55 protein-coding genes, 2 tRNA genes and 1 pseudogene (2 of these 58 running past the window's edge) are annotated in these 56,201 nt (G+C 62.0%); 27 read left to right on the forward strand and 31 right to left on the reverse strand.

The window, feature by feature from the left end; genetic code table 11:
* From AC07UC_RS21850 to moaA, 3 genes are all read right to left on the reverse strand, one after another.
* Positions 1–3 carry the 5' end (the start) of a hypothetical protein gene (locus AC07UC_RS21850; RefSeq protein ID WP_140773802.1) on the reverse strand. It extends 357 nt beyond the left edge of the window, so the window shows 3 of its 360 coding nt (coding positions 1–3); it begins with the start codon at positions 1–3; its stop codon lies beyond the left edge, outside the window.
* 120 nt (positions 4–123) lie between these two features.
* Positions 124–603, reverse strand: coding sequence for a hypothetical protein (locus AC07UC_RS21855; RefSeq protein ID WP_494907387.1), 480 nt, complete (start codon positions 601–603; stop codon positions 124–126).
* 358 nt (positions 604–961) lie between these two features.
* Positions 962–1,957, reverse strand: a complete 996-nt coding sequence (moaA, locus tag AC07UC_RS21860) for a GTP 3',8-cyclase MoaA (RefSeq protein ID WP_494907388.1) — start codon at positions 1,955–1,957, stop codon at positions 962–964.
* Between the two features lie 195 nt (positions 1,958–2,152).
* Between moaA and AC07UC_RS21865 the strand changes: the two genes are divergently transcribed.
* Both AC07UC_RS21865 and AC07UC_RS21870 read left to right on the forward strand, forming a co-directional pair.
* Positions 2,153–2,506 carry a gamma-butyrobetaine hydroxylase family protein gene (locus AC07UC_RS21865; protein WP_140773805.1) on the forward strand — a complete coding sequence of 118 codons (354 nt, stop codon included), beginning with the start codon at positions 2,153–2,155 and terminating at the stop codon, positions 2,504–2,506.
* A 62-nt stretch (positions 2,507–2,568) separates the two neighbouring features.
* Complete coding sequence (locus tag AC07UC_RS21870; protein ID WP_494907389.1) at positions 2,569–3,180, forward strand: pyridoxamine 5'-phosphate oxidase family protein; 612 nt, start codon at positions 2,569–2,571, stop codon at positions 3,178–3,180.
* 12 nt (positions 3,181–3,192) lie between these two features.
* On the opposite strand, the gene AC07UC_RS21875 is transcribed toward AC07UC_RS21870, so the two are convergent.
* Positions 3,193–3,645 carry a MarR family winged helix-turn-helix transcriptional regulator gene (locus AC07UC_RS21875; protein ID WP_019858112.1) on the reverse strand — a complete coding sequence of 151 codons (453 nt, stop codon included), beginning with the start codon at positions 3,643–3,645 and terminating at the stop codon, positions 3,193–3,195.
* Positions 3,646–3,692: 47 nt separating this feature from the next.
* On the opposite strand from AC07UC_RS21875, the gene AC07UC_RS21880 reads away from it, so the two are divergent.
* Positions 3,693–4,604, forward strand: a complete 912-nt coding sequence (locus AC07UC_RS21880) for an alpha/beta hydrolase (protein ID WP_140773807.1) — start codon at positions 3,693–3,695, stop codon at positions 4,602–4,604.
* Positions 4,605–4,673: 69 nt separating this feature from the next.
* Here the strand turns inward: AC07UC_RS21880 and AC07UC_RS21885 are convergent, their stop codons facing one another.
* A complete protein-coding gene (locus tag AC07UC_RS21885; protein ID WP_494907390.1) occupies positions 4,674–5,069 on the reverse strand; it encodes a rhodanese-like domain-containing protein in 396 nt (131 codons plus the stop codon).
* Between the two features lie 59 nt (positions 5,070–5,128).
* Entirely contained in the window at positions 5,129–5,743 is a 615-nt protein-coding gene (locus tag AC07UC_RS21890; protein ID WP_140773809.1) for a TetR/AcrR family transcriptional regulator, read from the reverse strand.
* Between the two features lie 99 nt (positions 5,744–5,842).
* Between AC07UC_RS21890 and AC07UC_RS21895 the strand changes: the two genes are divergently transcribed.
* Positions 5,843–6,589: a 3-oxoacyl-ACP reductase family protein gene (locus tag AC07UC_RS21895; protein WP_202322671.1), complete on the forward strand. Its 747-nt coding sequence runs from the start codon at positions 5,843–5,845 to the stop codon at positions 6,587–6,589.
* 210 nt (positions 6,590–6,799) lie between these two features.
* Positions 6,800–8,686: a L,D-transpeptidase family protein gene (locus AC07UC_RS21900; protein WP_494907391.1), complete on the forward strand. Its 1,887-nt coding sequence runs from the start codon at positions 6,800–6,802 to the stop codon at positions 8,684–8,686.
* 4 nt (positions 8,687–8,690) lie between these two features.
* On the opposite strand, the gene AC07UC_RS21905 is transcribed toward AC07UC_RS21900, so the two are convergent.
* The 5 genes from AC07UC_RS21905 to AC07UC_RS21925 form a co-directional block, all read right to left on the reverse strand.
* Positions 8,691–9,173 (reverse strand): hypothetical protein, encoded by a 483-nt coding sequence (locus AC07UC_RS21905; RefSeq protein ID WP_494907392.1) that lies wholly within the window; start codon positions 9,171–9,173, stop codon positions 8,691–8,693.
* Between the two features lie 109 nt (positions 9,174–9,282).
* On the reverse strand, positions 9,283–10,023 hold the full coding sequence (locus AC07UC_RS21910) for a lysozyme inhibitor LprI family protein (RefSeq protein WP_494907393.1): 741 nt from the start codon (positions 10,021–10,023) through the stop codon (positions 9,283–9,285).
* Positions 10,024–10,181: 158 nt separating this feature from the next.
* Positions 10,182–10,439 (reverse strand): PepSY domain-containing protein, encoded by a 258-nt coding sequence (locus AC07UC_RS21915; RefSeq protein ID WP_494907394.1) that lies wholly within the window; start codon positions 10,437–10,439, stop codon positions 10,182–10,184.
* 150 nt (positions 10,440–10,589) lie between these two features.
* A tRNA-Val gene (locus AC07UC_RS21920) sits at positions 10,590–10,664 on the reverse strand.
* 139 nt (positions 10,665–10,803) lie between these two features.
* Positions 10,804–11,487, reverse strand: a complete 684-nt coding sequence (locus tag AC07UC_RS21925; protein WP_202322678.1) for a phosphoglycolate phosphatase — start codon at positions 11,485–11,487, stop codon at positions 10,804–10,806.
* 208 nt (positions 11,488–11,695) lie between these two features.
* Between AC07UC_RS21925 and rpiA the strand changes: the two genes are divergently transcribed.
* From rpiA to gor, 3 genes are all read left to right on the forward strand, one after another.
* Positions 11,696–12,427 (forward strand): ribose-5-phosphate isomerase RpiA, encoded by a 732-nt coding sequence (rpiA, locus tag AC07UC_RS21930; protein ID WP_140773815.1) that lies wholly within the window; start codon positions 11,696–11,698, stop codon positions 12,425–12,427.
* Positions 12,414–13,034, forward strand: a complete 621-nt coding sequence (locus tag AC07UC_RS21935; RefSeq protein ID WP_140773816.1) for a DUF2059 domain-containing protein — start codon at positions 12,414–12,416, stop codon at positions 13,032–13,034. Before rpiA ends, AC07UC_RS21935 begins: the two co-directional genes overlap by 14 nt.
* 120 nt (positions 13,035–13,154) lie before the next feature.
* Entirely contained in the window at positions 13,155–14,543 is a 1,389-nt protein-coding gene (gene gor, locus AC07UC_RS21940; protein ID WP_494907395.1) for a glutathione-disulfide reductase, read from the forward strand.
* Positions 14,544–14,695: 152 nt separating this feature from the next.
* On the opposite strand, the gene mgtE is transcribed toward gor, so the two are convergent.
* The 4 genes from mgtE to AC07UC_RS21960 form a co-directional block, all read right to left on the reverse strand.
* Positions 14,696–16,060, reverse strand: coding sequence for a magnesium transporter (mgtE, locus tag AC07UC_RS21945; protein WP_140773818.1), 1,365 nt, complete (start codon positions 16,058–16,060; stop codon positions 14,696–14,698).
* Positions 16,061–16,331: 271 nt separating this feature from the next.
* Positions 16,332–18,224, reverse strand: a complete 1,893-nt coding sequence (locus tag AC07UC_RS21950) for an ABC transporter ATP-binding protein/permease (RefSeq protein ID WP_494908972.1) — start codon at positions 18,222–18,224, stop codon at positions 16,332–16,334.
* A 492-nt stretch (positions 18,225–18,716) separates the two neighbouring features.
* Positions 18,717–19,397 carry a DsbA family oxidoreductase gene (locus AC07UC_RS21955; protein ID WP_494907396.1) on the reverse strand — a complete coding sequence of 227 codons (681 nt, stop codon included), beginning with the start codon at positions 19,395–19,397 and terminating at the stop codon, positions 18,717–18,719.
* A gap of 16 nt (positions 19,398–19,413) precedes the next feature.
* The gene (locus AC07UC_RS21960; protein WP_140773821.1) at positions 19,414–21,231 is read right to left on the reverse strand and encodes an extracellular solute-binding protein; all 1,818 of its coding nucleotides are present in this window, start codon (positions 21,229–21,231) and stop codon (positions 19,414–19,416) included.
* Positions 21,232–21,464: 233 nt separating this feature from the next.
* Between AC07UC_RS21960 and AC07UC_RS21965 the strand changes: the two genes are divergently transcribed.
* The gene (locus tag AC07UC_RS21965) at positions 21,465–22,094 is read left to right on the forward strand and encodes an invasion associated locus B family protein (protein WP_140773822.1); all 630 of its coding nucleotides are present in this window, start codon (positions 21,465–21,467) and stop codon (positions 22,092–22,094) included.
* Positions 22,095–22,200: 106 nt separating this feature from the next.
* Here the strand turns inward: AC07UC_RS21965 and hspQ are convergent, their stop codons facing one another.
* Both hspQ and AC07UC_RS21975 read right to left on the reverse strand, forming a co-directional pair.
* A complete protein-coding gene (gene hspQ, locus AC07UC_RS21970; RefSeq protein WP_056577259.1) occupies positions 22,201–22,524 on the reverse strand; it encodes a heat shock protein HspQ in 324 nt (107 codons plus the stop codon).
* A gap of 147 nt (positions 22,525–22,671) precedes the next feature.
* Positions 22,672–23,886: a UbiH/UbiF family hydroxylase gene (locus AC07UC_RS21975; RefSeq protein ID WP_494907397.1), complete on the reverse strand. Its 1,215-nt coding sequence runs from the start codon at positions 23,884–23,886 to the stop codon at positions 22,672–22,674.
* A gap of 70 nt (positions 23,887–23,956) precedes the next feature.
* Here AC07UC_RS21975 and AC07UC_RS21980 point away from each other — a divergent pair, with 70 nt between their 5' ends.
* The 8 genes from AC07UC_RS21980 (at position 23,957) to AC07UC_RS22015 (ending at position 32,206) form a co-directional block, all read left to right on the forward strand.
* Positions 23,957–24,904, forward strand: a complete 948-nt coding sequence (locus tag AC07UC_RS21980) for a DUF2182 domain-containing protein (RefSeq protein ID WP_494907398.1) — start codon at positions 23,957–23,959, stop codon at positions 24,902–24,904.
* Positions 24,901–25,515 carry a DUF1326 domain-containing protein gene (locus AC07UC_RS21985; RefSeq protein WP_494907399.1) on the forward strand — a complete coding sequence of 205 codons (615 nt, stop codon included), beginning with the start codon at positions 24,901–24,903 and terminating at the stop codon, positions 25,513–25,515. Before AC07UC_RS21980 ends, AC07UC_RS21985 begins: the two co-directional genes overlap by 4 nt.
* On the forward strand, positions 25,512–26,330 hold the full coding sequence (pcsA, locus tag AC07UC_RS21990) for a phosphatidylcholine synthase (RefSeq protein WP_140773825.1): 819 nt from the start codon (positions 25,512–25,514) through the stop codon (positions 26,328–26,330). Before AC07UC_RS21985 ends, pcsA begins: the two co-directional genes overlap by 4 nt.
* Before the next feature lie 22 nt (positions 26,331–26,352).
* Entirely contained in the window at positions 26,353–27,330 is a 978-nt protein-coding gene (locus AC07UC_RS21995; RefSeq protein WP_494907401.1) for a quinone oxidoreductase family protein, read from the forward strand.
* Between the two features lie 133 nt (positions 27,331–27,463).
* A complete protein-coding gene (locus AC07UC_RS22000) occupies positions 27,464–29,041 on the forward strand; it encodes an ABC transporter ATP-binding protein (RefSeq protein WP_494907402.1) in 1,578 nt (525 codons plus the stop codon).
* Complete coding sequence (locus AC07UC_RS22005) at positions 29,038–30,168, forward strand: ABC transporter permease (protein ID WP_056577276.1); 1,131 nt, start codon at positions 29,038–29,040, stop codon at positions 30,166–30,168. The genes AC07UC_RS22000 and AC07UC_RS22005 overlap by 4 nt, the downstream gene beginning before the upstream one ends.
* Positions 30,168–31,088 (forward strand): ABC transporter permease, encoded by a 921-nt coding sequence (locus AC07UC_RS22010; RefSeq protein WP_140773829.1) that lies wholly within the window; start codon positions 30,168–30,170, stop codon positions 31,086–31,088. The genes AC07UC_RS22005 and AC07UC_RS22010 overlap by 1 nt, the downstream gene beginning before the upstream one ends.
* 50 nt (positions 31,089–31,138) lie before the next feature.
* Complete coding sequence (locus tag AC07UC_RS22015; protein ID WP_140773830.1) at positions 31,139–32,206, forward strand: BMP family ABC transporter substrate-binding protein; 1,068 nt, start codon at positions 31,139–31,141, stop codon at positions 32,204–32,206.
* A gap of 77 nt (positions 32,207–32,283) precedes the next feature.
* On the opposite strand, the gene rimO is transcribed toward AC07UC_RS22015, so the two are convergent.
* The 12 genes and pseudogenes from rimO to AC07UC_RS22075 all read right to left on the reverse strand — a co-directional run bounded on the left by rimO (position 32,284) and on the right by AC07UC_RS22075 (position 43,025).
* Positions 32,284–33,597, reverse strand: a complete 1,314-nt coding sequence (gene rimO, locus AC07UC_RS22020; RefSeq protein ID WP_494907404.1) for a 30S ribosomal protein S12 methylthiotransferase RimO — start codon at positions 33,595–33,597, stop codon at positions 32,284–32,286.
* Between the two features lie 164 nt (positions 33,598–33,761).
* Positions 33,762–34,448, reverse strand: coding sequence for a TerC family protein (locus AC07UC_RS22025; RefSeq protein ID WP_140773832.1), 687 nt, complete (start codon positions 34,446–34,448; stop codon positions 33,762–33,764).
* 186 nt (positions 34,449–34,634) lie between these two features.
* The gene (locus tag AC07UC_RS22030; RefSeq protein ID WP_181179963.1) at positions 34,635–35,042 is read right to left on the reverse strand and encodes a DUF930 domain-containing protein; all 408 of its coding nucleotides are present in this window, start codon (positions 35,040–35,042) and stop codon (positions 34,635–34,637) included.
* Between the two features lie 56 nt (positions 35,043–35,098).
* The gene (locus AC07UC_RS22035) at positions 35,099–35,797 is read right to left on the reverse strand and encodes a DUF2161 domain-containing phosphodiesterase (protein ID WP_494907405.1); all 699 of its coding nucleotides are present in this window, start codon (positions 35,795–35,797) and stop codon (positions 35,099–35,101) included.
* 67 nt (positions 35,798–35,864) lie between these two features.
* Positions 35,865–36,185, reverse strand: a pseudogene (locus tag AC07UC_RS22040) (alpha/beta fold hydrolase); the annotation flags it as partial.
* A 106-nt stretch (positions 36,186–36,291) separates the two neighbouring features.
* On the reverse strand, positions 36,292–37,089 hold the full coding sequence (locus AC07UC_RS22045; protein WP_494907406.1) for a sterol desaturase family protein: 798 nt from the start codon (positions 37,087–37,089) through the stop codon (positions 36,292–36,294).
* 370 nt (positions 37,090–37,459) lie between these two features.
* Complete coding sequence (locus AC07UC_RS22050) at positions 37,460–38,464, reverse strand: NAD-dependent epimerase/dehydratase family protein (protein WP_494907407.1); 1,005 nt, start codon at positions 38,462–38,464, stop codon at positions 37,460–37,462.
* A 1-nt stretch (position 38,465) separates the two neighbouring features.
* On the reverse strand, positions 38,466–39,404 hold the full coding sequence (locus tag AC07UC_RS22055; RefSeq protein ID WP_494907409.1) for a sulfotransferase: 939 nt from the start codon (positions 39,402–39,404) through the stop codon (positions 38,466–38,468).
* A 19-nt stretch (positions 39,405–39,423) separates the two neighbouring features.
* A complete protein-coding gene (locus AC07UC_RS22060; protein WP_494907410.1) occupies positions 39,424–40,614 on the reverse strand; it encodes a DUF4915 domain-containing protein in 1,191 nt (396 codons plus the stop codon).
* The gene (locus AC07UC_RS22065; RefSeq protein WP_494907411.1) at positions 40,611–41,291 is read right to left on the reverse strand and encodes a glycosyltransferase family 2 protein; all 681 of its coding nucleotides are present in this window, start codon (positions 41,289–41,291) and stop codon (positions 40,611–40,613) included. The genes AC07UC_RS22060 and AC07UC_RS22065 overlap by 4 nt, the downstream gene beginning before the upstream one ends.
* A 7-nt stretch (positions 41,292–41,298) precedes the next feature.
* Positions 41,299–42,213, reverse strand: coding sequence for a transketolase family protein (locus AC07UC_RS22070; RefSeq protein WP_494907412.1), 915 nt, complete (start codon positions 42,211–42,213; stop codon positions 41,299–41,301).
* Positions 42,210–43,025 carry a transketolase gene (locus tag AC07UC_RS22075; protein WP_494907413.1) on the reverse strand — a complete coding sequence of 272 codons (816 nt, stop codon included), beginning with the start codon at positions 43,023–43,025 and terminating at the stop codon, positions 42,210–42,212. Before AC07UC_RS22075 ends, AC07UC_RS22070 begins: the two co-directional genes overlap by 4 nt.
* Before the next feature lie 11 nt (positions 43,026–43,036).
* Between AC07UC_RS22075 and AC07UC_RS22080 the strand changes: the two genes are divergently transcribed.
* Entirely contained in the window at positions 43,037–45,304 is a 2,268-nt protein-coding gene (locus AC07UC_RS22080) for a hypothetical protein (RefSeq protein ID WP_494907414.1), read from the forward strand.
* 260 nt (positions 45,305–45,564) lie between these two features.
* Here the strand turns inward: AC07UC_RS22080 and AC07UC_RS22085 are convergent, their stop codons facing one another.
* On the reverse strand, positions 45,565–46,338 hold the full coding sequence (locus AC07UC_RS22085) for an SDR family oxidoreductase (RefSeq protein ID WP_494907415.1): 774 nt from the start codon (positions 46,336–46,338) through the stop codon (positions 45,565–45,567).
* Positions 46,339–46,475: 137 nt separating this feature from the next.
* Between AC07UC_RS22085 and AC07UC_RS22090 the strand changes: the two genes are divergently transcribed.
* On the forward strand, positions 46,476–47,375 hold the full coding sequence (locus tag AC07UC_RS22090) for a LysR family transcriptional regulator (RefSeq protein WP_494907416.1): 900 nt from the start codon (positions 46,476–46,478) through the stop codon (positions 47,373–47,375).
* 95 nt (positions 47,376–47,470) lie between these two features.
* Here AC07UC_RS22090 and AC07UC_RS22095 read toward each other — a convergent pair.
* Positions 47,471–47,560: transfer RNA gene (locus AC07UC_RS22095), tRNA-Ser, on the reverse strand.
* A 404-nt stretch (positions 47,561–47,964) separates the two neighbouring features.
* Between AC07UC_RS22095 and AC07UC_RS22100 the strand changes: the two genes are divergently transcribed.
* From AC07UC_RS22100 to AC07UC_RS22135, 8 genes are all read left to right on the forward strand, one after another.
* The gene (locus AC07UC_RS22100) at positions 47,965–48,207 is read left to right on the forward strand and encodes a hypothetical protein (protein ID WP_202322736.1); all 243 of its coding nucleotides are present in this window, start codon (positions 47,965–47,967) and stop codon (positions 48,205–48,207) included.
* A 583-nt stretch (positions 48,208–48,790) separates the two neighbouring features.
* Positions 48,791–50,020, forward strand: a complete 1,230-nt coding sequence (locus AC07UC_RS22105; protein WP_494907417.1) for a septal ring lytic transglycosylase RlpA family protein — start codon at positions 48,791–48,793, stop codon at positions 50,018–50,020.
* A gap of 98 nt (positions 50,021–50,118) precedes the next feature.
* Entirely contained in the window at positions 50,119–51,282 is a 1,164-nt protein-coding gene (locus tag AC07UC_RS22110; protein ID WP_140773847.1) for a D-alanyl-D-alanine carboxypeptidase family protein, read from the forward strand.
* Between the two features lie 139 nt (positions 51,283–51,421).
* A complete protein-coding gene (gene tmk / locus AC07UC_RS22115; protein WP_494907418.1) occupies positions 51,422–52,096 on the forward strand; it encodes a dTMP kinase in 675 nt (224 codons plus the stop codon).
* A complete protein-coding gene (locus tag AC07UC_RS22120) occupies positions 52,093–53,148 on the forward strand; it encodes a DNA polymerase III subunit delta' (protein ID WP_494907419.1) in 1,056 nt (351 codons plus the stop codon). The genes tmk and AC07UC_RS22120 overlap by 4 nt, the downstream gene beginning before the upstream one ends.
* A gap of 139 nt (positions 53,149–53,287) precedes the next feature.
* On the forward strand, positions 53,288–54,841 hold the full coding sequence (metG, locus tag AC07UC_RS22125; RefSeq protein ID WP_494907420.1) for a methionine--tRNA ligase: 1,554 nt from the start codon (positions 53,288–53,290) through the stop codon (positions 54,839–54,841).
* Positions 54,841–55,635 (forward strand): TatD family hydrolase, encoded by a 795-nt coding sequence (locus AC07UC_RS22130; protein ID WP_140773851.1) that lies wholly within the window; start codon positions 54,841–54,843, stop codon positions 55,633–55,635. Before metG ends, AC07UC_RS22130 begins: the two co-directional genes overlap by 1 nt.
* A 3-nt stretch (positions 55,636–55,638) precedes the next feature.
* Positions 55,639–56,201, forward strand: the 5' portion of a protein-coding gene (locus tag AC07UC_RS22135; RefSeq protein WP_494907421.1) for an MBL fold metallo-hydrolase. Its footprint extends 256 nt past the window's final position; the window shows 563 of its 819 coding nt (coding positions 1–563); its start codon is at positions 55,639–55,641; the stop codon falls past the right edge of the window.

Below are 56,201 nucleotides of genomic sequence, written 5' to 3' on the forward strand. Positions count from 1 at the left end.
CATGACGTTTTCCCCCTATCAGCGAAGAGCCGCTTTCAGGCGAAAAGCTAGGCCGGAACAAGCTGGCCGTAAATCCGGCGGTGGTCGCGAACGAGACTTTTTCTGGGGTGTGATCCGAAATACTCACTGTCCCTCGAGGCTGCCCGCAATGGCGCCAACGAGCGGGTCGTATTTCGACTTCAGGGCAGGCGGGTAATCGATCCAGACCGTGCGAATGACGCCATCCCTGCCGAACAGGCGCCGCTCGTAAAAAATCTTTCCATCCTTCATCCCCGACAGCACCGCCCACTCCTTTCCTGTCTTGCTGTAGGTGACGGTATAGCCGGGTTCCTTGCTCGCCTTTTCTTCCGCGACAAAGCCCTTCGGCGTGTCGTCGTCGACATTGAGGATGCCGGAGCAGGTCAGGCTGGCGCCATCCGCGCTCAGCCATACCTGTCCGTCGCCATTTTCCGGCTCGGGCTGACGATCGGTGAAGATCTCGTCGGGAAAGGTGCAGACCGTGCCGAAGCGCTCGTTCACATAGGTGGACGGTGTGGCGTTGGCTGCACTTGGGACAAAGCCACTTCCCGCTATCATGAGAAACAGGGCATCGCGGGCAAACATCTAGACCTCTCCTGCATTGCGTCTGAGGCGTTCGATTTCCGCGAGCAGTCTGGGGATATCCTGGCGGGCGTGCGCGATAAAATCCTGATCGGCTACCGTTCCACCACCACTTAGCTCAAAATCTTCTCCTCCGTTTCCCGTCATGATGAAGTTGGAGCCGCTGGTATGGTCCCTACCTTCGACAAACGACTTCCAAGGCCCGGGCGTAGCTTGTGCGCACCGGCTCTTGATCATCTCAAGCTCAGCAGGATCCATTGCTCCCGTGCCCGACACCATAACCCATCCCCCGATTGCGATCGCGAGTTTGAGTTTACAGTACAAGGTAGTGTCGCCGCTACCGCGGTATAGTCACTGAGGACTATCCGCCCGTCACGCTCATATGCCGGGACACGGACGGGCGGCTGGTGCGGCGGTCGATGATGAAATCGTGGCCTTTCGGCTTGCGGCCTATGGCTTCGTCGATCGCGTCGGCGACAAATTCGTTGCCTTCGGACGCCCGCAAGGGCGCGCGCAGATCGGCGGCATCCTCCTGGCCGAGGCACATGTAGAGCGTGCCGGTGCAGGTCAGCCTAACCCGGTTGCAGCTTTCGCAGAAATTATGCGTCATCGGCGTGATGAAGCCGAGCTTTCCGCCGGTCTCGGCGACGTGGACGTAGCGGGCCGGGCCGCCGGTCTTGAAGGGAATGTCGGTCAGCGTGAACTGTCGCTCCAGCGAAGCGCGCAGCAGCGATAGCGGCAGGTACTGATCAGTGCGGTCGGCGTCGATCTCGCCCATCGGCATGGTTTCGATGACGGTCAGGTCCATGCCGCGGCCGTGCGCCCAGCGCATCATGTCGGGCAATTCGGCGTCGTTGAATTCCTTCAGCGCCACGGCGTTGAGCTTGACCTTCAGCCCGGCCGCCTGAGCGGCATCGATGCCTTGCATGACCTTGTCGAGATGGCCCCAGCGGGTGATCTGGTGGAATTTGTCGGCGTCAAGCGTGTCGAGCGAGACGTTGATGCGCTTGACGCCGCAATCGGCGAGCTCGGCGGCGAAGCGCGACAGCTGCGAGCCGTTGGTGGTCAGCGTCAGTTCTTCCAGCGCGCCGCTGTCGAGGTGGCGCGAGAGCTGGCGCACCAGATGCATGATGTTTTTGCGCACCAGCGGCTCGCCGCCGGTGAGGCGCAGCCGTTTGACGCCCTTCTCGATGAAGACGGTGCAGAGCCGGTCCAGCTCTTCCAGCGACAACAGGTCCTTCTTCGGCAGGAAGGCCATGTCTTCGGCCATGCAATAGGTGCAACGGAAATCGCAGCGGTCGGTGACCGACACTCTGAGATAGCTGATCGTGCGACCGAAGGGGTCGATCATGTTCATGTTCGAGCGTTTCCGTGGCCGTTATCGGCGTCGTTATATACAGCTATGTGATACGATCCAGCCCGCCATTCAAGATACCGCGTCTCGATCTTTGGTAACATCCCGGAGCCGACACGGTGTGTCGGTCGTCTATCAGGACTTTTCCCCTTTCGCGAAGCGGCGTAGGGAAGGGCAATCGATACGGGATGAAACTGCATGACCGCGCCAAAAGAACTCAGGGTCTCCAAGGACCGCAAGCTGCTGTCGGTCACCTTTCCCAATCACCAGCCATTCGAATTGCCGGCGGAGCTGTTGCGCGTTGCCTCGCCATCGGCCGAGGTACAGGGGCATTCCCCGGAGCAGCGTGTGACGGTTCCCGGCAAGCGCAACGTGGCTATCCTGAAGATCGAACCGGTCGGCAACTATGCGGTGCGCATCACCTTCGATGATTTCCACGACACGGGTATTTTCACCTGGAACTACCTGCATACGCTCGGCCATGAGAGGGATGAGCGCTGGAATGCCTATCTTGCCGAGCTTGCGGAAAAAGGGCTGAGCCGGGATCGCTGAGCTGGCGTCGTAAAGGCGTCACACATCTGGAGTAGCGCCGGCAAAGGTTCGGAGACGAAACGATGTCGCTCATCACCACGGTCGAACAGCTCGAAGCGCTCTATGGCTTTCCCGGCGAAGCCTCGCTGGTCAAGGAACTCGACCACGTCATTCCCGAATACGCAGCCTTCATCGAGGCTTCGCCCTTTGTTGCGCTTGCCACCAGCGGCCCGGAGGGGCTGGACTGTTCGCCGCGCGGCGATCTCGCCGGCTTCGTGCGCATCGTTGATCCGAAGACACTGATGATGCCGGACCGGCGCGGCAACAACCGCGCCGATTCGCTGAAAAACATCATCAGGGATCCTCGCGTCGGACTGCTGTTCCTGGTGCCGGGCTCCGGTACGACGTTGCGCATCAACGGCCGCGCGCACCTCACCACGGATGCCGCCCTTTGCGCGTCGTTCATGGTCGACGGCAAGGCGGCGCGTTCGGTGACCGTCATCGAAGTCGATTCGGTCTATTTCCAGTGCGCCCGCGCCATCGTGCGGTCGGAACTTTGGAATCCGGCGAAACATGTCGACCCGAAATCACTGCCGACGCCAGGAAAAATCCTGGAAATCACCAGCCGCAAGAACATCGACGGCGAAACCTATGACAAGGAATGGCCGGAGCGGGCGAAGAAGACGATGTGGTGACTGACCGGGCCGTCAGGCTTCCTTCAGCACCTCGTAGATCTTGCGCATCTGTTCGCCGATCATGTCGCATTGTTCCGGCGTCGACTGGCTCATCGCCTTTTCGATCAGAGCCATATGCACTTTCAGCGCCTGCATCAGCAGCGCCTCGCCGGCCTCGGTCAGGGCCAGCCGCAGGATGCGCTTGTCCTTCTCGTCGCCTTCGCGGCGCAGCAGGCCGCGCGTCTCCAGCTGCGGCAACAGCATGGTGATGTTGGAGCGGCCGACGAGCAGCTTGCGGGCAAGGTCGTGCTGCGACATGCCGGGATGGCGGTAGAGGTTCATCAACACGTCGAGCTGCGCCGGCTTGAGATCCAGCGGCGCGAGCTTCACCGCCAGCGTGCGCTCCAGCACATGGCAGGCGCGCGCCACCGCGACCCAGTTGCGAAAACGCGGGTTGTCCCAGGGCAGCTCTTGTTTATTGTTCATCTTTGAACTATTATGTTCATGCTTGAACGTATGGATGGATTCTCACTATGGCATCATTCGGGCTGAAGGTCATCCGAGGTGTGTTTGGTGCGGCCGAACATATTGCGCCGCGCATCACCGGGCGTGCGGCCTTCGAACTTTTCTGCCGTACGCCGAGCGCCAGGGCGCTGACCGACGGTGAGCGCCGCGCCATCGGCCGCGCCGCCGAATTCATGACGGAGGCGCGCCATCATCGGCTGAAGACGGCGACCGGCTGCGTGGTGGTGCATGAATTCCGGCCGGAGCCGGGCAGGGCGGCTCCCGGCACCGTACTTGTCGTTCATGGCTGGCGTTCGCGCACCGAATACATGCGCGCATTGATCGAAGGCTATCGCGCCGCCGGCTACAGGGTCGTTTCGCTGGACCTGCCGGGCCACGGCCATTCGCAGGGCCGGCACCTGAACATGGTCAATGCGGTTGACGCTGTGCGGGTTGCTGGCGAATGGTTCGGTCCGTTCGTGGCGGCGGTGGGGCATTCCTTCGGCGGCGCCGTCGCCGCCAATGCCATCGCCGGCTCGGTCAAAAACGTTCCGCCGCTGACAGCCGGGCGTCTTGTGCTGATCGCGGCGCCAAGCTCCTTGCCGGCGATCTTTGCCGACTTCAGCCGCATGCTCAATGTCGGTCCCCGCTCGCAGGTTGCCATGGCGGACCGTGTCGAACACCTGTCCGGCCGGCCACTGCACGAATTCACCGGCGACCGCCAGCTCGCACAGGCGCCCGTGCCGACGCTTATCATCCACGCGCCGGATGACCGCGAGGTGCCAGCTGAGCATGCGAGACGCTATGCCGGCGCCGGCGGTCATGTGCGGGTGCACTGGGCCGACGGGCTCGGCCACCGCCGCATTCTTGCGGACAAGGGTGTTGTCGAACGCGCCGTTGCCTTCGTCGCGGGGAACCACGAGCCGTCATTACTGCATTGAGCCGCGGTCCTCGTTCCATGCATGTCGTTGTCTCGAAACCGGGACCGCTTTTGAGCGACATGCATTGGGCTACTTCTTCTTCTCGCCGGGCTCGACCGGCAGTCCGGCCGCCTTCCAGGCGGTGTAGCCGCCAAGGATGTGCTTGACCGGCGTCAATCCCATGTCCTGCGCGGTCTTGGTGGCGAGCGCCGAGCGCCAGCCGCCGGCACAAAAGAAGACAAAGCTCTTTCCCGAGGCGAAAAACGGCTTGTGATAAGGGCTTTCGGGATCGATCCAGAATTCCAGCATGCCACGGGTGACATGTTTGGCGCCGGGTATTCTCCCGTCACGTTCGACCTCGCGAGGGTCGCGCAGGTCGACGAAGATCGTGCCCTCATCTTCGAGCAATCCCGCCGCTTCTTCAGGCGAAACCACTTCGATCTCGGCATTGGCCTCGTCCAGCAGTTCGCGATAACCCTTTTTCACCGTCGTCCCTCCCGGCCTTGCTGGCAGGTCCGAATTTCGAGCACACCAGCCTGCGTTTGTCACGCTGCCTCGGTTGCGGCCATCGTCTTCCACGCCGCCATCGCCCCGGCCACGGTCGCCAGCAGGGCGGCGCGCGATGCACCATCCCGCGCCTGGATCGACATGCCGTGCTGAACCGTGGCAAAGAAAGTCGCCACGGCACGACAGTCGAATTTCGCCGGCAATTCGCCCTCGGCCACGCCGCGCTCGAGGCGCTTGCGCAAGGCTGTGAGGTTTCCGGCGCGACGCCGGCGCAAATCCGCGCAGATGGCGCCGCTGCTTGAGTCTTCGTGCAGTGCACCCAGTGCAATCAGGCAGCCCTGCGGGCGATCGGTCCGCGAATAAGCCTTGGCTGTCTGCCGCAGGAAGTTCTCGATCGCCTTGCATGCCGTCGATGCCTGGTCCAACGCGGCCCAGATCTCTGTTCCTTCGGCTTGCGTGTAATATTCGGTCGCTTCGAGGAACAGCGCCTCCTTGCTGCCAAAGGCGGCATAAAGGCTGGGCGAATTGATGCCCATCGCAGCGGTCAGTTCGGCAATCGAAGTGCCCTCGTAGCCTTTGGCCCAAAAGAGCTCCATCGCGCGCCGCAGGGCCGCGGTTCGATCGAAGGTACGGGGACGGCCTCTTTCCGACATGGCGCCTTTTCTGTGTTGATCGATACATAAATCAGTTGACGCAACCGGGCAAGGCTGCCAGACATTTATGTATTGATCGATACAAAAATGGAGAAACAGATGTCTTCCAGCAATTTGAACGGCAAGGCCGCCCTCGTCACGGGTGGCAGTCGCGGCATCGGGGCGGCGATTGCACGGCGCCTGGCCGCCGATGGCGCGGCTGTCGCACTGACTTATGTGCACGGCGAGGAGCAGGCTCTCTCCGTTGTTGCCGATATAGAGGCCAAGGGCGGTCGTGCCTTTGCGATCAGGGCCGACAACCGGGATGCGGCGGCGATAGACAGAGCCGTCGATCAGGCCGTTGGCGCCTTCGGCCGGCTCGACATCCTGGTCAACAGTGCCGGCATCTGGCGAACGGCACCCATCGATACGCTGTCGCTTGCCGATTTCGACGAGACCATGTCGGTCAATCTGAGAGCCCCGTTCATCGCCTCGAAAGCCGCGGCGGCTCATATGGGCGAGGGCGGTCGGATCATCTCGATCGGCAGCAATCTGGCCGAACGCGTCACCGACACCAGCCTTGGCGCCTATTCCGCCAGCAAGGCGGCACTGGTCGGGTTGACCAAGGCCCTGGCGCGCGACCTCGGTCCGCGCGGCATCACCGCCAATGTCGTCCATCCCGGCTCGACTGACACCGACATGAACCCGGCGGACGGACCGCATGCCGAGCACCAGCGCCAGAAGATGGCTACGCCGCGATTCGGCAAGGCCGACGACATCGCCGGCATGGTCGCGTGGCTTGCCGGACCTGAGGGGCGTTTCGTGACCGGCGCCGCATTGACCATCGATGGTGGTGCCAACGCCTGAATTTTGCGGAGTTCCCAGGCGGGAGCGGGAACACCCGCGCTCCCGCCGTCACGATGTTGTGAAACCGTTCTGCAACAGGCTTTCCGAAATTTATGAAAGCTTAACGAAATCGGTATGAATCGGTATAGTCGCGCCTTACATCCGCCATGCGGTGAGCGAGACGGTCTAGCGTGCGGAACGGGAACCGGTTGCGACCGGAGCGGGTGATTCATGAAATTCCTCGGAAACAAAGCAACCGCGATGCCGCTGATGGCGATCGCGGCAACGCTCGCCCTGGGCGCGCCTCAAGCCGGTGCGCAAGGGCTTTTCGACATGCTGTTCGGCGGCGGTGTCAGGCATGAGCCGCAGGGGGAATTTCCGCCTCCGCCAAAGCACAAACCCAAGCCGAAAGTCCCGGCTGGCGGCGGTGGCGGCGTAAAGATCAGCAGCCCGTCCTATTACACCTACAAGGCTGACAGGCTGGTACGCGTCGACTTCTCGACGCTGTCGGCGGCGCCGCAACCGGCAACGCCGCAGGACGCAGCGTTCGTTCCATCCGCCACTGGAGCTGCTTTCCACGACGCCATTGCCGGTCTCAGCGACTACGAGCTTTATGCCGAGCCCGACATCGCCAAGGCACTGATTGCCTACTATTCGGCCAATCCGGACTTCATCTGGGTGAGCGGAGCCAGCCTCAACAACCGCGCCCAGGATGCGGTTCGGGTGCTCGGCGAGGCTGCGAGCTATGGCTTGACGCCAGCCGACTATACAGTCGACGTGCCGGCCGTGAATTCGGCCTCGGTGGACGACGCAGCCAAGTTGAAGGAATTGGTGCGCTTCGAAATGTCGCTTTCGGCGCGCGTCTTGCGCTACGCCCATGATGCCCAGAGCGGCCGTGTCGAGCCCAACAGGATGACCGGCTATTATGATTTCCCGGCCAAACCGCTCGACATGGTCGGCGTACTGAAGACGCTCGCGCATACGCAGGAAGTGCGCACTTACCTCGAATCGCGGCATCCGCAGAATGCGGAATACCAGGCGCTGCGCGTCGAGTTGGAATCCTTGCAGGCAAGTGCCGAGAACGAGATCGTCGTTGATCCCAAGCTGCTGCTGAAGCCGGGGCAGACCAGCCCCGAACTGCCGAAGCTGCTGTCGCTGATCGCGCGCAATCTCGATGACGACATGGGCGGCACCTATGGCGAGATCCTGTCGCGGCTGGCGACCAGCGAAGTCTACGTCCCCGAACTGGTGCCGCTGATCAAGGCGGTGCAGGTGAAGGAAGGCATGAAGGGCGACGGCGTCATCGGTCCGCGCACCGTCGCCTTGCTGGCCGGTACGTCGAAGGCCGACAGGCTGCTCAAGGTGCAGGTGGCGCTGGAGGAACTGCGCTGGCTGCCTTCCGATCTCGGCAGCCCGCGTGTCTTCATTAACCAGCCCGCATTCACCGCCAGCTACATCGACAATGGCGAGGAAAAGCTGAAGATGCGCGCCGTCGTCGGTCGGGTCACCAACCAGACGGCGTTCTTCTACGACCAGATCAAGCAGGTCGATTTCCATCCCTATTGGGGCGTGCCGCAGTCGATCATCGTCAACGAGATGCTGCCCAGATTGCGCAGTGATCCCGGCTATCTCGACCGGGCCGGCTACGAGGTGACGGACTCGCGCGGCAAGCGCATTCCGTCGTCGGCGGTCAATTGGGGCGCCTATGGCGCCAACATTCCCTACAGCGTGCGCCAGCAGCCGAGCGAGGCCAATGCCCTGGGCGAACTGAAGATCCTGTTCCCCAACAAGCACGCGATCTACATGCACGACACGCCGCAGAAATCGTTCTTCAAACAGGACATGCGCGCGCTCAGCCATGGCTGCGTGCGCCTGCAGGACCCGCGCGGCATGGCGGCCGCTGTGCTTGGCACCTCGGTCGACTATGTGGCCGAGAAGCTGAAGCACGGACACTCGACCGAGGATGTGACGCGCAAGATCCCGGTCTATGTCGCCTATTTCACCGCATGGCCCGACATGTCCGGCAAGGTCGAGTATTTCAACGATGTCTACGATCGCGATTCGCGGCTGAAGCAGGCCCTGGACGCGACCGAGGCGGTGCGTTCACCGTCCAGCTGATCGTTCAGAACTGCGACAACGGGCGGCGGAAGCCCGCTTCCCGCCCGGCGATCAGCCAGTAGATCAAGCCGGCGACAAGGCCGGCGGCGGCGATGATGCCGATGTCGGCCCATCGCTCCGGATCCATGTCCTCCGCCGAACTCGGCCAGATCAGGAAGAAGCCGCCGGCGGCGGCAGCGGCGCCGAAGACCATGTGCATCAGGACATTGCGCAACGAGAAGAATTCGGCGATCAGCGCGAAGATCAGCGTCTGCAGCGCGGTCACCACAATCGTCAGGAAATAGATGAACATGCCAAGTGGCGGCACCACCAGGGCGGCGATCGGCGTAACGCCCATCACGTCGAAATAAGCCGGCGCATTGGGCAAGGAACTCAGCGCGGCGTAGATCGCCACCACGGCGAACAGGCCGACCAGTATCGCGATGAGATAGCCGGCAAGCATCATCAGGATGCGCTTCATCACGTGCTTCGCCGTCGCCATGCCCATCCCCCATACGGCGCAGTCAACCGGTTCAGTCAGCCATCAAAGACGATCCGGCGCAAGGGCAGGCGCCTTGCCGGCATGCAAGGCTTTTCTCAAACACCAAACACGCCGATCACGCGCCGCCACACAGATGCTCGGAGTCCGGCAAGGCCCAGGAACCTTTCGCAACCAGATCGATCGAATAATAGACCCGGCCGCGGTCGTCGTCCTTGGGGCAGTCCCTGGGAATCGCGATCAGGCACATCACGACGGGTTCGCCTACCTTCGAGGCGGCGAGGCGAGGCTCGCGATCATAGGAGACCGCCCCGCCGCCATTGGTGAATGTCGCGGCGCTGCCTGCGTCGGGGCTGGCTGTTTCCAGCGGATCGTCGCCGAGCCGCGTGGTCAGCGTCTTGATGTGCGTGGACGCGCATTGCCCGACCGCGGAGGGCAGGGGCTGATCCTTGTTGCCGGGGTTGCGAGACGCGACGTCCAGCGCCTTCTTGCCGACCAGAGCGATGTTGTAATCCTGCACCCATGATGGCGCGTTGCCGTAAGTCTGCAAGGCATTGTTGAGTGCGCTGACGATGCAGGCGGTGTCGGTCTTGCAAGCATTGCGGTCGGCGATCAGCCCGCGGGCGATCTTGCGCTTGTCGCCGCCGAATGCCGGCTCGAATCCCTTGTAGGCATTGGCGACCAGCAGATCGATGGCCGACAGCTGCGGGTCGGCGCAGATCGCCTTCTCAGCCGGCAGGCTTGCCTTGGCACAATCGAAGGACGGCCCGTCGGCCCGCGCCGAGGGCGCGGCAAGGATGCTGCCGGCCAGTATGATGGCGAGGACGAGCAAGACATCGGTTCGAACGGAAAATCGCATGACTGCCCTCAAGCCAACAGCATTGCCCAAGGCACTGCCCGCGCCCTGGCGTGCATATCACACTCCAAGGATGGACAATTTGCGGCAATCCGATTGGCCATGAAGGCGCGCGGAGAAAACCGCAGGCCCGTCGAATGGAGAGTGTCTGCCGGCGGCTCCTACTTAGGCTCGGCGGTCACCGGATCGTAGGTGATTTCCACCTTCGCCTTGTCAGACGTGTAATAGGTGACGGTGTAGGCGCCATTGTCCCAGTCGACTTCCTTCACATAGCGGAAGCCGTCGCGCTGCTCGACCTTGGCGATGATCTCCGAAAGCTTCTTGGCGTTGGGCGGCGGCAGCGGCTTGTCATCCGCGGCCAGAGCCGGCCCGGCGGCGAGAAGAACGACAACGCTGGTTGCCACGAGAAATCTGGACATGGTTTTCCCTCAAGTTTCGACGCAAGGAAACTCGCTGGTGTGGGGGTTGGTTCCAGATGGGATGCAATGCTTGGCAGGCCGCGCTCGCGGGTTGCAATTCGCCAGAGCGTCGAAGCAGGGCTGAGACTGAAAAACCATTTCCGGGAAAAATGGTGGGCGATGCAGGGATTGAACCTGCGACCCCACCCGTGTGAAGGGTGTGCTCTCCCGCTGAGCTAATCGCCCGCTCGTTGCCCGAAGGCCAAGCGAGCCGCGATATAAGGGAGGCCAACCGGTTAAGTCAAGGCGGTGTCTGGCATTCTCACAGCGATCGGATTCTTCACCCTTTCGGGTCTGTTCCGACAGGATGCCGGTCGCTGCCCGTTCAATGTCCAGCGGCGCTGATCAGCCTTTCCGCCAGATCCACGGTCAGCGCATCGAAATGCGAAATTATCGCCGAGGGCTCGAATTCGCGGACGTGGCGGTCGGTGTAGCCGAAATCGACGGCCACCACAGGAATGCCGGCGGCCTTGGCGGTGTCGATGTCGGTTTGCGAATCGCCGACCATCAAGGCGCGGTGGGGATCGCCGCCGGCCAGCCTGATGGTTTCGGTCAGGTGGCGCGGGTCGGGCTTGCGGAAGGCGAATGTGTCCTGCCCGGCGATGGCCGCGAAATGCCTGGTCAGGCCGAGCGCTTCGATCAGCGCCAGCGAGTTGGCCTCGTACTTGTTGGTGCAGATGGCCAGGAGATAGCCCGCCTTCTCGAAGCGTGCGATCGCCTCGATGACACCCGGGTAGGGGCGGGACTTGCCGGGAATGTTGTCGGTATAGTGATCGAGGAACAGTTTCAGCAGCCGGTCATGCTCGGTGACATCGAGCGACCGCTGCTGCGCGGCGTGCGCCCGCTCTATCATCACGCGGCCGCCATGGCCGACGAAGCGCTTGAAGCCGGCCTCGTCGACGGCGGCGAGTTCGCTGGCGGCCAGGCTGTGGTTGAGGCTGTCGAGCAGGTCCGGCGCTGTATCGATCAGCGTACCGTCGAGGTCGAACACGATTGTCGGGCGAATCATTGTCTGTCCCACGCAGGTTTGTACAACTGGCAGGCGATAAAGGCTGGCGCGCGTCAAGGCAAGCAGGGCGGTGGTATGGCTGCCAGGGGCTTTGACCGGACCGGCAAAAATGCTAGGAGCCCAAAACACTAAAGCGCGTCGCATGTGGTTCCCAAAGCCGAGGTTACTTTTGGGCGACATGCATCAGGTTTCGGGGCGGCAAAGCAGCATGGATGCGAGGCAATTGAAGGTCGAGGCCGCGCGGGCGGCTCTTGCCCATGTCAGCGATGGCATGCGGCTCGGGATCGGCACCGGCACCACTGCCGAAGAATTCGTACGGCTGCTCGCCGACAAGGTCGCGACGGGCATGACCGTCATCGGTGTCCCGACGTCGGAGCGCACCGCTGCATTGTGCCGCGAGCTTGGCGTGCCGCTGTCGACATTGGAGGAAACGCCCGAGCTTGACCTCACCATCGACGGCGCCGACGAGGTCGACCCGGAACTGACCTTGATCAAGGGCGGTGGCGGCGCGCTGCTGCGCGAGAAGATCGTGGCCGCGGCCTCGCAGCGCATGATCGTCATCGCCGACCGGTCGAAGATGGTCGAGACGCTCGGCCGGTTTCCGCTGCCGATCGAAGTCAACCAATTCGGCCTGCGCGCCACCGAGATCGCGGTAGCGGCGGCGGCTGCAAATCTCGGCCTTTCCGGTCCGATTACATTGAGGATGACGGGAGGCCAGGCTTTTGTTACAGACGGCGGCCATTTTATCCTCGATGCATCTTTTGGCCGCATTCCGGATACAAGAGCGCTTTCGAATGCTCTCCACGCCATTCCGGGCGTGGTCGAGCATGGTCTTTTCATCGGGCTGGCGTCAGCGGCCATCATCGCCGGTGGCGACGGCATCCAAACCGTCCATGCCGCCCGAAAACCAGGGAGTTCTACCGATCATGATGTTGCATAACCGGGTTCGCGGCCTTTGCGTCGTTCTGGCGGCCTCGGCCGTTTTCGCCTTCTCCTCGCCGGCGTTTTCGCAGGACGTCACCGAGTCGCACCTGAAGGCGGCCCGGGCGGCGGTCGCGGCGATCCATGCGACCGACCCGTTCGACAACATCCTGCCGCAGGCGGCGGCCGCGCTCGAATCGCAGCTCATCCAGAAGAACCCGGACATGCAGGAGCTGATCGGCAAGACCATCAACGAGAAGGCGCTGGCGATGGCCTCGCGCCGCGCCGATCTCGAGAAGGAAGCGGCCCTGGCTTATGCGAAGGTGTTTTCCGAAAAAGATCTCAACGACATCGCGGCCTTCTACGGCTCCGAGGCCGGCAAGAAGCTGCTCGACAACGGTCCGGCCGTGACGCGTGATTTGGTCAAGGCAGCCGACATCTGGCAGAACGGCCTTGCCCGCGATCTCGCCCAGCAGGTCGGCGAAACGCTGGCCGCGGCCGCCAAGGCCAAGGCGCCGGCTGCGCCGGCACCCGCTGATGGGGCTGCTCCGGCGGATGGCGCTGCTCCGGCGGATGGCGCCGCGCCCGCTGATGGTTCGGCTCCCGCCGACGGCACGCAGAACTGATCCTGCGTTTTCAAATACGGCCTTGCGGCCATCTGTGAAGCCCGGCTTGTCCGGGCTTTTCTTTTGGCCTTTGGCGGCCTACCTGTCACTCACATTTTCCGACGTTCAAGGAGCTGCCTCATGGCCGGTTATGATTACGATCTCTTCGTCATCGGCGGCGGCTCCGGCGGGGTAAGGGCGGCGCGCGTTGCGGCGGCACTCGGCAAGCGCGTCGGCATCGCCGAGGAATACCGCTTCGGCGGCACCTGCGTCATCAGGGGCTGCGTGCCGAAGAAGCTCTATGTCTACGCTTCGCAATTTCCGGAGCATTTTGCCGACGCGGCCGGCTATGGCTGGACGGTGCCGGAGGCCAGTTTCAACTGGCAGACACTGGTCGCCAACAAGGATCGCGAGATCAGCCGGCTGGAGGCGATCTACAAGAAGAATGTCGAGGGCGCCGGCGGCGAGACCTTTCATTCGCGGGCGATGATCGTCGATCCGCACGTGATCCATCTTCTGGGCGAGGACCGCACCGTCACCGCCGAACAGATCCTGATCGCCACCGGTGGCCGTCCAGCGGCGCATCCGGCGCTGCCCGGCCACGAATACTGCATCTTCTCCAATGAGGCTTTCGATCTTAAGGCGTTGCCGAAGGCGATTATGATCGAAGGCGGCGGCTACATCGCTGTCGAATTCGCCAACATCTTCCATGGCCTCGGCGTCGACACGACCCTGGTCTATCGCGGCAAGGAGATCCTCAGCCGCTTCGACATGGATCTGCGTCACACCCTGCACGAGACGATGGAAAAGAAGGGGATAAAGATACTCTGCCATTCGGTGACCGAACGGGTGCACAAGCGGCCGGATGGCCGGCTCGACGCCCTCCTGACCAGCGGCAAGACGCTGACGGTGGACCAGGTCATGCTGGCTATCGGGCGCATCCCCAACACCGAGAATATGGGGCTGGAAGGCGTCGGCATCGAGATGACCTCGACCGGCGCGATCAAGGTCGACGACTATTCCCGCACCAACATCGACAATATCTGGGCGATCGGCGATGTCACCAACCGCGTGCAGCTGACGCCGGTGGCGATCCATGAAGCGATGTGCTTCGTGGAGACGGCCTTCAAGAGCAACCCGACCGCGCCCGACCACGAAACGATCGCGACCGCCGTCTTCTCGCAACCGGAAATCGGTACGGTGGGCTTGTCGGAAGACGAGGCCGTCAAGCGTTTCGCGGATATCGAGATCTATCGCGCCAGCTTTAGGCCGATGCGGCATACGCTGTCGGGCCGCGACGAAAAGATGCTGATGAAGCTGGTGGTCGACGGCACTTCCCGCAAGGTGCTTGGTGCCCACATTCTGGGGCCGGATGCGGGCGAGATGGCGCAACTGCTCGGCATTCCGCTGAAGGCCGGCCTGACCAAGGATGATTTCGACCGCACAATGGCCGTGCACCCGACCGCGGCGGAAGAGCTTGTCACCATGTACAAGCCGACCTACCGCGTGAAGGACGGCCAGCGCGTCTGACTTCGCCTGCCGGCAGCGCCCGCCCAAGGGAGCAATCAATGCCCGTAACCACCAGGCATTGGAACTGACGGTGGCGGCACTGACAAACGCAGCAATTGCCGGCCCCCGATGAACTGCGCGACGCCGGCCAGCGGCGGAGATAACTGGCGCGGCTACAGCAGGGTGCCGCGCAGGATGACGAGCGCCACCGAGAAATAGATCACCAGCCCGGTGACATCGACCAGCGTCGCGACGAATGGCGCCGATGCGCTGGCGGGATCAAACCCGATCCGTTTGAGGGCGAACGGCAGCATCGACCCTGAGAGGGAACCAAAGGTAACGATGCCGACCAGTGTCGTCCCAACCGTCGCTGCAATCAGCGGCCAGTGCGGGCCGTAATCGTAGAAACCGAAATACTGCCACAGCGTGATGCGGCAGACACCGACAACGCCAAGGATCGATCCCAGCACGAGACCGGTCGGCAGTTCGCGCAGCGCAACCCGCCACCAGTCGCCGAGGCCGATTTCGCGCAGTGCCAGCGCGCGGATGACCAGCGAGGTCGCCTGCGAGCCGGAATTGCCGCCGGAACTCATGATCAGCGGGATGAAAAGGGTGAGCACGATCGCCTTCTCCAACTCGCTCTCGTAGCTCTGCATGGCGTTGGCGGTGAGCATTTCGCTGAGGAACAGGGCGCAGAGCCAGCCAGCCCGCTTCTGGATCATGGCGAGGAAGCTCATCTTCATGTAGGGCTCGTCGAGCGCCTCCATGCCGCCGAAGCGGTGCACGTCCTCGGTCGTCTCCTCGATCATCGTATCGATGATGTCGTCGATGGTGACGATGCCGAGGATCTTGCCATGGTCGACAACCGGGACGGCGAGCAGATCGTATTTGGAGATCGTCTGCGCCAGGTTTTCGCGATCCGTCAGCGGTGTGACCGTGACCGGCATGCGGTCCGGCGCCACCGACAGGATCGGATCGTCCGGCTCGCCGGTGATGAGCCGGCGCAAGCCGGTCGACCGCACCAGGAGGTGCGTCTGCGGATCGACAATGTAGATCGCGTAGACGGTTTCGCGCGTCCGCTCGACCTTGCGGATGTAGTCGAGCGTGCGCCCGACGGTCCAGTCCGAGGGTACGCTGACGAACTCCGTCGTCATGATCGATGCGGCGCTGCCTTCGGGATAGCCCAGAATGGAAAGCAAGGTCGCGCGCAATGGCGGCGCCAGCGCACCGAGCAGTTCGGAGCGTGCCGGCTCATCGAGCTCGCGCAGGATGTCGGCCGCGCGGTCGACGGACATGGCGGTGAGCAGCTTGCTTGCCTTGGGGCGAGGCAGGGCCTCCGCGAGTTCGGGCGCACCCTCGAGTTCAGGCTGATCGAAAATCTCGACCAGACGCTCGAAGGGTACGGCGCAAAGCAGATCCGTCGCGGTTTCGCGCGATTCATGGTTGAGCGCCTCGACCACGTCGGCGACATGGTCGTTTGCAAGGATGCGGGCGATGGCGACGGCCTCGTCGTCCGCTACAGGGAAGAAATCGTTCATGGCTCACTCCTTGCCGTCCGGCAGGACATGAACCATTCAGGTCACGTCTAGGCGGACGGCGGTTGCGTTCGACTAATACTGTCGCCAGGCATGGCGCGGTGACCTTTCTGCTTGCGGGTTCGCGTTTGACTATCAGCAAGCCGGCGCAACATAGGAGCGCGCCTTGCCGAGTCAATCGTGGTGACGATGGAAAACGGTGCCTGATGGCTTCGATCGCGACACTGTGATCGCCGACTGCCGTTTTGTCCGGCAAGTCGAAGTGAACGCATCGTTATTTCTGTTTCAGCCGGCGCGAGAAACGCAGCCATTTGTCTTCGACCGGCCGTGGCTGGGCCAGGATCGTGGTGAGTTCGACGGGCAGGGTCGGAGCCAGCGGCTTCTTGGTGGCGACACCGTCGGCGATCAAGACGATCGAGTGGTAGAACTCGGTACCGGCAGCCGATCTGGGTGCGACCGCCTCGTGCATGACGCTGATCACAGTGACATCCGGACAATTGTCCTTGATCGCCTGGTGGAAGGCAATCTTGCCCTCCGGGTCGAGCGCGCCGGTCGCCTCGTCGAGGAACAGGAGGCCCGGCTGCTGCAGGATGATGCGGGCTACCACCAGCTTCTGTTTCTGACCGCCCGACAGGACCTGATCCCAGCTTTTGCCCTCGCGGTTTTCATTGGCCATGTGTTCGATGAAGTCACCAAGGCCAGCCTTGTGCAGCGCCGACGCGACCTGAGCATCGCCATGGTCGTGTTCGGAGCCCGGCAGGCAGACCAACTGTTTCAGCGACACCTGCTGCAGCTTGACCTCCTGGGCGGCATAAAAACTCTTCACCCCGTCAGGGAAGACGATGGTGCCGCGGCCATACGGCCAGAGGCCGTTGATCGCCTTTATCAGCGAGGTCTTGCCGCAGCCGGATTCGCCTTTCAGGAAGGTCCACTCGCCGCGCCGGAAGCGCAGGTTCGCGGCGCTGAGGAACGGTGTCGCATCCTCGCCCTGATGCGCCAGTTCGAGTTTCTGGATGGTCAGGCCGAAAACCGGGTTCTGGCTGGCATAGTGGAAGTCGGAGCGGCCGGTCTGGCTGTAGAATTCCTGCGGATGCTGGACGTTTTCGATCGCATTCGCCAGTTCGGTGACACGCTGGCTGTTGGCGCGCAGCGTGGCGATTGCCGGCATGACATGGATGAACCAGGAACATTGGCCGATCAGCGAATTGACCAGTTCGGAGCCGGTTATATAGCCCTTTAGATCGAGTCCGTTGTGAATGAACGGTACCAAGCCTGGCCCGTAGGCGACGATGCGGGCGCCGATGAAATTGTAGATCAGCTCGAACGACATATAGACGGTGTTGACAATGTTCAGCCGCGACCAGGTTCCGTCGATATCGACGTAGAGCCGGCGATGCATGGACTTCTGCACACCTTCACCATGCGATGCCGCGACATGGAAACTGCGGCGCAGGAAGGTGGTCAGTTCGCCGCGGTAGCTACCTTCGGCTTGCTGCATCCGGACATTGAGGCGTTCCAGCAGGCTGCCGAGCTTGACCGCGATCCATGTGTTCAACGGCACGTAAGTGGCGACCGCCAGGAAGGCCAGGATGGCGCTGCCGTAGCTGCCGAGGAATTCCAGTCCCTTCACCTCGACGGAGGTTTCGAGCAGCTTCTGACCGACGAAATAGAGCGAGGTGGCGACGCCAAGCACGCCCATGGCGAGGCCGATGGCGCCGCCTGTCATGTCCTTGATCGATTCCTGCACGCGCTGGTCGATGTTGTCGGGAGCGGAGGCGCCGCCGCCGGTCGAAGCATGCTGGGCATGGAAATGCGTATGGTTGCCGTCCAGCAGCGCCTCGTTGAAACGGCTGTCCAGCCAGCCGCGCCATTTGCGGTGCAAGGTCACCGAGACAAGATTGCGGATGCCGGTGAAGCCGGCGTCCTTGAGCACGACCAGCAAAACGAGAATACCTGCATTGACCAGCAGTGTGCGAAGCGGCGTGGTGTTGGCGGCGTCGTGGAAGAAGGCGATCGAGTTGACCAGCTCACCAGAAGCTTCGGCGAACCAGACGCCCGCCTTGCTGGACAGCGCGGTGAGCAGCGCGATGACGATGGTCAGCGTCCAGGCTTCTTTCCACCGATCCGACAACCAGTAGGCCCGCATCAGCCCCCAGAAACTGCGCATCGAGGATACCGGCGTCAAATGCGACCGCCCCGCGGCGCCGCTGTGTAGTCCATCCGGTACTGACTCCTGCGATCGTCTGCCGATCCGAATCACGATCCCGCCCAAACCTTTTTTGTTTTGTTACGGATGGTAACACCAATTGATCATTTTCCATTAATTTTTGTAGAGGGACGGCGGGATAAAGGTCCCCGCCGTGTCGGCAAGGCAACAGAACGAGATTTCCATGCGTCGCGGGCAAGCCCGCCGAAAGGCGATTTAATACAGTGATATCATTTGTTTACCGGGCCCGATAACAGGACGCACACACCTTCCCTTGGGGAAGGTAATCACACGATTTCGTGACCCGTTTTGGATTGTTCGGTCGGCCGATTTTTCATTGCGGCTAACCAAAATTCCGGAAAGCAGGCCGTCATAATGTGTCAGCGGCCCTGTCCCAAAGGCCGAGCAATGACCTGAAAAAGTCTTTGCGGCAGGCGAAAGGAATGACAGGCGTCAGCCGACCGTGTCCAGCTCGCCGCTGGCCTTGGCCGCCGCCACCTGGCGGATGGCATCGGCCAGCGTGTCGACGTCCTGCGCGCCCATCACGGCATATTTGCCTTCAAGCAGAAAACACGGCACGCCTGATATGCCCATGCGCGATGCCGTGGCGATCTCGGTGCGCACCGCTTCGACATCGGCGTCGGTCGGCAAGAGCGTCGCCACCACGGATGCGTCCATGCCGGCCTCGCGGGCGGCTTCGACCAACACGGCATGGTCGCCGATGTTGACGCCCTCCTCGAAATTCAGCTGGAACAGGCGGCGGACCAGCCTGTTCTGCACGGCTTCGCCAGCGGCGCCAGCCCAACGGATCAGGCGGTGCGCATCCAGCGTGTTTGGCGCCACCTTGATGGCATCGAAGGCAAAGGAAATGCCCTCGGCGTCGCCAAGCGGTTCGATGCGGGCATGGATCTCGCGGATGCGCTCGTCGCTGCCGAACTTGGCCAGCATATACTCCCGGCGGTCCTTGCCCTGCGGCGGAATGGTCGGATCGAGCTGGAACGGCCGCCAGCGTATGTGCACATCTACATCGCCGGCCGCGGCAACCGCCTTGTCAAGCCGCTTCTGGCCAATGAAGCACCACGGACAGACGACGTCCGACACCACGTCAACGGTTATGGCGTTCGCTTCGCTCATCTCGATCTCCGGATTTTCAGTTCGGTTTGCGCCACCAGGTCGGCAGCTGATAACCGAATATGGGCGTCTTCCGCGGATGTTCCAGATAATTCCAATACGCAAGCCACTGCTGCGTGTTGTACTGCATCGGCACCATGTAGTTGCCCGAGATCAGCAGCCGGTCGAGAACGCGAACGGCGGCGACATAATCCTCCTTGGTGTGTGCGTTCAGCATGGCGTCGATCGCGGCATCGATTGCCGGGTCGGCGACGCCGGCAAGATTGAATGATCCTTCGGTCTTGGCCGCGGCGGACGACCAACGCCCGATCTGCTCGATGCCCGGGGACAAGGAATTGTTGAAGCCGCTCGAGCCGACCAGCACCTCGAAGTCGAAACGCTGCTTGCGCGACTGGATCTGGTCGCCATCCAGGCTGCGGATGCTGACGTTGATGCCGATCTTCTCCAGTGTGCGCTGGTAGATGCCGGCCAGGCGTTCTTCGTCCTGCGAAGCGGTCAGGATCTCGAATCCGAAAGGTTTGCCTTCGGGATCGAGCATTGTGCCGTCCTGCACGTGGTAACCGATGCTTTTCAGGAGATCGAAAGCGGCCTTAAGCACCTTGCGGTCCTGGCCTGAACCGTCGGTCACCGGCGGTTTCCAGGTGCCGTCCATGATTTCGGCCGGGACGCGGCCGGGGTAGGGGGCCAGCAACGCCTTTTCCCTGTCGTCGGCCGGATGGCCAAGCGCGGAGAGTTCGGAATTCTGCCAATAGCTCATCGTTCGCGTGTATTTGCCGCCGAACAGGTTCTTGTTCGCCCATTCGAAATCATAAAGCATGCCGAGCGCGCGCCGAACCACCGGGTTGGAGAATTTCGGCAGCCTGGTGTTGAACAGGAAACCGGTCACGACAGGCGGAATGCCGGTGTCGAAAGTTTCGGAAACCACCTCGCCCCTGTGGAAGGCGGGAAAGTCGAGATCGCGCTCACGCTTCACCGGATCACTGTCGTCGTCGATGGCGCAAAGGCCCTTCTTGAAGGCTTCGAGCTTGGCGTTGGCGTTGAGGAAATATTCGATGGTGATCTGGTCGTAATTGTCGAAGCCGCGCTTGGCGGGTACGTCCTTGCCCCAGTAGTCCGGATTGCGCTTGAAGACGATGCGCTGGCCGGGCGTCACCTGCGCGATCGTGTAGGGTCCGCTGCCGATCAGCGGCTTCAGCGTCGTCCTGTCGAATGTGTCCATGTCAAAGGCATGCTTGGGGATGATCGGCGTCAGCGCGATGATCAGGGGAAATTCGCGATCGGCCTTGTCGTTGAAAGTGAAGCGCACGCTGTGGTCGCCGGTCTTTTCGAGCTTGGCGATCCTGGCCATGCGGTCGCTGTAGGGCGGGCGGCCCTTTTGCGTATAGACATCATAGGTGAACAGCACGTCTTCCGGCGTCACCGGCTGTCCGTCCGACCATTTGGCCTTCGGGTTGAGATGGAATTCGATGCTCTTGCGCTCCGGGTCCATGTCGGCGGTATCGGCGAGCAGCCCATAGAGCGTGAATGCCTCATCCGCGCTGCGCTGCATCAGCGGCTCGAAGACCAGATTGCCGAAGATCGTGTCCATCATGCCGCGCGCGGTCGTACGCAGGCTTTTCAGGATGAAAGGGTTGAGATTATCGAAGCTGCCGACGACGCAGTAGGTGATGCTGCCGCCCTTCGGCGCGTCGGGATTGACGTAGCTGAAATGCGCGTAGTCCGGCGGCAGGGCCGGTTCGCCTTGCATGGCAATCGCGTATTTTGGCTCCGACAGCGCCGGCAGCGGCAGGGTGAGAAACGATATCGCGGTGATCAGCCAAACAAGAACGCGGCCCATGACCGTCTCCTTAACAGGTCGGCTTGATGATTCGGTGCGCACCCTAGCATGAGGCAGCTGCGTGCCGGCCAATGGTGTCATCAAGAATTACAAGTGAGCGGGCTGGATTCGGCACCGCTTGCAGTGTAACACGCCGTCCGAAGTCATTCTGTTGCCTCATTTCGGCAACAGGTAGCTGGACCACACGGCGCAGAGAAGCCGGTTCCGGGATCATTTGAGAGGAAATGCACGACATGACGAGCCTGAACAGCAACGCGTACCGCCTGTCGGTCATGGCCGCTGGCGTGATCGGCTTTCTGGGCGCAGGACTTCCCGCGGCTTCCGCGCAGCAACAGCAGCAGATACCCCAGGGCTGGTTCAAGGCCTGCACCAAGCAGGAAGACGTCGATATCTGCAACGTCCAGAACATCGTCACCGCCGGCAACGGCCAGCTCGTCACCGGTGTCAGCCTGATCGAGCTCAAGGGCAAGGTTAACCGCAAGGTGTTCCAGGTCACGGTGCCGACCGGCCGCCTCGTGCCTCCCGGCATCGGCCTGCAGATCGACACCGGCAAGGCTCAGAAGCTCGACTATGTCATCTGCTTCCCGGATCGTTGCGTGGCGGAAGTGCCGCTGACCGACCAACTCGTGGCCTCGTTCAAGAAAGGTCAGGGTATCACGCTGACCTCGATCAATTTCCAGAACCAGGCCAACCCGATCAAGATCGCGCTGCAGGGCTTCAGCGGTGCCTATGACGGCCCGCCGCTGCAGCAGTCGGACATCGAGGACCGGCAGAAGAAGCTTCAGGACTTCGTGGCCAAGAACAACCAGGACTTCGCCAAGAAGCTCAAGGACGAGCAGGACAAGGCGAAGACCGCTAACTGATCACCGGCATCCGGCCAATCCCGGTGCCAAAGAAAAAGCGGGGCCATGCCCCGCTTTTTTCGTTTCCGGCCTGAATTTCCCGGCGGATAGCTGGAGTGCCGGGAGGTCAGTGCCTGGATTGCCGTTTCGGCTCGTAGCGTCCATCCGGCTTCTTGTCGAACATCTCCTTGATCTGCGGGTGGCGAACGGGCTCGCCCGACCGGTCCTCGAGCAGATTCTGCTCGGACACATAGGCTATGTATTCGGTTTCCGAATTCTCCGCGAGCAGATGGTAGAATGGCTGATCCTTGCGAGGCCGCACATCGGCGGGGATGGCTTCGTACCATTCGTCGGTGTTGGCGAATTGCGGATCGACGTCGAAAATGATGCCCCGAAACGGAAACAGCCGGTGACGAACCACCTGTCCGATCGCGAATTTGGCCGTTTTCATCGTACTCACCACTGAATTCCTTGACTTTATTTGGCGCAGACTCCGAGTCAATTCAATCCCGAAGCGTCTGAGCGTCTTCAAGCTACGCAGAATTCGGCGCAAAGGTTTTGGTTGATGTCGCGATGCCGCGATAAAGTCCGCAAGTCGCTACCGATGCCGCACCGGCTTTCGCAGGCCACCCACGAGTGCTGCAAAGCCGCTGCCCGGACGAAGCCCTTCGCGCATGAAGAAGGCGCGCAGCGGCGCAAAACCGCCGAGAACGCCCAGACCAGCGCCCCGCGCGATCTGCGCCGGCAACATGTCGGAAAGCAACGACATGTTGAGGAGATTGACCGCACCGCTGCGCGCCAGAATATCGGGGCGACGCTTGAAATCGTAGGCGGCAAGGGCCTTGGCGCCGCCGGGGTCCTCACGATTTTCGCTCGCAATACCAACCAGATCGTCAATATCCCTGATGCCAAGGTTGAGGCCTTGCGCACCGATTGGCGGAAACACATGGGCGGCTTCGCCGACGAGCGCCACCCGCTCTCGTGCGAAGCGCAGGGGCGTCACGGTCGAAAGCGGATAGATCTGCCGGCCCGGTTCCACGGTGACCCGACCCAGCATTGACTGCATCTGCTGCTCGACCCGCATTGAAAGCGTTGCGTCATCCAGGGCGGCAAGCGCCTTGGCTGTCTCGGGCTTAACCACCCAGACGAGACTTGAGCGATTGCCCGGCAGCGGAACCTGTGTGAACGGGCCTGTCTCTGTGTGGAACTCCGTCGAGGTGAAGGCATGGTCTCGGCCATGGCCGAAATTGAGCACGAGCGCGGCTTGCGGGTAGGAGCGTGCGGCAGTCGAGATGTCTGCTGCCTCGCGCGCGGGCGATTGGCGTCCATCGGCGGCAACCGCCAGCGACGCGCCAACCTCACTGCCGTCGGCGAGGTCGGCGTGGGCCTTGTCGGCGCCGAGATGCCAGGCCTTGACCATAGACCTGCGCCATTCGATCCCGGAATGCGCGGCCACCTTGGCGGCAAGCGCCGGGCCAAGCACGCTGTTGGGCAGGTTCAGCCCAAACTGCTCCTCGTCGATCTCGGCGGCGCGGAAGGTGACGACGGGACTGCGGATCAGCCTGCTCGTCGCATCGACGATGCGCATGACTTTCAACGGCGCGGCCTTGGGTTTGATGTCTTCGAGGAGATCAAGCCGCTCAAGCACTTTCAGGGCAGGGTTCATCAGCGCCGTGGTACGGCCATCGGGGGCCGACGCCTCGGGCCCGACAAGCGTCACAGCAAAGCCGGCATCAGCGAAAGCGAGCGCCGCGATCAGGCCCGCGGGCCCGGTGCCGGCAATCAGTATGCGCGCTGTTTCCTGATGCTCCAAGGTCGGCTTCCGGCTTATGATGCGAGGCGGGCCACCAGACCTGCCAGTTGATAGGCATATAGGTCAGATCATGCGGCTTGATCAACGCGGCGATTCGGCCCATTCGGTTGTCATGACCGGCCATCAGGACGATTTCAGCCATCTCGACCGCGCCGGCCGCGCCATGGCAAATGTCGCGCGCAACCCGCGTTTGACGGTCAACATCGTCGTCGGCGCCGGCATCGCATTCGCCTGGCTGTTGCTGGGGGCGATGGCGATTCGGGGCGCCGATGTCCGAGGCAGCGCGCCCGGCGACACCCTCCTGCACGGCCTGCCACAGCTGCCGCTGCCCGATTTCCTGGAGCGGTTCTTCGCCCTCTGCCTATCGCCGGCGCCACTGGACGCAAGCATCGGCTTTCGTGCCGTTGCTCTCACCGTGATGTGGTTCCTGATGGCAATCGCGGCGATGCTGCCGTCCGCTGCCCCGATGATCCGCACCTATTGCGAGATCGCCGATACAGCCCGGATCAAGGGCGAGCCGGTCGTTCATCCTCTGGTGCTGGTTGCCGGGTATCTCGGCGTCTGGCTCGCTGCCTCGGTCCTGTTCTCGGCACTGACGCTCAGCGTGCACACATTCGCCGCGTCCCGCGAGATCTACGATCCGGTGCTTGGGATTGCCGGCGCGCTCGCATTGCTGGTCGCCGGCCTCTATCAGTTCAGCGGCCTCAAGGAGGCCTGCCTGAAGAAATGCCGCAACCCGTTCTCGATCCTGTTTTCGAACTGGAGCGCCAAAGCCAGCAGCGTCTTCCGGCTTGGTGTCGTGCAAGGCATCTGGTGTTTCGGCTGCTGCTGGGCGCTCATGCTGGTGATGTTCGCCGTCGGCGTGATGAACATCTTCTGGATGGCGCTGATCGGCGTATTCACCCTGATTGAAAAACAGATGACGGGCAGTCTTCCAACCCGGCTGGCCGGTGCGATACTGCTTGTCTGGGCAGCCGCGCTGCTAGTAGTCTCGCTTTCAGTGGGGGAAATTCGATGACAGATCAGGGCTGGGCAATGAATGGAGAGCTCGTACTCTCCTGCAATTGCACGGTTTTTTGCCCTTGCGTGCTGTCGCTCGGCAGTCACCCTCCGACCGAGGGCTATTGCCAGACCTGGGCGGGTTTCCGCATCGATGCCGGTCATTTCGGTGAGGTCGACCTGTCAGGCCTAAACCTTGGGCTGATCATGGAAATCCCCGGCTATATGAGCCGAGGCAACTGGACCGCCGGCCTGTTCATCGACAAACGCGCCTCGATCTATGCGGTCAAGGCCTTGACGAAGATCTTCACCGGCAAGGCAGGCGGGACCACGTCGCTGCTGTCGATCCTCGTCGGAAAATTCCTGGGTGTGGAACAGGTGCCGATCACCTATGAGACGCGGGACAAGACGCGTATCTTCCAGATACCGAAGATCATCGATGGCGCGGTGACGCCAATCGCCGGCAAGGATCGCGAGAAGGATACGGTGATCACGAACTCGGAATACTGGATCGCGCCGGAGATCATCGTGGCGAGGTCCGACAAGAGCAAGATGCGCGCCTTCGGCCGCAATTGGAACTTTGCTGGCCGCTCGGCCGAAATCTGCAAGCTGGATTGGCGGGGCCCGTGAGCAAGAACACAACGGCCAGAAAGGCCGCCAAGAAGATCGCGGACCGGATTCCGCGGCCGAAGAAGAAGGTCACCTGGCCGCAGGCAAGGGCGTTCTCCGTCCACCTGCTGACCGCGTCAGGCTCGTTCCTTGCATTCCTGTCGCTGGTGGCGGCGAGCGAGGAGCGCTGGACGGCAATGTTCTGGTGGCTCGGACTGGCGCTGTTCGTCGACGGCATCGACGGGCCGATCGCCAGGAAGCTCGAGGTCAAGGAAATCCTGCCGACCTGGTCGGGCGAACTCCTCGACAACATCATCGACTATGTGACCTATGTGCTGATCCCGGCCTTCGCGCTCTACCAGCGCGGCTTCATGGGCGAGGGACTGTCGTTCCTTTCGGCTGCGATCATCGTCGTTTCCAGCGCGATCTATTATGCCGACACCGGCATGAAGACGAAGGAGAATTTCTTCAAGGGCTTCCCCGTGGTCTGGAACATGGTGGTGTTCACGCTGTTCGTCATCGAACCGGGACAATGGGTGTCGTTCGCTGTCGTGGTGGTGGCTGGCATCCTGACTTTCATCCCGATCAATTTCATTCATCCGGTGCGGGTGGTGCGGCTGCGACGCATCAATCTCACAATGACCCTTTTGTGGTGCGCCTTCGGCGCGCTTGCGCTTGCGCAGGCGGCTCTCGCAGCCTTCTACGATCAGATCGGCGTGCTGGGCGAACAGGTCGGCACTTTCACCAAGATCGGCATTACCATTACCGGGCTCTATCTGGCCTGCATCGGTGGCATCATGCAGTTCTTTCCAAATCTCGGTGCCAAGAAGGCCTGATCAGCCAGAGGAATCCCAATCCATGTCCAAAGCGATCCGTATCCACGCCCATGGCGGTCCGGAAGTTCTGACCTATGATGACGTCGATCCCGGCCAGCCAGGTTCCGGGCAGATTCTGGTCAGGCATACGGCCATCGGCCTCAACTTCATCGACGTCTATCATCGCTCCGGTCTCTATCCGCCGCCCGGAGGTTTTCCGCTCATTCCGGGCAGCGAGGCCGCCGGCGTGGTGCTGGAGGTAGGGCAGGACGTCGATTGGCTGAAGCCGGGCGACCGGATCGCCTATGCCGTGACGACGGGAGCTTATGCCGAAGAACGCGTCATCGATGCCAACCGGGTCGTCAAGGTTCCGGACGGCATCAGCGATGAACAGGCGGCCGCGATGATGCTGAAGGGCATGACGGCCGAATATCTGCTGCGCCGGACCTTCAAGGTGAAAGCGGGCGACACGATCCTGTTCCATGCCGCGGCCGGCGGCGTCGGGCTCATTCTCGGCCAATGGGCGAAACATCTCGGTGCGACCGTCATCGGCACGGCAAGCTCGACCGACAAGATCGAGCTCGCCAAGGCGCACGGCTTCGACCATGTCATCAACTACAAGGAGCAGGATTTCGTCGCCGGCGTCGCCGCCATCACCGGCGGCAGGAAATGCGACGTCGTCTACGATTCGGTGGGCAACGACACGTTCCCGGCTTCGCTCGACTGCCTGAGGCCGCTCGGCATGTTCGTCAGCTTTGGCCAGTCGTCGGGACCGATCCCGCCATTTTCCATGTCGCTCCTGGCGCAGAAGGGTTCGTTGTTCGCCACAAGGCCGACACTGTTCGTCTACAACGCAAAACGTGAGGACCTCGATGCCTCCGCGGCCGCGCTGTTCGACGTGGTGCTCAGCGGCACCGTCGAGATCAAGATCAACCAGCGCTACGCACTGAAGGAAGCCGGCAAGGCACACTCGGATCTCGAAGGCCGCAGGACAACGGGGACGACTATTCTCATTCCTTAGTCCCGCCTGCCTTGTTATCCCTTGAATTTCCGCTGAAATTCTTGAAGCTCTTTCAAGACGCGTGCCGCTTTCCGTCGAGAGCCGGCGGCGCCTACCATGCTTGCGGGAACACAGAACATATCTGGCGAACCAGATGGGAGGCACTGTGAGTGCAGATCATGATGGGGCGAACCTGCTTGAGGTTCGTGGCCTGACCAAGATATTCGGCACGCTGACCGCGTGCGATCATGTCGATCTCAACATCGCCAAGGGTGAAATCCACGCGCTGCTTGGCGAGAACGGCGCCGGCAAGTCGACGCTGGTCAAGATGCTGTTCGGCTCGCTGGAACCCAATTCCGGCGAGATTTTCTGGAACGGCCAGGCAGTGCGCATCACCAGCCCGGGTGCCGCCAAAAAGCTCGGCATCGGCATGGTGTTCCAGCATTTTTCGCTGTTCGAGGCGCTGACCGCGGCCGAGAACATCGCGCTGTCGCTCGATGACGGCTCGCCGATCAGCAGCATCGCCGCGAAGGCGAGGGCGCTTTCCTACAGCTACGGCCTGCCGCTCGATCCGGACTCGCTGGTCGGCGACCTGTCGGTCGGCGAACGCCAGCGTATCGAAATCATCCGCTGCCTGCTGCAGACGCCGCAGCTCATCATCCTTGACGAGCCGACCTCGGTGCTGACGCCGCAGGAAGCCGACAAGCTGTTCGAGACGCTGGAGCGGCTGCGCGCGGAAGGCAAATCGATCCTCTACATCTCGCACCGGCTGGAAGAGGTCAAACGGATCTGCGACCGCGCCACCGTGTTGCGGCATGGCAAGGTGGTCGGTCACTGCAATCCGCGCGAGGAGACAGCCGCCTCGCTCGCCCGCATGATGGTCGGCAACGAAGTGCAGGCCGTGGTGCGCGCGCCGGTCGAGGGGATCGAAACCGCGCAGCCGCTGCTCGAAATCCGCGGCCTCAGCCGCAAGCCGGCGACGCCGTTTTCGATTCCGCTCAAGAACATCAGCCTGAATGTCCGCGCCGGCGAGGTGATCGGCATTGCCGGTGTTGCCGGCAACGGCCAGGGCGAATTCTTTGAATCCGTTTCCGGCGAGGTCTTGCAGCAGGATGCCGCCTCGGTGCGTATCCGGGGCAAGGATGCGGGCGGTCTCACCATCACCGGACGGCGCCTTCTTGGTGCCGCCTTCGTACCGGAGGAGCGCCTCGGCCATGGTGCCGCGCCGCGCATGAAACTCTCGGAGAACCTTTTGCTGTCGCGCCACGCGACCGACGGCAAGGCGTTTGTCGGCACTGGCGGGATGGTCAAAAGCGGCGCCGTCTACGCTGCCGCGCAACGCATCATCGTGGCTATGGATGTGCGCAAGAGCGCGCCGGATCCGGAAGCGGCCGCACTTTCGGGCGGCAATCTGCAAAAATTCATCGTCGGCCGCGAACTCGACCGCCGCCCAAGCGTCATGGTGGTCAACCAGCCGACCTGGGGCGTCGATGCCGGTGCTGCCGCCCATATCCGACAGGCCTTGATCGAGCTGTCGCGCAGCGGCTCGGCGGTTCTGGTGATAAGCCAGGATCTCGACGAACTGTTCGAGATATCGGACGCCATCGCGGTCATGCACAATGGCGAATTGTCCAAGCCGATGCCGATCGCCGAGGCGACCTTCGAGAAGGTCGGCCTGCTGATGGGCGGCGCCGAGCCCGGCCACGCCGAACACACGCTGGAGACGGCATGATGCGCCTTGAACTCGTCAAACGCCCGCAGCGCTCGGCGCTGTTTTCGATGCTGTCACCGTTCATCGCCTTCGCGCTCACCATTATCGCCGGCGCCATCATGTTCGCCCTGCTCGGCGTCAATCCGCTGACCGCGTTCCGGATCTACTTCATCGAGCCGATCAGTCAGGTCTGGCAATTGCATGAGCTGGCGATCAAGGCGGCGCCGCTGATCCTGATCGCGGTCGGCCTGTCGGTCTGCTACAAGGCCAACATCTGGAACATCGGCGCCGAGGGCCAGTTCATTTTCGGCGCCATCTTCGGCTCGGCCATTCCGGTCCTGTTTCCTCAGTTCGAAGGCCCGCTGGTGCTGCCGCTGATGCTTCTGCTCGGCATGGTCGGCGGTGCCGCCTACGCGGCGATCCCGGCCTTGCTCAAGACCCGGTTCAACACCAATGAGATCCTGACCAGCCTGATGCTGGTCTATGTCGCCCAACTCTTCCTCGACTGGCTGGTGCGCGGCCCATGGCGCGATCCGCAGGGCCATGGTTTCCCGCAGACGATCCAGTTCGGCGATTCGGCGGTCCTGCCGGAATTGATGCCGGACGCCGGACGCGCCAACTGGGGTTTTGTGTTCGCGCTGGTTGCCGCGGTGCTGATCTGGATCCTGATGGGCCGCATGCTCAAGGGCTTCGAGGTCCGCGTGCTGGGCTCCAGCCCGAGGGCAGGGCGCTTCGCCGGCTTCGGTCTCAGCCGCATGGTGTTCTTCGCCTTCCTGCTGTCGGGCGCACTGGCCGGCCTTGCCGGCATTTCGGAAGTCTCCGGCGCCATCGGGCAGTTGCAGCCGGTGATTTCTCCCGGCTACGGCTTCACCGCCATCATCGTGGCGTTCCTCGGACGCCTGAACCCGCTCGGCATCGTCGCTGCGGGCCTGGTTCTGGCGCTGACCTATCTCGGCGGCGAAGCGGTGCAAAGCGCGCTCGGCATTTCAGACAAGGTGGCGAGGGTGTTCCAGGGCATGCTGCTGTTCTTCGTGCTCGGCTGCGACACGCTCATCCACTACCGCATCCGGCTGATCGGCCTGGCGTTGACCAAGCCGCAGGGCGCGGCACCGCTCGAAGCCGCGCCGAAGTTGAAGGAAGCCCGCTGATGGACATCACCGTCAACATCCTCCTGACCATCGCCACGGCGGCGACGCCGCTTTTGATCGCGGCGATCGGCGAACTGGTGGTCGAACGCTCCGGCGTGCTCAATCTCGGCGTCGAAGGCATGATGATCATGGGCGCGGTCGGCGGGTTCGGGGCCGGCTACCTGACCGGATCGCCCTGGATCGGCCTTCTGGCGGCAATCGCGATGGGCGCGCTGTTCTCGCTGCTGTTCGCGGTCATGACGCTGTCGCTGGCCACCAATCAGGTGGCGACCGGCCTGTCGCTGACGCTGCTTGGCCTCGGCCTCTCCGGCATGATCGGAACGAGCTTTGTCGGCCAGCCTGGCGTCAGGCTGCCCAATCTCGACATTCCCGGCCTCAGCTCGATCCCGGTCGTGGGCAGGCTGCTGTTCGGCCAGGATCCGATCTTCTACATCTCGATCGCGCTGACCGCCGCCGTCATGTGGTTCCTGTTCAAGACGCGTACTGGCCTGACACTCCGCTCTATCGGCGACAGCCATGCTTCGGCGCACGCGCTCGGCATCAAGGTCATCCGCTACCGCTATCTCTCGGTCATCTTCGGCGGCGCCTGTGCCGGTCTGGCCGGCGGCCATCTGTCGCTGGTCTACACGCCGCAATGGGTCGAGAACATGACCGCGGGCCGCGGCTGGATCGCTCTGGCTCTCGTTGTGTTCGCCTCGTGGCGGCCGTGGCGCGTGCTGGCCGGCGCCTACATCTTCGGCGCGGTGTGGATCGGCCAGCTTCATGCACAGGCTTTTGGCATTCCCGTGCCTTCGCAGATGCTTTCTTCTCTGCCCTATCTGGCAACCGTCGTGGTTCTCGTTCTAATCTCGCGCAACAAGCGTCTGACGATGATGAACACGCCGGCATCCCTGGGGCAGCCATTCGTTCCGGATCGTTGACAATAATAACAAACGGGAAGCTCCAAGGCTTAACACAGAGAGGTAACACAATGAAAAAACTGCTTATTGCCCTGATGACGACGACAGCGGCATTGTCGCTGGCCGCGTCCGCAGAGGCTGCCGACAAGTTGAAGGCCTGCTGGGTCTATACCGGCCCGATCGGCGATTTCGGCTACTCCTACCAGCACGACCAGGGCCGCCTTGAGGTCGAGAAAGCGCTCGGCGACAAGGTCGAGACCGCCTATCTGGAGAACGTCTCCGAAGGTCCCGATGCCGACCGCGCCTTCGAGCGCCTGGCACGCGAAGGCTGCAAGATCATCTTCGGCACGTCGTTTGGCTTCATGGACGCCGAAGTGAAGGTCGCCAAGAAGTTTCCCAAGGTGATGTTCGAGCACGCCACGGGCTACAAGACCGGTGACAATCTCGGCATCTACAATGCCCGCTTCTATGAAGGCCGCTACGTACTCGGCCAGATCGCCGCCAAGGAATCGAAGTCCGGCGTCGCCGGCTACATCGTTTCCTTCCCGATCCCGGAAGTGGTGATGGGCATCAACTCCTTCATGCTCGGCGCTCAGTCGATCAACCCGAACTTCAAGGCCAAGATCGTCTGGGTGAATTCGTGGTTTGACCCGGGCAAGGAAGCCGACGCCGCCAAGGCGCTGTTCGACCAGGGTGCCGACATCATCGTCCAGCATACCGATTCGACCGCTGCCCTGCAGGTGGCCGAGGAGCGCAAGCTGCACGGCTTCGGCCAGTCGTCCGACATGATCAAGTTCGCGCCGAATGCGCAGATGACCTCGCTGACCGACGAATGGGGCCCCTATTACATCAGCCGCGTGCAGGCAGCCATCGACGGCACCTGGAAGCCGGACAATGTCTGGCTCGGCATCAAGGACGGCGCGGTGAAGCTCGCGCCCTACACCAACATGCCCGACGATGTGAAGGCGATGGCCGAGGCGACCGAGAAGAAGATCGCCGGCGGCTGGAACCCCTTCACCGGACCGATCGCCAAGCAGGACGGCTCGGCGTGGCTGAAGGACGGCGAGGTCGCCGACGACGGCACGCTGCTCGGCATGAATTTCTACGTGAAGGGCGTCGACGACAAGCTGCCGCAGTAAGCTGTGCACCACGTTTCGAATAGGAAAGGGCGCCGCGAGGCGCCCTTTTTATGTGCCTGGAGAAATGGACGGAAGGCTCAGACAGCCGAACCGTAGAGGTCATAAGCGTCGGCACGTTCGATCTTCACCGTGACAATGTCGCCGGCACGCATCGGGCGGCGCGACTGGATGTGGACCGAACCATCGATCTCGGGCGCGTCGTATTTGGTGCGGCCCTTCGCCGAGGTGCCGTGCGCCTCGTCGATCAGCACCGGCAGGCGCTTGCCGACCTTCCTGGCCAACTGCGTCGCCGAAATCTTCTGCTGGCGCTGCATGAAGCGGTGCCAGCGTGCTTCCTTGACCTCCTGCGGAACCTGTTCGAGGCCGAGGTCGTTGGAACGGGCACCCTTGACCGGCTCGTATTTGAAGCAGCCGGCACGGTCGATCTTGGCCTCGTCCAGCCAGTCGAGCAGCATCTCGAAATCCTCGTCCGTCTCGCCGGGGAAGCCGACGATGAAGGTCGAGCGGATGGCGAGGTCGGGGCACACGTCGCGCCAGCTGCGGATGCGTTCGAGCGTCTTTTCGCCATGCGCCGGACGCCGCATGTTCTTCAGCACCTGCGGCGAAGCATGCTGGAACGGGATGTCGAGATAGGGAAGGATCTTGCCGTCGGCCATCAGCGGGATGACGTCGGCGACATGCGGGTAGGGGTAGACATAATGCATGCGCACCCAGATCCCGAGCTTGCCCAGTTCTTCCGAGAGATCGAGGAATTTCGCGCGCACTTCGCGATCGCCGAACATCGACGTCTGGTACTTGATGTCGATGCCGTAGGCACTGGTGTCCTGCGAGATGACGAGGAGTTCCTTGACGCCGGCCTTGGCCAGTTTTTCGGCCTCGCGCAGCACGTCGGCGGCCGGGCGCGAAACGAGATCGCCACGCAGGGCGGGAATGATGCAGAAGGTGCAGCGGTTGTTGCAACCTTCCGAGATCTTCAGATAGGCATAGTGGCGCGGCGTCAGCTTGACGCCTTGCGGCGGCAGCAGGTCGATATAGGGATCGTGCGAAGGCGGGGCTGCCTCATGCACGGCGGCCATCACGCTCTCGTAAGCTTGCGGTCCGGTGATCGCCAGCACGTTGGGGTGCTTCTCGCGGATCACGTCCGGCTCGGCACCAAGGCAGCCGGTGACGATGACCCTGCCGTTTTCCGAAAGCGCGGAACCGATGGCATTGAGCGACTCGTCGCGGGCGGAATCCAGGAAACCGCAAGTGTTGACCACAACGAGATCAGCGCCATCATGCTTGCGGGCGATCTCATAGCCTTCGGCGCGCAGGCGCGTGATGATACGCTCGGAATCCACGAGCGCCTTCGGGCATCCAAGGCTGACAAAACTGACGCGAGGGGCGGACATAGGCTAGTTTCCATTGGGGGTACGGGCCGAACGCTGATCCGGCCTCAAGTCGCTGTAAATGTCGGTCTGTGGCGCGTGGCTGGAGCCAATACGCGCGGCGCAATAGCATGGCTTCCACAATCAAGCAAACCGGCCGACAGGCCGATCCGCGCCATAAGGATGGCTCAGTGGCCTCCGGATCCGAACCAGGGTGCCAGGAAAGCGAAGTTTTCGGGGAATTGCTGCACGGCCCCGTCAAGCAGCATTTTGACCGCAACATAGAGGATGATCACCAGGCCGAGATAGGCAATCCAGCGGTATTTGTGGAGCAGGCGCGCGACGAACGATGCGGCAAAGCCCATCAGGGCGATCGACAGGGCCAGCCCGACAATCAGCACCGTCGGATGGTTCATGGCCGCGCCGGCTACGGCCAGAACATTGTCGAGCGACATGGAAACGTCGGCAATGACAATCTGCCAGGCTGCCTGCGAGAAGGTCTTGCTTGGCCCCTTGCCGCCGATGACCCCATCCTTGTCGAAGTCGCCGTTCGATAGCGCTTCCGTGGCGTCACGCTCCTGCTCGTGGCTGACGCGCAATTCACGCCACATCTTCCAGCAGACCCACAGCAAGAGCAGGCCGCCGCCGATAAGCAACATGGGCCCGATGGTGAGCAGCCATTGCGTGATCAAGGCGAAGAAAATGCGAAGGACGGTGGCCGCGGCGATGCCGACGAGAATGGCCCGTTTGCGTTGGCTGGCCGGCAGTCCGGCCGCGGCGAGGCCGATGACGATGGCATTGTCGCCCGCAAGCGCAAGATCGATGGCAATGACCTGAAGAAGGGCCGATAGGCCTGCGGCGGTAAATATTTCCATCGACCTGGAAGCCCTTCGCCGAGTGTTCGTCGTCGACTATTGCGACGGGCCTAAAGGCATGGTCCGCTGCCGTCAAGGCGCCGCATTGGACAACGCTGGAAAACCACTTTCGTGGCAGTGGCATTACAGGAGATTTTCAGCCGCCGCCGGCTCGTGAACCGAAGCCGACACAAGCCCGCGAAAAAACTAGTCGTAGAGATTGTATTTTGCCCAGTCGGCTTCTGGAATCTCATCGCCGATCCGGTAACGAAGCTGGAGAACTTCCATATGGTCCGGCCCCGTCTGGCATTTGAACTTCAGCCGGTACCATTGCCCCTTGCTGCGGAACGCCGCACCGGGGCTCCTGATCGCATCGGCGCTCATCTCAGGCGTGGCGAAGGCGTAGGCGACAACACGGTCGGCCTTGAACTTGCGATCGTCGTGGGTGATCCGGTCTAGGATTTCGGCATCGCACCGCTGCTCGAGGCGTGTTTGCGGATCAAGTTTCATCAGCCCGGCACGCAAGGCGTTGTCCATTGCGCTGGCCGGGAAAGCTAGCGTCAGGGACGCCATGGCCATCATGCAGAGTGTCTTCATGGGCGGGACAAGCAGCATATTTTGTCTGAAAAATCAACCAAGAGGGGCGTTTCATGCCGGGCAAGCAGCCGCATTCAGGGGGTCGACGCAATCAAAATCTCGTGTCGGACATCCTCGTGCGAGGCCTGCGGCCAACGCACCAGCGAGGCGCGGCCGGCATCCGTGAGATCATAAAGGCCGCGGTCCACGCGCGCGAACCAGCCATAGACGTTGTGCTGCAGGATTTTCGGGGCGATCGGCGTCAGCGCCTTCAGGTCGCGCGGCCGTTTGGGGCCGTGGACAAGCGCGGCGGCACAGGTGAGGGCGCTCTGGCGGTAGGCGGTCATGATAGGATTGCGCGATCCTCCGCCCGCGACAGGATCACCGCGGCGGCGCTGGTGTTCGTCAACAAGGCGAGAGCGCCGCCGCGCATTCCTGCGTGGCTCAGGCGCGGCCGGGCTGACAAGCACTTCGACCTTGTCATTCGCGGTCACACCGAGCAAGCCGAAACCGAGCCGGCGGCAGAGGTTGCGAAACCGGGCGTCGCTTTCGCGCCCCTTGCCCCGTGCCGACATACGCGCCGCCAGCCACACCTCGTCGCAAACGGCCGCGCGGTCGACGCCCTGCAGCACCAGTTCGAGGTTGAACTGCAATTTCAGTTCGCAGATGACGACCACCGGCGGCTTGCCCTCGCGCAACGCGACGATGTCGCAGCCGCCAATCTCCCCCTTCACCACGAAGTCGAGAGTTTCGAGGAACCGCTTCACCGGCGCATAAAGGGAGGTCTCGTTCATGCCCCAAGGCTTAGCCGATTCGAGGCAAAAAGCCTTCCCGCTTCAGGAAGCGCAGCGCGCCGGATGCTCAGGAATGGATATTTCCGAGGAGGGCTAGGAGCACGCTGTTGAACAGCCCGGGGCGTTGCAGCGGTGCGAAATGGCTGACGTCAGGCAGGATAATCAATTCCGATCCTGGGACGTTTTGGGACAGATAGTTCGCGTGCTCCCGCCTGATGAACTCGTCATGTTCACTTTGAACGATCGCCACGGGCACGCGCGTCCGCGCCATGTCGGCGGCGGAATAATTGGGTTCGGTCTTCATCATCAGGCCGACGGCTTTGACGAATGCGTCGAACTGGCCCGGCGTTGCCGATAGTTCACGCATCGAGGCCAACGCGAAACACCTATGACTATTGCTGGTGCCCGCCAAAACCAACCCACGACGCGATCTCCGCTACCAGGCGACAGCGCCATTTCGAGCAGCAGATGGCAGTCGCCATTGATATTAGCCGTCAGGCTTCCGTGCTCGCCACCGCCCGTTTCGATCGCTTGCCGCGAGGCACGAGCGGGTAGCCGACCTGACCGAAATAGCTGGACGGGATCGGATCATCGACACCGTATTTTTCCGGCACCTTGTTGCCGGTGGCATTGTAGGTGCCGAACACAATGTCGAGGAGGGGGAGTTGGCCAGCGAAGTTCTTGTCATAAGCCTCGCGCTGGTTGGCATGGTGCCAACGATGGAATTGCGGACTGGCGATCAGCCACTTCAAGGGGCCAAACGGAATCCGCAGGTTCGAATGCACAAGCAGCGTGTGCCAAAAATATATGACCGAGAAGGCGGCGATCGAGGCTTCGGAGAATCCGAGGAAAAAGATCGGCGTCAGCGATATCGCCTTTGTGGCAATCGCGTCGACCGGATGGGAGTGGAAAGCGCCGAGCCAGTCAAGTTCCTCAATGCCGTGATGTACCGCGTGGAACCTCCAGAGCGCAGGGATTTTGTGGAAGGCCCGGTGTGCCCAATAGACACCGATGTCGGTGATCAAGATGATTTCCGCGACCTGCAACCAGACGGGCTGACCGCCGACGGCGCGCATCATTGATTGCGGGACCACGATTGCGGCGGCGTCAAGCGTGTAGGCCGCTATCAGGACGATGGCTACTTTTATGATGAAGCCGTTGAACAGCACATAGATCAGATCGACACCCAAGCCCTTGCGGAAGGTCTTCTGGGGCCGCTCGTGGAACAGATGTTCGAACGGAATGAATATCAACGCGGAGATCAACAGCGCCTTGATGCCAAAAATATCCATTCGCCCGCCTCTATTGCCCAGCCTTTGGCCGGCACCCGCTCGCACTTCAGCCTCTGAACAGAACCATATTTCTCCTTTCCAAAGGCTTGATACCGGACTTTCGTCTTTGCAGCCGGGCAGGTGAGGGATGCGCCCGCCGGCATGTCACACCAGCGTCGCAACCGGGCGATATCTTGGTGGCGCGCGGTGGCGAACGCAGCGCGTCGCGCGTCCTCCCAGGACTAACCCCTCCGGTCCCTGCCGGCGGGGTTTTCTATTTCAGGAACCACGCGCCCATCGCCAGGGATACGCCGCCCGACAAACCGACATGATCGTTGTCGCGCAACCGACGATGGGTCGAAAGTGAAGCCGTCCAGCGCGATTGCCCGTTCTATCCGCGGTCCGACGCCGGCGGTTGTCGATGCCGTCTGTCTGCCAGATCAAGGTTTGCTCTATAGAAATCGAGACGATCGCGATCTTTCCCCAACCATTGAACCGTTTCCCGCAAACCGGTGCGCAATGGCGTTTGCGCGGTCCAGCCCAGCTCTGTCGCGGCGTGTCGGGTGTCAGCCTGCCAGATGTCCGTGTCCCAGCCTCGATCAGGCATGCTCTGCCAATGCGGTTCAGCCTCGCAACCTGTCATGGCGCGCACGATATCGACGATTTCTCCCAGTGTGGTTTGTCTACCGGTGCCGATGTTGAATATTGCCCCAGGATCCGCCAGCGGACGGCTGGCTGCGATGAGCAAGGCGTCGATCGCATCTTCGACCCAGACGAAATCACGAGCCGTGTTGGGATTGGCAAGCGGCGGCCATTTCCCGGCTGTTGCATGAACAAGCAGTGACGGCACAAGGCGTCGCGGCTCTTCCCATGGCCCATAGATCGAATAGAGACGAAGCGTCGGCATGCGAATGCCGGATTTTCGCGCGAGATCGCGACAGAACGCGGTCGCCGCGGCCTTGGAGACGGCATAGGCCCCTTCGGGCTCGGTTGGCTCGTCCTCGGAGGGGGCGTGTCTCTTGCGGCCGTACTCCAGCGAACTGCCTGTATGCACGAATGCCTCGACGTCCGCCTTGAGCGCGGCAAGAGCCAATGCGCGGGTGGCCTCCAGGTTTGTACGCGCAATCCTGGCTGCGTCTGTCTGCCATGAATATGCGCCGTGCGCAGCCAGATGGAACACGTAGTGGGGGCGCAATCGATGCAACAGCACCTCCACCGACGAAGCGTCCGTCAGATCGACCACATGCGTCGAAAGCTGCGACTGTTGTGTGGGGATACGCCACGTCGCGTAGCCCGGGCGCAGCAGCAGATCGACATGCCACCCCATCGACAGCAGCCGTCTGACCAGACTCGCGCCAACAAAACCGCTGCCGCCCGTCACAACGGCGCGTTGCATCTCAGACGGCTCGCATTCCGGCGAAGTCTCCATAGTCGAAGACATCGAGATATTGCCAGGCGGCCTGCGCCACCGCCGCATGCTCCTGGACAGAGAGTTCCGCGGCTGTCGCCCGATTGGCTTCCGGTGTGGCGCGGCGGATCGTTCCCCAAGGGTAGACTTCACGCAACGCCAGACCGTTCCATGACGGCACCGAAAGCGCGACGTGATCCTCGATGCCCAGCGCGGACAGAACCGGCGCCAGAGCCTTGCGCGGGTCGGACAAAGTATCCTCCAGCCTCACGATGTGAACCCGGTCTGGATGACGATGCCGCGCAAGCAGGGCATGGTATTGGTTCAGGCACCACGCCCGCATATAGTCCGACAGGCGCATGGGAACCGGCCGCTTTTTTGTATCGGCGTAGGCAGAGAACGGATTACGCACCACATGCATCATGTGAGCGGTGGGCATTGCGGCGAGAATTGCCTCGGAGTCCACCGTGATGATCGGACTGTAGCCGACATAAACCTTCTCGCGGCCGCTGCGGTTATAGTCTTTCCAGCTATCGAATGTAGACCTGAAGAAGGCCGCGACGTTGTTCTCGGCACTGCGGCCGCTAGCCTTCACGCACTCGATGTATCGATCGCTCCGGGCATCGTCGTTGAAGTCGAAGGCCATGTCACGAAACTTGCTGACGTGTGGCGTCCGCGCACGCACTTTGCATTCTTCGTCGATGATCAGCCTGTAATCGTCCATTGGACTCGCATCGAGCGGGAAGACTGGCCAGCGGTATTTGACCGGGAACAGCGAGGTCAAGGCATCACTGACGAACCGCGTGCCGATCTGCGACTCGAACGGATAGACGAACAGCTCCGGGTGGCCGTCAAGAAACCGATGTGTGGTGTTTCCGCCATTCTCATACATGGCGCCGAGCATCAGCAAGCGGAAGTCGTCGGTCATCAATTCCTCTCGACGTTATTCATTGGGACGGCTTGGGCACGGCTTGCCACGCATAAAACAGCGCGTGCTCCGCGTCAGGCATCCGATCAAAGGCATCAAACGGAAGGCGATCGACCATCGACGAAGGGACGGCCTCGATCGCGAAAATCTGGTTGCCGGCCGGCCAGATCAGGCTGGCCACGATACGTCCGCTTTTGATGTCGACCGCGTGGAGTCCGCAGACGCATTTGTCCGCTTCGAGCCCCGGCGCATAGGCGTGAAAGCGCGGAATGATCCTTGAGGTGCCGACGATGGCAAGATCACCGAGCGCGCACAGGCCCCTGGTCCAGCCCGGCAGGCGCGCGACGACCTCGACGCGGCCATCCCGCCCGCAGTTCACAACGGTGCCATACCCGCTATTGGCTACCCACAAGTCGCCGCCGACGAAGCGGGGCGAGTGCGGGCGGGTCAATCCTCGCGCTATCGGCAATCGAGTCGCGCCGCTGAAAACGACACCGCGCCCTTCAGGGGCAAATTCGATCTGGCCTGGCCGCGCGCCGACAAGATCGTCCTTGGACGCCGTGAAATAGCTTTCGGCGAGGCTCTCTCCGGCCGCGATGCCGTTAAGCTGCAAATGATTCAGGCCAAAATCAGCGCCCGCCGTCCCCTCGATGCATGCCGGCCACCATACCCGCTGGTGATCGCCGCCTGCCGGAAATGACACAACGGCGTTGTCGCCGACCGCGCTTCCGTGGAGTTGAGGGCCGATCATCGCCAGATCGTGCAGATAGGTGCTGCCAGGCATGTACCGGGTACTCGCAGGCATCAGCACGCGGCCGGCAATGCCCTTTGACTCGAGGTCTCTGCGTGGCAGAAGCCGCTCCGCCGGTCGCAACGTGTACAACATGTTCGGATTGCGCGTGCTTGCGACGTGGACTTCCGCGCGTGCCGCGTCGAAGGCGATGCCGGACGGATGCGGCAGCCGCAAATAACTTACCTGAGGTGATCCAGAGGCCGTCGAGAGCGCCATCAGGAGATGCTCGTATTCGCGGCTGACCAGCAAGGTGAGGCCGGCCTCGGCAAGAACGTCCCACCATGGTCCGCTTATCTCGGATTCAAGCAGGCTGCTTCGGACCGCCTCCCCATCTTGCCACTGCGCCACGACACTGGCCGGGTCGCGCCAGGCCTCATGGTCGGCCTGGAAGCGTGCGTGATCCTCCTGGTCGCTCAATTCTGCAATCTCATTCGCAAGGCACCGCGATAAAGCCTCATGGCTGTCCGCCATCCGGTTGTCGAGCGACCACCGTGTCGGTGGCCTGATGCCACGCCCAATGGCACTATCGAGTATCCATGGCGGTGACAGGCCACGCAGAATTCCAGATCGATCAGATCGTCATCGCGCTGCAGGTCCAACAGCGCCTTGAAGCGACGATGAAACAGTTTCGGCGTGCCATTGATGTCGCGCAATCGCAGTCCGAACAACAGCCTCGCCTCGAGATTGTACAGCCACGAACCGAGTCCACGAAGCCATGCCCGGCCTTGTTTTCGCTCAGCCTTGAGGACACTATCCGGCCTGCTTATTCCGGCCTCCAGCGCCCGCCGCAGGTCATCGCCCCTGGTGCGGGCCGAATTCGTGTAGCATAGGAACTCTCCCTGGGCAGCCGCCAGGCCAGCCCTCACGGCGCGCCCCCAACCGGCGCAATCGGCGCGCAACGCACGCACATTGGCGTGGTGGGTTGCCAACTCCGTACAGCGTACCGCGCTTTCGTCACGCGACCCATTCTCGACAAGGATAATTTCCCAGGGCACCGAAAGACCACGCAGAGCGGTATGATATTCGTCAATCACGGTGACGACATGGTCGGCCTGGTTATGAATGGGAAGGATGATCGAGATTGTCGGGTTCATCGCAAATCTACAAAAGCAGTGCCTGAGCAGCGGCTGAAATGCGGTCGGCGGTCAATCCGCTGCGTTCCATCAGCCAGGCCGCACTGCCGCCATGGCCCGCGCCGGGTAGAGTTGCCGCGAGGCGGCGGAACGGTCTTGCCAATCCGGCTTCCGCGAGAACCTCGGCGACCAATGAGCCAAGTCCTCCTGTCTGCTGATGCGCCTCGATTGTCAGGACGGCGCTGGCATCCGCCAGTGCGGTTCGCAGATCCGCCAATGGCACAGGCGCAAGACAAGGCACTGACAACACCGTCGCCTGCACGCCGGCATTTGCCAGTCCCTCTGCGGCCGTCATGGTCTCCGCAACCAGGGCACCGGTCGAAATGAGCAGCACATCGGCGCCTCGACGCATGGTCTGAGCCCGCTCGAGTTCGAACAGGCCACCCGATATCGCGACCTGCGGACTGTCCTTGCCCAGCCTGAAATAGATTGGCGAGGGCACCGACCACAGGCACTCCAGCGCCGCGGCGGCCTGAGGTCCATCGATAGGCGCAATAACCATCATTCCGGGCAGTGCGCGCATGACCGCGATGTCCTCGAGACTATGATGTGTCGAGCCGCCCGTACCGTAGTCGAAGCCGCCGCCGACGCCTATGATGCGGACGGGCAGTTCGTGCGCCACCGGGCCGTTGCGAATGAATTCGTAAGGCCGCAACGTTGCAAAGGTCGCGATCGAATAACAGAACGGAAGAAATCCGGCTTCCGCCAAACCTGTTGCGACACCAATCATATTCTGTTCGGCGACACCGACATTGACGAACCTGTCCGGATACGCCTGGGCAAACGGCTCCACGACCGAGAAGCCGAGGTCGGCGGTCAGCAGCACTATGCGCGGATCACGCGCGGCCAGTTCGCAGAGCTTGGCAATGAACTCGCGCCTCACGGCAGCGCCTCGCTCTGTGCCAGGGCAATGGCATAATCTTCATCCGACATCGGCAGGTAGTGCCAGCGCACCTGGCCCTCCATGAAACTCACGCTACGCCCCGATACGGTCTGCGCCAACACCACCAGCGGCTCCTGGTGGTGCGGGCGAAGCGCTTCGAGAACGGCCGCGGGCGTATGCCCATCCACCTCCCGCACCGTCCACCCGCAACTCATCCAGCGCTCCGGCATCCGGCTTTGATCCATGATCTCGGCGGTCCTGCCCAACGCCTGCTGTCCATTGACGTCGACGACGACGATCAAGTTCGCGAGCCGATGATGCCCGGCGAACATCGCCGCCTCCCATGTCGACCCTTCATTGCACTCGGCATCGGACAGCAGGACATAGGTGCGGCGGTCCTTGCCGAGCAGGCGTGCGGCGAGCGCCGATCCCGCGCCGATCGACAGACCAAGACCGAGCGAGCCCGTCGAGAAGTCGACGCCGGGGAGGTGACGGGTCGGGTGCACGCCCAATCGAGAATCATCAGCGCAATAGCTTGCCAACTCGGAGCGGCTAAGCCATCCGCGCAAGAACAGAGCGGCATATAGCGCCAGGGCGGCATGCCCTTTTCCCAGGATGAAGCGATCACGATCCGGATCGTCCGGCGATTTCAATCGTATCGCGCCGCCGTAGAGAACTGCGAGCAGATCCACCACGGACAGCGCCGATCCGATGTGTCCGACATGGGCGCGATATGATTCTTCAAGAATCAGCTTGCGGAGAGCCCGCGAACTCAGAATTTGCTGATCAGCGAGTGGCTGATCAGGCTCCATGACAGCCTGCCATGTCCGTGGTAGTGATCGACATCATGCGGCTGCCCTCTCGTATGATACGACACACTAGCGCATTCTTCGCCGATCTTGAAAGGCGGCCTGTACTTCTTCTCTGTTTAGGAATCTTGCTTGCCTGGTTCATGGCGGGCGTCCCGTTCATGAGGTTCGACGTCCCGACCGAATTGTGGGGCGATCGTATCTTCCTGTTGCTTCACGGCAGGCTTTTTCTCGATTGGCCACATATTTTTCGAACAGATGCCGTCGGCTTTCCCGATCGGCTGGATCTGCTCGGCTTTCCGTTCACCGACCTCACTGAACGCGTGGTGCAATTTCTGGCTACGCGCCTGTCGGGTGATGTCGTCGTCGGTGCCAATTTGTATCTTGTCGTCATCGTCGCGGCGAACTTCGCAGCCGCATTCCACGCTCTGCGTGCCTTTCAGATTCGTCCCTGGTGGTGCCTCGCGGGGGCTTTCGCTTTTGCATTCATTCCTTATTTCGCCAAACGTTCAACCGGGCACGATTATCTGGCCGCCTATTATTCGGCCCCGCTTGCGTTCCTGATCCTGCCTCGGATCGTCACGGCTGTTCGCAAGCAGTCCCTCATCGGCATCGTGAGGGACCCGGTCACGCTCGTGTGCTGCGTGGTGATCGCGACTTCAGGAATCTATTACAGCTTTTTTGCCCTGCTCACCTGGGCATTTGCCGGTCTGGCCCTGGCTGCACAGGAACGAAACTGGCGCTATTTGCCAGCCTTGGCCCTTCCAGCCGGGGTGATGTTGGTCACGTTGCTGCCGATTCTGGCGTTCTTTGTCGCGGTCGCGCCAGACAACGCCGGCGGCTTCGCCGCAAGAACAGCATCCGAGCAGACACTGTATGGCTTTCGTATCTCCGACGTAGTCCTCGGGCTGAAGCAATTCGGCATCGCGCCGAACGCACTTTCCGATTACATGGCCATCCGCGGCACGGCCGAGGGAACAGATGCCTGGCCCGGTCCCATCCTGTCGGCTTTTGCATTGCTGGCTGTCCTGTTTGGTTCATCGCTGTTGCGAAGGCGCAGTCCTGGCGCCCAGCCGGACTACGAAGGCCTGGCGCCAATATTCAACGCGTATCTCGTCTTCTGCATGATCTATTGCGTGCCCTTCGGTCTGGGATTGATCTTCAATCTGCTGATCGCGCCAGAAATCCGCGCACAGAATCGGATCTCACCTTTTTTTGCATTCGCGGCACTGCTTGTGTTCCTCGGCCTATGGCGGCGTGTAACGCTCTGGCTGCAGTTCAGATTCGGCCGCTCGATCGGCGGGGTAGCAGCCACGGCGGGCCTGATTGCGCTGCTATTTGTAAACAGCGTCGGTAGCGAAGCGCTTTTTGCGCGGCAGCAGCGCGCCTTGCTGCGCGAGCCGGCTTTCGCCGCGGAGATGACGAGCATTCGCGCGACTTTGGCTGCGGCGGATTCAGCAGGGCTGCAGCGGATCCTCGAGCTGCCGATAGCGGCATGGCCTGAATCGCCCGCCATACGCGGCTTCGCACCCTACAATCATTTCTTGCCTTTTATCTTCAGCGCTCCGGGCAGTTCCCGACACTGGAGTTACGGCGCATTCGCGGGAAGCGATGGCCTGTCGCGCCTGCAAGCCCTGCTGAAAGTCGCGAACTGGCCCTGCGCGCTTGCCGAGCTGGCATCCAGCTACGATGCCGTGCTGATCGATCGCCGTGGCTACGGTGCCGCCGAACTCGCGGCGTGGGACAGCCGGCTGACCGCATCCGGAGCGCGCTTGGTCAGCGATGATCCGGTTCGCCGCCTCTATCGCTTGCCGACTTCGGAATGTTCGCAACCGCTGTTGCCATTCGATCGATGGCTCAGCGCCGCCAAGGGCGGGGAACTCGAGCCACTCCTCGATCGGGGATGGCATTCGCCGGAGCCATGGGGACGTTGGGGCAAGGACGCGATGCATCGCATACTTTTGCCCAATCGCGGCCTGGGTAGCCACGACCTTATCCTGGATCTCAAAATCCTCCAGCTTGCCGACAATGCCGGCCGAATTCCGCGCGTCGAAGTGCGCGTCAACCAAACCCTGGTCACCACATTGGGTGTTGCACAACCGATGCATCCGGAAGAGCAACGCATCGTCATTTCCCGTCGGCTTCTGCCCCAGACGGGCTTCACGACGATCGACCTGAGGCCCGAGGGCGGCCCCATACCCGCATCGAGGGTGGTGCCTAAAGACAAAAGATTGCTTGGGGTCGGGTTGATTGCAATGCGCCTGCATGAGGCCGCCGAATAGCTCAATATTGTGGCGGAGGGAGTGGGACCCGAACCCACCGTGAACTTGCGTCTCGACCAGCTTGATCGCATGGAACGGATGGCCGAGCGGTTTAAGGCACCGGTCTTCAAAACCGGCGCGGGCGCCATTCGTAGCTCCTCGTCGCATCGGACAGGAAATGCTCGCGTTGAACGTCGAGAAGCGACTGGAACGGATTGGTCATCGCCGGCCTCCTCCGACAATGGCGCCGGCCGTTTCCTGGGAGGCGGCCGGCTGGCGGCTTACTTGGTGGTGTAGCCACCGTTGACGAGGATGGTCTGGCCGGTCATCCACCAGCCGTCCGAGACCATGAAGCGGATGTAGGGGACGATATCCTCTATGTCGGTAAGGCCTGTCTTCGAGAAACCCGACAGCGCAGCCGCCGTCTTGTGGTAGGCGACCGCATCGGCGCCTTCGGCAGGGTAGAAGAAGGGCGTGTCCATCGGACCCGGTCCGATCGCCGTCACCGAGATGCCGCGCTCGCCGAATTCTTTGGACGCCGCGCGGGTGAAATGCTCCACTGGAGCCTTGGTCCCGGCATAGCTCGAATAAAAGGGCGTGTAAGCGCCGAGTAGCGAGGTGACGAGCGTCACCAGCTTGCCGTTGTCGTTTAGATGCTTGCCGGCTTCCTTGATGAAGAAGAAAGCCGTCTTGGCATTGACTGCGCTCATCTCATCATATTCTGCTTCGCTGATCTCGACGATGGGTTTCTTCAGCACCTTGCCGACGGTGTTGATGGCGATATCGGGACGGCCAATGGCAGCGACCGCATCGGTGAACAGTTTCTCGACCGCACCGGCCGTCGTCAGGTCCGCCTGGAGGGCGACCGCCTTGGCACCAGCGGCCTTGACGGCCGCCACGGTAGCGTCCGCATCGGCCTTGGTCGCCGCGCTGTTGTAATGGATGGCAATCGCTTTCGCGCCATTGCCGGCGAGATCGCGCGCAATCAGTCCGCCGAGGTTCTTTGCCCCACCGGCGATGATGACGGTTTTGCCTTTGATGCTGTGGTCGGTCATGGGTGGCCTCCTTTGCCGGTTGGCGACCATATCCACGGCCGCTTTCGTTCGAGAGACTTATCGTCTAGATTTGAGAGATAAAGGCGGCTGTTCTGACATCACCTGTCAGAAAACCAGCACAATAGAGAAACAAACCCTTGGACCGTATCGACCTCTTTCGGATATTCACCCGTGTCGTCGAATGCGCGAGCTTCACCCGCGCCGCTGATACGTTGGGCGTCCCGCGGTCTTCCGTTTCAGCGGCCGTTCAGGAGTTGGAGGGGCGTGTTGGCGCGCGGCTGCTTCATCGTACGACCCGCAAGGTGTCTCCTACCCAGGACGGCATCGCCTTTTATGAACGCTGCCAGCGGGTCATCGCCGATGTCGAGGATACGGAGAATCTGTTTCGGCAGTCGGCAGCACAGCCATCGGGCAGGCTATGCATCGACGTCCCTGGCCGGATCGGACGACTGATCATTGCACCGGCGCTGCCCGATTTTCTGGACCGATATCCCGAGATCGACATCAGCCTCGGTGTCACAGACCGAGCGGTCGATCTGGTGGAAGATGGTGTTGATTGCGTGCTGCGGGTCGGACCGCTTGGTGATTCCGGCCTCATTGCACGCCCCATCGGCAAGCTGCCATTGATCAACGTCGCCAGCCCCGGCTATCTAGCGCGGCACGGCACCCCGCGGGCGCCGGACGACCTCGGCGATCACTGGGCAGTGAACTATGCATCTCCATCCAGCGGCCGGATTGAGGATTGGGAGTGGGTGGAAGATGGGAATGCGTACACAGTCCCAATGCGTGGCCGGGTCACCGTCAACAGCGCCGAAGCCTATATCGCCTGTTGCCTCGCGGGTCTCGGCCTGATCCAGATCCCCGCCTATGATGTGAAACAAAACCTGGGTGCGGGAGGTTTAATTGAGGTCATGCCCAACCACCGGGCGGAATCCATGTCCATGACTTTGCTCTATCCCCATCGCCAGCATCTCTCACGGCGATTGCAGGTCTTTGCCGATTGGCTTGAAGCGCTGCTTAAGCGGCAGCTTCTTTGATGCGAGACGCAGGTTCTGCCGCCTCCGTGCGGTCATAGAGGAACACGGCGGTGATCGGGGCAAGCCGTTCTCAAAACCAGCCATTTTGGCCGAGGTGGCGGAGGGAGTGGGATTCGAACCCACGGTGAACTTGCGCCCACGCCGGTTTTCAAGACCGGTGCCTTAAACCGCTCGGCCATCCCTCCAAGCAATTGCAATCATTGCGCTTTTGACAATTTGCATGGGGCCGTGGAATGCCCGTTGCTACGCAGCTTGCAACTGTTTGCCTTTTCGCTCGCTGCTTATAGCGGCCTGAAGCGCAACGTCAACTTGCTCTGCTGCATCTGTCGTAAGCACATGAGTTGTCCGGATTAGGCAGCACATGAGTTGTCCGGTTTTATCGCCAGCGAATGGAGGCTGGGGATGGCCCAGGCGCTCGCTATCTTCGGGTGAGTGTCGGCTGAAAGCATCTGTGTCGCGTGGGTATGCCGAAGGTCGTGGAAGCGTGGCAGCGGCGGACTGAGGGTCTTAATATTCGCTTGCACTAATATAAAAGTGACGTAACGTCACTCCCCAGCATCTTGGGGATGCGCAACCGTGGGGAAGTACGATGAGAGTGATCTTGTTTTGCGCGGCACTCGTGATCGCTGCGACTGGTGTCGCCGTTGCCAAGGAGAAGAAGGTCGCGGTCAGCGATGCTGCGGCCCTGTGTTCCACGAAACATTCGAGCAAGAAGCCGAGGCCGGAGTTGGACTGCAACTTGACCGGAACAACTAAATTACCAGGTGGAACAACGCCGGAAAAGCCGCGCCTGGGATACGACGCCAATCCGTGGATCATGACTGGCCTTTAAAGCAGGGCTAAGGCGGACAGCGGAGTAGCCTAGCGAAGTAGCGCTCATCCAGTGGAGCACTTCAGGACCGATGCGGCCGGCTGGACGAAACTGTTCAGGCCGTACGTCCTTTACGCACCCTTACGAATCCGTAAGTCGCGCATATGGGCATTGTCTCGTAGGCTGCAGGTCGGAGCGGCGATGCCCGTCGATGCTCCACGGGGTGTGCACAGACCACCCTACAGCCCGTTGCCTTTGCCTGCCCCCCAAGCTTGGCAACGGGCTGATCCCATCACCATCAGAGGCTCCCGATCCTTATCGTCGGCCATCAGGCTCGCGCCGGGCTCTACGCAAGCCCCGCTCGTCACTGCCCTTTCGCAGTTTGATTGACGACGTTTGAGCGCGCAAAAGCGCTGGTTCACGCAGCAAGCGCCGTCACAATCTTGCCCGGTTCCGGCCACAATCGATTAATATCGTGATAAACAATTCCTGCGCACAAAGGATCGGGGTTCAGGGCGTCGTTGATATCGTCGAGTGAGTGCTTTGGCTCCTCTGTTGTTCAAACGACGGCGTCTTGATTGAGACTGTAGGGGATTTCAGGAAAATGCAGGCTACGACGCGCCCGCGTCTTCGTCGCGCTTCCACGCTTACGCTGCTTGCTGCGTCGGCTGCCTTGCTGGCAGCATGCGCATCGCAGCCCGAGCCGAAAGCGATGGTGAATCCCAAACCTCGTTCCAAGGAATATTTCGCCGAGACCGAATATGGCGTGAAGGCGAGCCCGCGCGCCAACTTCATGCGGCGCGGCGGTGGTCGCGACCAGCTCGGCAAGCCCTACCAGGTTCGCGGCAAGTGGTACTATCCCAAGGAAGATCGGCATTACGCGAAGGTCGGCCTGGCCTCCTGGTATGGCGACGCCTTCCATGGCCGGCTGACCGCCAATGGCGAAGTGTATGACACAGCGCAACTGACCGCCGCGCATCCGACCATGCCGCTGCCGAGTTACGCCCGTGTCACCAACCTCGACACCGGCAGTTCGGTCATCGTGCGCGTCAACGACCGCGGGCCGTATCATGAGGGCCGCATTATCGACGTCTCGGAGCGCGCGGCGCAGATGCTCGACTACGACAAGGTCGGCACCGCGAAGGTCAAGGTCGAATATGTCGGTCGCGCACCGCTCGACGGCAATGACGATCAGTATCTGATGGCATCCTACCATCCGGGCAACCGGATTCCGGATCCGTCGGATGGCCTGCCGACCGGTGTCATGGTGGCCATGAACGGACCGTCGCCAAGCCTGCCCGTGGGTGCGGCAGCCGTACCGTTTCCGGGTCAGTTGACGAATTCCGGCGAGGCGTTCGCCACGCAGCCGGCTCTGTCCGCGCAGGCACCGGCTTTAGGCGACCTGGCGCTGCCTGACTTCGGACCGATCGTTCCCTCGCGCCCGGAAATCGGCCTGCCGCCGCAGTCGCCATTCGCGATTGCCTCGCTGTCCTACGCGGATGACCGCATGCGGCGCGCGGATGTCTTTGCCGCACTCGACGACAACGGCATGTCGCCAGCCGACATCCTGCGGTCGTGGAAAAAGTCCAATCCGCAAGCAGCGCCGTCCAGCGCCGACTATGTCGCAGCCGGCACGTTCGACAGTGCCGCGGAAGCCAAACGCGTGGCAGCAGCACTTCAACCCTTCGGCAGAACGGAGATCCAGCGTTCCGATCTCGACGGCAATGATTGGTACGCGGTCAATCTCTATCCGAATGGCCATGGCGGGCTGGACGAGTTGCTGCAGGCGGCATGGTCGCACGGCGCGCCCGATGCGCTGGCCGTGCGCAACTGATTCACGAGCCGGTTTTCCGCTGAACAGTTGATCCGTCCCGGAAAAAGCCCGATAGTTTCGCGGGCTTGCCGGAGGGACCGGCCAACGGGTCGAATTTCATGCAGTTTCGCTTGCTTCAGCCTTTTGCCGGGTTTTTTCTTCTCGGTCTCCTGATTTCCCTTGCTCCAGCTCACGCGCAGCTTTTCGAGACCAAGGCCACACAGGCCTTCATGATCGATGCCGATACCGGCACGGTGCTGTTCTCGAAAGATGCCGACAAGCCGATCCCGCCGGCCTCGATGGCCAAGCTGATGACCATGGAAGTGGTTTTCAACGCCATCAAATCCGGGCGGCTCAAGCTCGACGACACGTTCGTGGTGAGCGAAAACGCCTGGCGCAAGGGCGGCGCGCCGTCGGGAACATCGACGATGTTCGCCAAGCTCAAATCGGCGATCCGGCTCGAGGACCTGATCCAGGGCGTGACCGTGCAGGCCGCCAATGACGGCTGCATCGTCATCGCCGAAGGCATGGCCGGGTCAGAAGATAATTTTGCCGCGCAGATGACCGAGCGTGCCCGCCAGATCGGCCTCAAGACATCGACCTTCGTCAATTCGACCGGCCTGCCGGCCGATGGCCAGCAGACGACCGTGCGCGAACTGGCGCAGCTGGCCCTGCATTTGTGGCGCGATTACCCGGATTTCTATCGCTACTATGGCCTGAAGGATTTCACCTGGAACAAGATCTCGCAGAGGAACCGCAACCCGCTGCTGGCCATGGACATCGGTGCCGATGGCCTGGCGGTCGGTGCAAGCGAGGCGTCCGGCTTCGGCATCGTCGCTTCGGCCAGCCACAACGGCACGCGGGTGGTTGCGGCGATGAGCGGGTTCGCCAATGACAAGGAACGCGCCGAGGAGGCGCGAAAGCTGCTCGACTGGGGCGCGCGGTCCTTCGAGAAGACCGAGATCTTCGCCAAGGACGAGGTGGTTGGCGAGGCCCAGGTTTTTGGCGGTGCGAAATCCGGCGTGACGTTGAAGGCAAAAGGGCCAATCGCCATCTTCCTGCCGATCACCAACCGCGACAAGCTGACGGCAAGGATCGTCTATACCGGCCCGGTCGCCGCACCGGTGGAGGAGGGCCAGCCAGTGGGTGCACTGCGCGTCTGGATCGGCGACACGCTGAGCCAGGAGACACCGCTTTTCGCCGCCGAGTCGATCGGTGTCGGCACGCTGCCACAGCGCGCGCTCGATGCCGTCAAGGAACTGGCGATCGGCTGGCTGCGCTAATGCATGTCGCTCAAAAGTGGCCACGGTCTTGAGACAACGACATGCATAAAAGCAAAAATCTGACGGCATGGACGTTTCCCCGAACGCGGACTATCTAGAGCGCAACAATCCACTCCAACATGGACAAAGGCCGTTTCGATTGGCGCGCGGATTTTTCATCACCTTCGAAGGCGGCGAGGGCGCAGGCAAGTCGACGCAGATCGAGCGGCTGGCAAGGAAGATGCGCGCCAAGAAGTATGATGTCCTCGTCACCCGCGAACCGGGCGGCTCGCCAGGCGCGGAAGCGGTCAGGCATGTGCTGCTTTCGGGTGCCGCGGAGCCATTCGGGCCGAAGATGGAAGCACTGCTCTTCGCCGCCGCCCGTTCCGACCATGTTGAGCAGGTCATCCGGCCGGCGGTCGAGCGTGGCTCCATCGTTCTTTGCGACCGCTTCCTGGATTCTTCGCGCGTCTACCAGGGCGTCACCGGCGGGATCGACCCGGCATTCATGGCTGCGCTCGAACAGGTCGCCATCAACGGCATGGTGCCCGACATCACGCTGATCTTCGATATCGATCCCGCCGAGGGCCTCCGGCGCGCGACCCTGCGGCGCGGCAGCGACGCCGGCGCCGACCGCTTCGAAAAGGAGACGCTGGCCATCCATCAGGCTCGGCGCGAGGCCTTTCTGGCGATCGCCGCGGCCGAGCCGGAGCGCTGCATCGTCGTCGACGCGTCCGCCGATCCCGATACGGTGGAGCATGTCGTCACCGCCGCCGTGTTCGCGGCGCTGGAGGCGAGGGCGCCCGCGCGCAACAGGCAGGCCGCACCAGTATGATCTTCGAACGCATCGCGCCGGAACAGCATGATACGCTGGATGGCGTGCCCGAGCCGGCCGAAACGCCTCGTCTGGTCGGACACGGGCAGGCGGCCGAGATGCTTGCCGCCGCCTATCGATCCGGAAAACTGCCGCATGCTCTGATCTTCGCCGGGCCGGTCGGCATCGGCAAGGCGACACTGGCCTTCCATCTCGCGCATCACCTGCTGAAGCACCCAGACTTCGCGCAGGCGCCGGAAAGCCTTGCCGTTCCCGATCCGACCTCGTCGCTGTCTCGCCAGATCGCGACCGGAGCGCATCCGGGCGTGCTGCACCTGACCCGGCCGCTGAACGACAAGACCAAGAGCTTCAAGACCGTCGTCACCGTCGACGAGATCCGCAGGGTCAGTCGCTTCCTGTCGATGACCTCGCATGATGGCAGCTACCGGGTGGTCATCGTCGATCCCGCCGACGACATGAATGCCAATGCCGCCAATGCCTTGCTCAAAAATCTTGAGGAGCCGCCGGCACGAACGCTGTTCATTCTCATCGTCCATGCGCCGGGCAGCCTGCTGCCAACGATCCGCTCGCGCTGCCAGGTGGTGCGCCTGACTCCGCTCGGGGCCGACGAGCTGCTGGCAGTGCTGGAGACCGCGGAGCCGCCGCCACCGAACGACCCGGCCGCACGGGCAGCGCTGGTCGAACGGGCAGGGGGCAGTGTGCGCAACGCGATCCTGCTGACGCAATATGGCGGGCTGGAAATCGCCCAGACACTCGATGCGCTGGTGGCAGCGGGAAAGACCGATATCGGCGGAGCCTGTCGGCTCGCGGAAGCCGTCGCCGGCCGCGACCAGGCGATCCAGTTCGATATCTTCAACCGCCGCGCGCTCGACCTATTGTCGGATGCGGCAAGCCAGGCAGCACTGTCAGGCGACCTCGCGCGGGCGAAAACGCTGTCGGACACTTGGCATGAGGCGCTGGACGCGATATCTGAGACCGACACCTACAATCTCGACAAGAAGCAGCACGCCTTGACCATGATAGACCGCCTGAATTCTGCGATGCGAATGTGACGGCCTTTTTGGTGCATGCCGTTGCCCCAAAACCGGGGTCACTTTTGGGCGGCATGCATCGGCACCGGGATGGCAAATGCCATTCCGATGCGATATCCACCGCCACGGCTTCCATTCAGACATTCATGACGGTTCATTCATGTCACGCGACACATTCTACATCACGACCGCGATTTCCTATCCGAACGGCAAGCCGCATATCGGCCATGCCTACGAACTGATCGCCACCGACGCGCTCGCCCGCTTCCAGCGGCTCGACGGCAAGCAGGTCTTCTTCCTCACCGGGACCGACGAGCACGGCATCAAGATGCTGCAGACGGCGAAGCGCGAAGGCATTTCGGCGCGCGAACTGGCCGACCGCAACGCGGCCGATTTCAAGCGCATGGCGACCGCGCTCAACGCCTCCAATGACGATTTCATCCGCACCACGGAAGAGCGGCACTACGCGTCCTCGCAGGCGATCTGGAAGGCGATGGACGCCAATGGCGATATCTACAAGGGCGGCTATGCCGGCTGGTACTCGGTGCGCGACGAAGCCTATTACGGTGAGGAGGAGACAGAAGTCCGTCCCGACAATATCCGCTACGGGCCGCAGGGAACGCCGGTCGAATGGGTCGAGGAAGAGAGTTATTTCTTCCGCCTCTCTGCCTATCAGGACAAGCTCATCGCGCTTTACGAAAGCCAGCCCGACTTCATCGGCCCGGCCGAGCGCCGCAATGAGGTAATGAGCTTCGTCAAGTCGGGGCTGAGGGATTTGTCGATTTCGCGCACCACTTTCGACTGGGGCGTGCCGGTGCCGGGCGACGAGAAGCATGTCATGTATGTCTGGGTCGACGCCTTGACAAACTACATCACCGGCGTCGGCTATCCCGATGAAAATGATGAGAAATGGCGTTTCTGGCCGGCCGACGCGCATATCATCGGCAAGGACATTGTACGCTTCCATGCGGTCTACTGGCCGGCCTTCCTGATGTCGGCCGGCATCCCGCTGCCGAAGCGCGTTTTCGGCCACGGCTTCCTGTTCAACCGCGGCGAGAAGATGTCGAAGTCTGTCGGCAACGTCATCGACCCGTTCACCATGGTCGAGCATTACGGCCTCGATCAGGTGCGCTATTTCTTCCTGCGCGAAGTGCCGTTTGGCCAGGACGGCAGCTACAGCCATGAAGCGATCGTCAACCGCACCAATGCCGACCTCGCCAATGGTCTCGGCAATCTGACGCAACGCTCGCTGAAGATGATCGCCGCGAATTGCAGTGGCGTGGTGCCGCAGCGTGGCGAACTGACGGAAGCCGACAGTGCGATCCTCGACCAGGCGGTGGAAGCGCTTGGCACGGCGCGCAAGGCGATGGCGGATCAGGGCATTCATCTGGCGTTGGCGGCGATCTTTGGCGTGGCCGCCGAAGCCGACCGTTATTTCACGTCTCAGGAGCCCTGGGCGCTGAAGAAGACCGATCCGGCGCGGATGGAAACGGTGCTGTGGACGACCGCCGAAATCGTCCGTCGCGTCGCACTTTTGAGCCAGCCCTACATCCCGGGGTCGGCCGCCAAGCTGCTCGATCTGCTGGCGGTGCCGGCGGACCAGCGTAACTTCGAGCATGTCCACGCCGACTATGCGCTTGTGCCCGGCACGACATTGCCTGTGCCGGAAGGCGTGTTTCCGCGCTACGTCGAACAGCCGGGCGCGAACGCCTGATGCTCGTCGACAGCCACTGCCACCTGGACTTTCCAGATTTCGCCGAGGAGCGGGCGGCCATTGTCGCCCGCGCCAAAGCGGCCGGCATCGGCCGCATGGTGACGATTTCCACTCGCGTAAAGCGGTTTCAGCAAATCCTTGAAATCGCTGAAACTTTTGATGAAGTTTACTGCTCAATCGGCACCCATCCGCACAATGCAGCCGAAGAGCTCGACGTCACCGCTGCGGACCTCGTTCGCCTGTCCGATCACCCGAAGGTGGTGGCGATCGGCGAGGCTGGGCTGGATTACTTCTACGACAAGGCGCCGCGCGATGCGCAGGCGCGGGGCTTTCGCAATCACATCGCGGCGGCTCGCGTGACCGGGCTGCCGCTGGTCATCCATTCACGCGACGCAGATGACGACATGGCGGCCATTCTCGAGGACGAAACAGGGAAGGGCGCCTTCCCCTTCATCCTGCACTGTTTTTCCTCCGGACGCCGGCTGGCCGAGGTGGGCGTCTCGCTCGGCGGCTATGTGTCGTTCTCGGGCATCCTGACCTTCAAGAACTCGGCCGAATTGCGCGCCGTCGCCGCTGACGTGCCGCATGACCGGCTGCTCGTCGAAACCGACGCGCCATACCTGGCGCCGATCCCATTCCGCGGCAAGCGTAATGAGCCGGCCTATGTCGCGCACACCGCCAAGGTGCTGGCGGAGACGATTGGTGTCAGCGAGGCTGAAATCGCCGATCTGACGACGAACAATTTCTTCCGGCTGTTCGGCAAGATGCCGCGACCTGCCGAGCTGAGCGCCTGACCGATGACTGACCGGCTGCGCCTGACCATTCTCGGCTGCGGCTCGTCGCCAGGTACGCCGCGCATCACCGGCGACTGGGGCAATTGCGACCCGGACAACCCGAAGAACCGGCGCATGCGTACGGCCGTCCTGGTTGAACGGATCGCGACGAATGGCAACCGCACGACCGTCGTCATCGACACTGGTCCCGATTTTCGCCAGCAGATGCTGATGGCCTCTGTCAGGCGCATTGACGCGGCCGTCTACACGCATCCGCACGCCGATCACATCCACGGCATCGATGACCTGCGCGGCTTCGTCCTCGATCAGCGCCAGCGGATCGATATTCACGCAGACGAGCCGACAATGCTGCGGCTGCGCCAGGCGTTCGGCTACTGCTTCGAGACGCCACCCGGCAGTTCCTATCCGCCGATCGTCAGTGCCCATATCATCGACCACGCCAAGCCGGTGGTGATCGAAGGAGAGGGGGGTGCCCTCACCCTTGAGCCATTGCCGCAGGTCCATGGCGACATCATCTCGCTCGGGTTTCGCATTGGAGCGCTGGCCTATTGCCCTGACATCAGCGA

The sequence above is a fragment of the Mesorhizobium sp. GW821-FHT04C10 genome, from assembly GCF_059420305.1.

Bases quoted from the DNA above. Each gene is read 5' to 3' on its own strand.
- AC07UC_RS22130 (WP_140773851.1), top strand. From the start codon at position 54,841: ATGCTCGTCGACAGCCACTGCCACCTGGACTTTCCAGATTTCGCCGAG.
- AC07UC_RS22050 (WP_494907407.1), bottom strand. From the start codon at position 38,464: ATGCAACGCGCCGTTGTGACGGGCGGCAGCGGTTTTGTTGGCGCGAGT.
- AC07UC_RS22010 (WP_140773829.1), top strand. From the start codon at position 30,168: ATGGACATCACCGTCAACATCCTCCTGACCATCGCCACGGCGGCGACG.
- AC07UC_RS22025 (WP_140773832.1), bottom strand. From the start codon at position 34,448: ATGGAAATATTTACCGCCGCAGGCCTATCGGCCCTTCTTCAGGTCATT.
- AC07UC_RS22105 (WP_494907417.1), top strand. From the start codon at position 48,791: ATGCAGGCTACGACGCGCCCGCGTCTTCGTCGCGCTTCCACGCTTACG.
- AC07UC_RS21900 (WP_494907391.1), top strand. From the start codon at position 6,800: ATGAAATTCCTCGGAAACAAAGCAACCGCGATGCCGCTGATGGCGATC.
- hspQ (WP_056577259.1), bottom strand. From the start codon at position 22,524: ATGAAAACGGCCAAATTCGCGATCGGACAGGTGGTTCGTCACCGGCTG.
- AC07UC_RS21895 (WP_202322671.1), top strand. From the start codon at position 5,843: ATGTCTTCCAGCAATTTGAACGGCAAGGCCGCCCTCGTCACGGGTGGC.
- AC07UC_RS21870 (WP_494907389.1), top strand. From the start codon at position 2,569: ATGTCGCTCATCACCACGGTCGAACAGCTCGAAGCGCTCTATGGCTTT.
- AC07UC_RS21995 (WP_494907401.1), top strand. From the start codon at position 26,353: ATGTCCAAAGCGATCCGTATCCACGCCCATGGCGGTCCGGAAGTTCTG.
- rpiA (WP_140773815.1), top strand. From the start codon at position 11,696: ATGGATGCGAGGCAATTGAAGGTCGAGGCCGCGCGGGCGGCTCTTGCC.
- AC07UC_RS21985 (WP_494907399.1), top strand. From the start codon at position 24,901: ATGACAGATCAGGGCTGGGCAATGAATGGAGAGCTCGTACTCTCCTGC.
- AC07UC_RS22055 (WP_494907409.1), bottom strand. From the start codon at position 39,404: ATGACCGACGACTTCCGCTTGCTGATGCTCGGCGCCATGTATGAGAAT.
- AC07UC_RS21950 (WP_494908972.1), bottom strand. From the start codon at position 18,224: ATGCGCAGTTTCTGGGGGCTGATGCGGGCCTACTGGTTGTCGGATCGG.
- AC07UC_RS21880 (WP_140773807.1), top strand. From the start codon at position 3,693: ATGGCATCATTCGGGCTGAAGGTCATCCGAGGTGTGTTTGGTGCGGCC.
- AC07UC_RS22005 (WP_056577276.1), top strand. From the start codon at position 29,038: ATGATGCGCCTTGAACTCGTCAAACGCCCGCAGCGCTCGGCGCTGTTT.
- AC07UC_RS21935 (WP_140773816.1), top strand. From the start codon at position 12,414: ATGATGTTGCATAACCGGGTTCGCGGCCTTTGCGTCGTTCTGGCGGCC.
- AC07UC_RS22120 (WP_494907419.1), top strand. From the start codon at position 52,093: ATGATCTTCGAACGCATCGCGCCGGAACAGCATGATACGCTGGATGGC.
- AC07UC_RS21890 (WP_140773809.1), bottom strand. From the start codon at position 5,743: ATGTCGGAAAGAGGCCGTCCCCGTACCTTCGATCGAACCGCGGCCCTG.
- AC07UC_RS21980 (WP_494907398.1), top strand. From the start codon at position 23,957: ATGCGGCTTGATCAACGCGGCGATTCGGCCCATTCGGTTGTCATGACC.
- AC07UC_RS21960 (WP_140773821.1), bottom strand. From the start codon at position 21,231: ATGGGCCGCGTTCTTGTTTGGCTGATCACCGCGATATCGTTTCTCACC.
- AC07UC_RS22035 (WP_494907405.1), bottom strand. From the start codon at position 35,797: ATGAACGAGACCTCCCTTTATGCGCCGGTGAAGCGGTTCCTCGAAACT.
- moaA (WP_494907388.1), bottom strand. From the start codon at position 1,957: ATGAACATGATCGACCCCTTCGGTCGCACGATCAGCTATCTCAGAGTG.
- AC07UC_RS22030 (WP_181179963.1), bottom strand. From the start codon at position 35,042: ATGCTGCTTGTCCCGCCCATGAAGACACTCTGCATGATGGCCATGGCG.
- AC07UC_RS21955 (WP_494907396.1), bottom strand. From the start codon at position 19,397: ATGAGCGAAGCGAACGCCATAACCGTTGACGTGGTGTCGGACGTCGTC.
- AC07UC_RS22045 (WP_494907406.1), bottom strand. From the start codon at position 37,089: ATGGATATTTTTGGCATCAAGGCGCTGTTGATCTCCGCGTTGATATTC.
- AC07UC_RS21875 (WP_019858112.1), bottom strand. From the start codon at position 3,645: ATGAACAATAAACAAGAGCTGCCCTGGGACAACCCGCGTTTTCGCAAC.
- metG (WP_494907420.1), top strand. From the start codon at position 53,288: ATGTCACGCGACACATTCTACATCACGACCGCGATTTCCTATCCGAAC.
- gor (WP_494907395.1), top strand. From the start codon at position 13,155: ATGGCCGGTTATGATTACGATCTCTTCGTCATCGGCGGCGGCTCCGGC.
- AC07UC_RS22110 (WP_140773847.1), top strand. From the start codon at position 50,119: ATGCAGTTTCGCTTGCTTCAGCCTTTTGCCGGGTTTTTTCTTCTCGGT.
- AC07UC_RS21925 (WP_202322678.1), bottom strand. From the start codon at position 11,487: ATGATTCGCCCGACAATCGTGTTCGACCTCGACGGTACGCTGATCGAT.
- AC07UC_RS21910 (WP_494907393.1), bottom strand. From the start codon at position 10,023: ATGCGATTTTCCGTTCGAACCGATGTCTTGCTCGTCCTCGCCATCATA.
- AC07UC_RS22080 (WP_494907414.1), top strand. From the start codon at position 43,037: ATGTCCGTGGTAGTGATCGACATCATGCGGCTGCCCTCTCGTATGATA.
- AC07UC_RS21865 (WP_140773805.1), top strand. From the start codon at position 2,153: ATGACCGCGCCAAAAGAACTCAGGGTCTCCAAGGACCGCAAGCTGCTG.
- AC07UC_RS21855 (WP_494907387.1), bottom strand. From the start codon at position 603: ATGTTTGCCCGCGATGCCCTGTTTCTCATGATAGCGGGAAGTGGCTTT.
- mgtE (WP_140773818.1), bottom strand. From the start codon at position 16,060: ATGAACGATTTCTTCCCTGTAGCGGACGACGAGGCCGTCGCCATCGCC.
- AC07UC_RS22100 (WP_202322736.1), top strand. From the start codon at position 47,965: ATGAGAGTGATCTTGTTTTGCGCGGCACTCGTGATCGCTGCGACTGGT.
- AC07UC_RS22075 (WP_494907413.1), bottom strand. From the start codon at position 43,025: ATGGAGCCTGATCAGCCACTCGCTGATCAGCAAATTCTGAGTTCGCGG.
- AC07UC_RS22000 (WP_494907402.1), top strand. From the start codon at position 27,464: ATGGGAGGCACTGTGAGTGCAGATCATGATGGGGCGAACCTGCTTGAG.
- AC07UC_RS21915 (WP_494907394.1), bottom strand. From the start codon at position 10,439: ATGTCCAGATTTCTCGTGGCAACCAGCGTTGTCGTTCTTCTCGCCGCC.
- AC07UC_RS21965 (WP_140773822.1), top strand. From the start codon at position 21,465: ATGACGAGCCTGAACAGCAACGCGTACCGCCTGTCGGTCATGGCCGCT.
- AC07UC_RS22015 (WP_140773830.1), top strand. From the start codon at position 31,139: ATGAAAAAACTGCTTATTGCCCTGATGACGACGACAGCGGCATTGTCG.
- AC07UC_RS21905 (WP_494907392.1), bottom strand. From the start codon at position 9,173: ATGGGCATGGCGACGGCGAAGCACGTGATGAAGCGCATCCTGATGATG.
- rimO (WP_494907404.1), bottom strand. From the start codon at position 33,597: ATGTCCGCCCCTCGCGTCAGTTTTGTCAGCCTTGGATGCCCGAAGGCG.
- AC07UC_RS22085 (WP_494907415.1), bottom strand. From the start codon at position 46,338: ATGACCGACCACAGCATCAAAGGCAAAACCGTCATCATCGCCGGTGGG.
- AC07UC_RS22065 (WP_494907411.1), bottom strand. From the start codon at position 41,291: ATGAACCCGACAATCTCGATCATCCTTCCCATTCATAACCAGGCCGAC.